Consider the following 55164-nt stretch of genomic DNA (forward strand, 5'->3'; position numbering starts at 1 on the left):
TTCCATCTTTGCCACAACAACGCTTTTTGTTCGGCGGATAGCCCACACCGCTTCTTCTTGCTCACCTACCTTACCTCCTGGGGCGACATTAGACCAGAAGGTGTTGCGATGACCGGTTGAATCCACCGTGCCTTCTTGTGCAAAAGCGGTCGACCGCCGATAGTCCCGGCATCGTTACATCGGCCGCCGATAACCGGCGACCGGACTCATTCAAGGGATCAGATCGATGAAGGCTGCTTATTACGAACGTCAGGGCAACGCTTCGGAAGTGTTGAGGCTCGGGGATTTTCCGGTTCCGCAACCGGGTCCGGGCGAAGTCCGGGTGCGCATCCACGCATCGGGCCTGAATCCCAGCGATATCAAGGCGCGTACCGGCTTCTCCGGCCCTTCCGCATTCCCGATGGTCATTCCGCATCAAGACGGTGCGGGCGTGATCGACGCGATCGGTGCCGGCGTCACGCCGACACGGACAGGCGAACGGGTGTGGCTGTTCGAAGCGCAATCTCGCCGCCCCTTCGGCACGGCTGCGGAATATGCGGTCGTTCCGGAAGCACAGGCCGTTCCTTTGCCCGGCAACGTTTCGTTCGAGGTCGGCGCCTGCCTGGGCATTCCGGCACTCACTGCCCATCGATGTCTCTTCTCGGACGGCGACATCAAGGGTCGCGCGATACTCGTCCAGGGCGGCGCGGGAGCGGTCGGAACCGCAGCAATCCTGCTTGCAAAATGGGCCGGCGCGTGGGTCGCGACCACCGTTTCAACGCCCGCGCAGGCAGACGCCGCACGGCGTGCGGGTGCAGACCTCGTGATCAATCGACGGCTGCAGGATGTGGTCGCGATCGTGAAATCGGCAACACGGCAGCGGGGAGTCGATCGTATCGTGGAAGTCAGTCTGCAAGACAACCTCGGCATCGATATGCGCTGCCTCGCCAACGGCGGCATCATCAGTTCGTATGCCGTAGGATCCGCGGCCGATCAGGTGCCGCTTCCCCTGCTCGACGCCATGATCGCAGGCTGTACATTCCGGTTCGTCTACATTTACACCGTCCCGGCGGCCGCCAAGTCCGCAGCCGTTTCGGCGATCTGCCGATGCCTCGAGGACGGCGCCTATGTGCCGACCATAGGCATGCAGGTCGCGCTCGACGCCATCGTTGAAGCCCACCAGGCTCAGGAATCTGGCCAGGTTATCGGCAAGATCATTGTCAGGCCATCGCTCGTCCGGTCGCATGAGCCGACGGACGTTCAGCCGAATGATTGATCACCGCAAGGACGTGTCGGCAAGCCAGCGTCCCCGCATTCGCAATGCCGGGCACTTCCGGCGAAGGACGGCCGGGATTCGTGAGGCCCCCCTGCCGCGAGATCGAACCGACGACGCTCATGTTCGAACGTGTCGTGGTCAGCGTCATGAAGCCCCCTCGAGAATGACGAAGGTCCCGGTTGCCGCGCCGGCGCGGAGTGCCTTGGCCGTCTGGTATTCGGGGCTCTCATAGAAGCGCCTGGCCTCGGCGAACGAATCGAACTCGAGAACCACATGCCGCTCATGGGCCTCGCCTTCGAGGTTTTCATACTGCCCCCAGGCCGCAATGACCTTGGGGCCGAAAGCCTTGATTGCATCACCCGCGGCTTCTGCATAAGCAGCATAGGCGGCCGGGTCCGAAACGCTGACGTGTGCGACTAGATAACCCTTCGGCATGTCGATCTCTCTTTGGTAACGGGAACACGCGATTCAACGCGAGGTGGCGATCTTCAACGACTTGCTTCGACTGGATTGAGCGGCGATAGCCGGTTCTATTCCGACGCGACGCGCCGGAAAGGTTGAGGGCGCCTGCCCGCCTCCTGACGCTCGATCATCCAGCCGGGATAGCTGGCCGGCAAAGCACTCACGGCATCGAGACGCGCAAGCTCGGTCTCGGTCAGGACGACGTCGACCGCGCCGAGATTGTCTTCGAGCTGTTCGATCCGTTTGGCGCCGACAATCACGCTCGTGACATGCGGCCTCGCAAGTAGCCACGCGAGCGCAATCCGGGCGACCGAGACATCGTGCGCATCGGCGATGGTGCGCATCTCTGCAACGCACGGCCAGGCTCGATCAAGATCGACCGGCGGAAAATCGAAATGATTGCGCCGCGAACCGCTGTCGGTCGACGTACCGGGGCCGAACTTCCCCGACAGCAACCCGCCGGCGAGAGGCGACCAGACGAGCAGCCCCATCTGCTCCTCGACGACGAGTGGCACCAGTTCGCGCTCGACGTCACGTCCGGCGATCGAATAGTAGGCCTGGAGCGTCTCGAAGCGCGTGGCGCGAAGCGCCGCACTCAGCCCGAGCGCCTTGCCGATCCTGCCCGCGCGCCAATTCGACACGCCGACATATCGGACCAGCCCCTGCCGCGTGAGATCGTCGAGGGCGCGCAGCGTCTCTTCGATCGGCGTGACGGGATCGTTGGCATGAATCTGGTACAGATCGATATGGTCGACCTGAAGCCGTTCCAGGCTTCTCTGCACGGAATCCATGATGTGGCCGCGCGACGCCCCCTGTTCGTTGGGCTTCCGGCCCATCACGCCGGCCGTCTTGGTCGCGAGCACGATCTCGCTGCGCGGCACGCCGATGTCCCGGAGGGCCTGCCCGACGATGCGTTCGGACTGGCCAAAGGAGTAAATGTCGGCGGTATCGATGAAATTGATTCCGTCGGCAAGCGCGCGGGCGATCAGCTGGTTCGCCTCGTCCTGTTCGACGGCGCCGATCGCCTTCCACATGCCGGCATCGGCGTTGCCGCCCAGCGTCATCGTGCCGAGGCACAACTCGGAAACGTACAGGCCGGTGCGGCCCAGTTGCTTGTATTTCATCACCCTTCCCTTCAAACGTGGCTGGATGGCATGCGGCGGCGTCCGTTGCGTTGCGTTGCGTCACGTCCCGTCGCGCATGCCGGGATTTCAGTTGCCTCGAGGTGTTCCGGACCGAAACTGTCCGGCGATCGTCGCGACGCGCATGCCATGGCGGCGTGCCGTCTCGAGGTCCCCCGATGACATTTCCTCGGGCGACGCATCGGCAGGCGTTTGCGCCATCGGCCCGATATAGGCGCCCATGCGATTCAGGTCGTCACGCATCGAGGCTTTCACGTTCGCCGGCTTGATGTCCATGCTGACCCAGATGCCGCCGTGCTGCCCGGCGAGCAGGAAGAAGTATTCGAGCGTGTTGAGCTTGTCGCCGTTGATGCTTGCGCTGTTGGTGAAGCCGCCAAAGATCTTGTTCCGCCATCCGCCTTCGAACCAGACCTTCGAGGATGCGTCGGCAAACTTCTTGAACTGCCAGCTCGGGCCGCCCATGTAGGTCGGCGAGCCGAACAGGATCGCGTCCGCGCCGGCGAGCGTTTCCCAGGCATCCGCTGGAATGTTTCCCTCGCTGTCGATCGCGACGAGCACGGCGCGGGCACCTTCGGCGACCGCGCTAGCCATGCGCTCGGTATGCCCGTAGCCGGAATGGAATACGACGACTGTGTTGACCGGAGAGGCGTGTGGTGTCATGGGTGCTTCCTTTCGTTCGCGTTGTCCGCCGTGGACGACATGGAAAGCCACTCTACCGAGCCACAACTGAGTTATAAACGATGACAAATTGAACGTTCTGTTACTCCCTGGGTGAACAATGCAAAACCTCGACGCGCTCTTGATCTTTGCCCGTGTCGCCGAAATGACGAGCTTCACGCGCGCGGCCGAAAGCCTCGGTATTCAGAAGGGACGTGTGTCGATGGTGATCCGTGAGCTGGAGCGGGATGTGGGCGTTGCACTCCTGCACCGGACCACGAGGCGCGTTCAGCTGACTGAAGACGGGCGCGCCTTTTATTCACGCGCGCGCGACCTGCTGGCCGAAGTCCAGGAATTGCAATCGATGTTCTCCGGCAACGGCACACCGTTGCGGGGAAGGCTGCGCGTCGACATGCCCACCGAGCTCGCACGCAGCGTCGTGATTCCCGCACTCCCGCAACTGATGGCGGCGCATCCGGAACTGGAACTGGAACTTTCGAGCACCGATCGGCGTGTCGATCTCGTCCAGGAAGGATTCGACTGCGTGATCCGGCTCGGGCCGATCGTCGACGAGACGCTGATTGCCCGGCCGCTGGGAAAACTGCGGATGACCAATGCGGCGAGCCCGAGCTATCTGGCGCGGTACGGCACACCGCACACGCTCGATGATCTGCGCACGCAGGGACACCGGATGATCCACTACACGCTGACACTCGGTGCCAGGCATGCCGGATGGGAATACCCGGACGGCGACGGCTATGCGTCGCTTCCGTTGCCGAGCGCGATGCAGGTCAACAGTGTGCAGACCTATCATGCAGCCGGGCTGGCAGGCCTTGGGTTGATCCAGGCGGGATATCCGACGCTTGCGCATTACATCGAAAGCGGCGCGCTGGTGGAGGTGCTGCCCGACTTGCGTCCCGAGCCGCTCGCCGCGTCGCTTGTCGTGGCTCATCGGCGCAATCTGTCGCCCCGCGTCCGGGCCTTCATGGACTGGATCGAGGGGGTGTTGGAGCCTTATCTTGATTGAGCGGCGGGTGTGGTGGTTTATGTCCGGCGCGGGTCGTTCGGTCGTTCGGTCGTTCGGCGACACCTTCGTCGATCAGGTCTTGGATCGCGCTGGCGCTTGTGTGTTCGTCGAAGGTCGCTTACTGGAACGCAAGTCGAATGGTCGTGACAGATCGCAATGGCTTACCGTCCGCATCCCGCGGGCGAGAATCAGGACGCACCTTCGTCGTCGCTATCGACGCTGACAATGGCCTTGCCGAGATTGCCGCCCGAGAGCATCGCGAGAAACGCGTCGACGATGTTGTCGAAGCCCGTCGTGACGGTTTCGGGCGCAACGAGGTCGCGGCGCTGGAGGTGCGGGATCGCGAATGCCTCTAGTTCCTGCTGCAGGCTGGCGTAGTTCTTCACGAGAAAGCCCTGCAGCGTCAGGCTCTTGCCCACCGCGTCGAACAGATTGCGCGGCGCGGCGGGAGGCTGCAGCGCGCTGTACTGCGCGACCGCGCCGATCAGCGCCGCGCGCCCGTGGTCTTTCAGGACGGCGATGGCTGCCTCGAGCTGTTCGCCGCCGACGTTGTCCAGGTAGACGTCGATGCCTTCGGGAACCCTTTCGCGCAATTGCGCGGCGACTTGCCCGGGCCGGTAGACGAATGCGTCGGAATAGCCGAGGCCGTGCATCAGTTGCCGTGCCTTGCTTTCGTTGCTGGTGCTCCCGACGATCCGGCCCGCGCCGAGCAATTTCGCGAACTGGCCGGCCGCAGTGCCAACGCCGCCGGCCGCGGCGGACACATAAACGGATTCGCCGGGCTGCAGGCGGACGATGCGGGTCAGGGCGACCCAGGCAGTCAACCCGGTGCCGCCGAGGATGCTCAGCCACGCGGTGATCGGCACACCCTCCGCGGGCCGGATCACCCGCAGCGCCTGCACCGGTACCTGGGCGTAGGTACGCCATCCCTGTCGATGGAATACCCAGTCGCCGGGCCGCAGCGCGGTGTCCGTGGAGCGCAGTACCCGGCCGATGGTCCGGCCTTCGAGCGGCGCATGCAGTGCCCAGTCGCCGTCCATGCATTCGCGCATGTAGGGGTCGACTGAAAAATGCATGTTTCTCACCAGAGCTTCGCCGGGCGCCAATGGCGCCAGCGGCTGCCGGACGAAACGGAAATGCTCCCGCCGCGGTTCGCCGTGCGGACGTTCGACCTGATGAACCAGCGTATTGCGGGATGGAAGATATTCAAAATCCAATTCGCTCATTAACTATCCACGATGATTGATAAAGGCCGGGGCGTTGCCGTATTGAAGCAGCGATATTTACGCAATGGCGATCGAATCAATAATCCCGGGAATGGAAATTGACGTTCGATTCAGCTATTTTTTTACAAATCCACACAAATCAACAAAACGACGCATACCCGCTTCTGGCAAGGCTAGTTTGAATCGACTTGCTTTATACGCGTGTACATTCTGCACAACGGCAAGCACAATAAAAACGGCAAATTTCGATTTTTTTGTTTCCTCTTTTATGCGACTGATCGACCGGTTTCATCGACTTGGCGAGTTTCTCGAAGAGCAGGGGAATCAGCCCGGCCTGCCGGCGCTGGCACGCGCCCTGAACTGCACCGAACGCAACGTGCGGGGCCTGCTGCGCAAGATGGAAGCGCAAGGCTGGCTGCGCTGGGAGTCGGCGCGCGGCCGTGGCCACTTTTCGCGCCTGACTATCCTGGTGCCGCCGCAGCACGCGGTGCTCGACCGCCTGTCGGCCTTGCTGGCGGAAGGGGAACTGGAGCAGGCGTTTGCCAGCCTGGCAGACGAGCAGCGCCGACAGTTGCTGAAACGGCTGCCGGATTTCCTGGGCATCGATACGGAGGGTTCGCACAGCCACCGTCTGCGCATTCCCCTTTATCGGGCGGTGGATGAACTCGATCCCTATCGGGTGATCAGCCGGCTGGAAGCGCATCTGGTGCGGCAGATCTTTTCGCGACTGACCGAGTTCGACCGGCACACGCAGCGCGTCGTGCCGGCACTGGCGCATCACTGGGAATCGGAAGAGGACGGACGGGTTTGGCACTTCTGGCTCCGGCCGAACATCGTCTTCCACGACGGCACGCCGCTGGAACCGGAAGACGTGCGGTACACGCTGCTGCGCATGCGTGACGAGCCGAGCTATTTCCAGCGGCTATACCGTCATCTGCTCGACGTGGAAATCGGCGACGGCCGGCGAATCGTGTGCCGTCTGAGCGACGTCGACCATCTGTGGCCGCAGCGCCTCGCGGCGGCCAATGCCTCGATCGTGCCGCGGCACCGGAAGCCCGACTTCGCACGCATGCCGATCGGAACGGGGCCGTTCAGGCTGACGCGTCACAGCGAATACCGCATTACCCTGTCGGCCTTCGGCCATCATTACCGCGAGCGGGCCCTGCTCGACGAACTGGATCTCTGGTTTCTTCCCTCGACCGGCCTGGCGGACGGCTTCGACCTCCGCTTCGGCCACTCCGTTTCCCGCACGCAAGCCAACAAGGGCATCGTGCGGGTGCAGGCGGGCTGCACCTACGTGGTCTGCAACGCCACGCGCGACGGTTTTCGCCAGCGCGAACAGCGGCTCGCGCTGGCGGACTGGCTTGCGCCCGGCCGCCTGTTCGGGGCCGACGATCCCGCGCGACGGCCCGCGGCCGGCCTGTTACCGGCCTGGCAGCATCGCGTCGCGGCATCGGGCCCCGTGCCCTCCTTGCCCGCTCAAACAGAACTCACCCTGGTGACGGGGGAAACCCATGACGAACTCGCGCTGGCGCGCATCATCGAAGCCCGGCTGCGCGAGGCGGATATCCGGCTGCAGGTGATGGCGCTGCCTTATGCCGAGTTGATCCGGCGCGACTGGCTGGATGCGGCCGACCTGGTGCTGGGCAGCGAGATACTGCATGACGACGAGGATTTCGGATGCTACGAATGGTTTGCCGCCGACAGCATTTTTCGGCAGTGGATGCCGGCCGATGCGGTGCTTGAGCTGGATCGCGTGCTGCACGGGCTGCAGGCGCAAGCCGATGCGCGCGTGCGCATGACGGGCTACGAGGAGATCGGCCGGCAACTGGTCGAAGCGGGCTGGCTGATCCCGATCTCGCACGAGCATCAGCATATCGAGCTGGAGTCGCATGTTGCCGGTGTAGAGGCCGCACCCCTGGGCTTCGTGCCGTTCGCAAATCTCTGGGTGCGGTGACGGCCTCCCCACGCGTCGGAAGACACGCGTGCGTCGCCCGTCTCGAGTGACCGCGCGAACAACGAGCACGCCAGCACATAAAAGGCTTGAACTCACCCAGAACCCCCTCCCCCTACTCCGCATGCTCACGATCGAACGCACGATTACTCGCCTCGATCGTCGCGAGCGCATTCTCCGCCCACGCCTTGAGATCGATGACGAGCGGAAGCAGCGTACCGGCCAGAGAACTCAGCGCGTACTCGACACGCAGCGGCAGTTCGTCGTAGACATTGCGCACCACCAGTCCGTCGCGCTCCATCGCGCGCAGCGTCTGGGTCAGCATCTTCTGCGAGACACCTTCCAGGCGGCGCTTGATGTCGCCAAAACGCATCGGCCCATCCTTCATCGCGACCATGGCCAGCACGGTCCACTTCTGCCCGATACGCGCGAGCACCGCGCGTGACGGACAGACTTTCAGGAACGCATCGGGCGGCAACTCGATCTTCTTCGTCATGGTTACCCTCGAGTACCTAATTGATTGCAGAAACCGGAATTGAAAGAATGATGCCACCCAATCAATCGTGAGGTACATGCCATGAAGATCGCATTCCTGGGCGGTGGAAACTTTGGCGGGAATCTGGCCGAATTGCTGGTCACGGCGGGACATGATGTGGTAGTCGGCTTGCGCAATCCCGCGAGGGCGCGCCCGGGCGCCCGGTACCGAATCGCGTCGCTGGAAGAGGCCGCGACGCATGGTGATGTTGTCGTCATCGCTGTCCTCTATCAGGCGTGCGCCGAGGTACTTCCCTCCCTTGCGCATCGGCTGGCCGGCAAGATCGTTGTTGACGCAACGAATGCGCTCAAGGACGACTGGTCGCCACTTCCGCTGGGGGCCGATGGATCGGCAGCCGAGGCGATCGGCCACCTGCTGCCGGGCGCGCGTCTGGTGAAGTGCTTCAACACGGTGTTCGCCGACATCATGACGCCGGACCGCATCGATCGCGGTGGCCATGCCGTTACGGCATTCATCGCGGGCAACGACGTTCAGGCCAACACGACAGTCGCCGAGATCGCAGAAAGTGCGGGGTTCGCGCCCGTCGTGACCGGCCCCTTGAACAACGCCCGTTATCTCGAGGCGATGGCACACCTCAATATTCAGATCGCCGTAGGTCGGGGCGGCGGAACGAATGCCGGCTTCGTGTACCACCGCGCGCTCGCTTAGAAAGCCGGGTGTTCAACCTCGACGCCGTCGCCAATGGAATCCCGGCCGCGCAGAAATGGCGCGGCGCCAGCGGGCGGCGATCGCTTCGGCTCACAAGTGTCACGCACCCGCAACGCGTCGCTTCCTGTCGACATTCGATTCGCCACGAATCCGCGATCGCTACCTGCGTTCGACTTCAACGCCCCGCACCATGCTCGATCAAATGCGCGACGAAACGAGTCAGCTTCGGCAATGGCCGCCGATCGTGCCGATACACGATATGAACCGGGCGCGGCGCCGGCAAGTACGCTTGCAACACCGGCACCAGCGCGCCACTCGCCAGATCGTGCGCCACCAGAACTTCAGGCTGCAGCAACAATCCCGCGCCCGCGATGGCGGCCATGCGCAGCCCGTTCCCGTCGTCGCACGTGAAGGCCGGATCCTGCGAAACCTGCGGCCCGTCCCACCCGCCGAGCTTCCACCCGTTACGGCCGTTCCACACCGAGTGAGACAGGCAGTGATGCATGCCCAAATCCTGCGGCGTCTCCGGACGTCCATGCCGCGCGAGGTAACCGGGCGATGCGCAAATCACCATGCGATACATGGTCAACGGCTTTGCGATCAGATCGACGTCACCCAGTTCACCAATTCGAACGGCGAGATCGAAACCCTCGTCCACCAGGTCGACGACGCGATTGCTCAACGCCAGCTCGATGCGCACGAGCGGATGCATCTGCTGGAACGTCGCGGCCAGCGGCGCGACGACGCATGCACCGAAGGTAATCGGCGCGCTGATCCGCAACGTGCCGGACGGCGACGCACGCAATCGCTCGACCGACGTCTCGGCGATCCGCACCTGTTCAAGCGCGCGCTTGGCATCTTCGTAGAACACGCGCCCCGCATCCGTCAGGCTCTGCCGTCGCGTGGTGCGCTCCAGCATGCGCGCGCCGAGGCGCTCTTCAAGTTCGCGCACGTACTTGCCGACCATGACCGCCGACATGCCAAGCCGCTGCGCCGCCTCGGTGAAGTTGCCCCCTTCCACGACGGCAACGAAGGTTTCCATTGAACGCAGCTTGTCCATATTGCGAACCGGCGATTAGTAGTGTCGGAAATTAGAGCACATTTATCTCAATATTGGTTCGAAGAACAATGGCTGCTCCAACCTGAAACCGAAAAGGAGTGGTTCCATGAAGATCGTTGTAATCGGCGCCGGCGGAGACGTCGGACGTGCCGTGGCAGATGAGCTCGTGCGAGGCGGAAGACACGAAGTCGTTCGCGTGGGTCGCACCTCCGGTGACCATCAGGTCGACATCACCCGTGACGAGAGCGTGAATGCGCTGTTCGAAAAGATCGGGCAAGTCGACGCAATCGTCGCCGCCGCGGGCAATGTGATCCTTGCCCCGATCGAGAAGATGACGGCGGCCGATTTCCACAAGGGATTGCAGGACAAGCTGCTGAGCCAGGTGCGTGTCGCACTGGTGGGCCAGCACTATCTGGTCGACGGCGGGTCGATCACGCTGACCTCGGGCATCGCGGTCGATGATCCGATTGCGCAAGGCGCCCATGCCGCCGCGTCGAATGCCGGAATTGAAGGATTCGTGCGCGCGGCCGCGTGCGATTTTCCGCGCGGCATCCGGATCAACGTCGTGAGCCCGACGGTGCTGACGGAATCCATGGATCGGTTTGGTCCGTTCTTTCCCGGCTGCGAGAGCGTGCCGGCGTCACGTGTGGCCATGGCCTATCGACGCAGCGTGGAAGGCGTGCATAGCGGTCGCGTCTATCGGGTCGGTCATTGACGTTGAGGGCTCGCCCCGCGAGCCCGAATTCCTCGCGCCCCTGCCTGCCCCAGATTCCGCCACGCCGTCACCGCACCGGCCACCAGCAACAGAACGGAAACGATCAACGCCCGCGCCATCCCGTGAACGAACGTCGCGCTGTCTGCCGCCCGAACGAAGAAACCAAACAACGCGACGCCCAACACGCCGCCCACCTGCCGGGCCGTATTCAACAGCCCGGACGCCACGCCTGACTGCGCGGCGCTCACCGCCGCGAGCGCCGCGTCCGTGATCGTCGGTATCGTCAGCGCGATGCCGCTGCCTGCCAGCAGCATCGGTATCGCGAGCAGCGCGTTGGAGTGCACGGCAATCGCCGGCCACATCGCGAGATACCCGACCGCGGATATCGACAGGCCGGCCGTCGCCAACGTGCGCGCACCGAGCCTGCCGGTGAGTCTGCCGGAAGCGATGCTCATGACCATCAGCACACCCATCGCCGGTGTTCATGGGCGACGACGATCCCGGGTTGCAGCGCCTGCCGTTCGACGGGGAACCGTATGCCCGGGATCTCTGGCTGGTCGTGCATGCCGACCTCAGACATGCGCCGACGATTCGCGCGGCAATCGACTTCATCGTGGACGTGACGGGCAGGACGTTCGCGCCGGACGCCCGCCCGTAGCGACTGCGACTACGGTCTCCCGATTGCGCTGGCCGAGCCGGCCGTCAGCACGCCGCTTCAACGTCGGAAGCAGCCGGTCTCGCTCATCGTCGACCGCCCGTCCCCGGCATCCGTGCGCCGATCAGGCCACCGCCCTCAACCACGCAAGCACATCCGCCTGTGCACGGCCCGCCACCACCGGCTCCGGCGTCAATAGACAGTAATGCGAACCATCCTCGACGAACCCCATCGGCGCGACCAGCACGCCGCTTTCGATATCGTCGCGAACGAGATGCCACGGGCCGATGGCGACACCCAGCCCCGCAACCGCCGCCTGCAGGCTGAAGTAGAAATGGTCGAACACCTGCCCGCGCCCGCTCACGGCCGGCTGATGCGCGGCAACCGCCCATTCCTTCCACGCGTCCGGCCGTGTCCGCGTATGCAACTGCGGAACGTCCGTCTTCAACGAACGCTCGCCGCGACGAGCGGAAAACCACGCATCGACCTTGTCCGGCCGGCAAACCGGCCCCACCCGCTCCGCGAACAGACGCTCCGCGTGGTAACCCGCCGGCCACGCAAAGTCGTTGCGTCGAATCGCCATGTCGATGCCGCTGTCGAATGAAAACGGGCCACCCGCGGCCGCCAGGTGAACGTCGACGCCCGCATGTCGCGCCCGAAAATCCGGCCAGCGCGGAATCAGCCAGCGCATCAAAAGCGTCGGCTCGCACGACAGGACCCAGCGCCGCGCCCGGGCGGCCTCGGTGCGCAATTCCTGCGCGGCGCGACGCATCAGCCCCAGCCCGTCGTGGACCGCCTGCGCCAGCTTGCGGCCCGCGTCGGTCAGGAACACGCGCCGGCTGCGCCGCTGGAACAGCGCCACGCCCAGGTCGTCCTCGAGCAGCCGCACCGCGCGGCTGACCGCGCCGTGGGTCAGGCACAGCTCGTCGGCGGCGCGACTGAAATTCTCGTGACGCGCCGCCGCCTCGAAGCAACGCAGGGCCATCAGCGAAGGCAGGTTCGCGCGCATCGATTGTGAATCCAGCTCACCATTCTGGTCAGAAATCATCGCTTTTCCGGCTGAAACATGACCCATAAGATTGCGCCATCAAGCCATCAATCGCAAGGACAGGACGATGACCGAATTGATAGTCGTAGTCACCATCACGTTGCTGGCCGTGATCAGCCCGGGCCCGGACTTCGCGATGGTCACGCGCAACAGCCTGATGCTGTCGCGTCGCTCGGGCGTGCTCACCGCGCTGGGTATCGGGCTGGGTGTGACGGTTCACGTGAGCTACACGCTGCTGGGCGTCGGCCTGCTGATCCGGCAATCGTTGTGGCTCTTCAATGCCGTCAAGCTGATCGGCGCGATCTACCTGGTCTACCTCGGCGTGAAGATGCTCATGACGAAGGCCGGCAGCGGGCAGGCCGACGCGCCGGCCGCACCGCTGTCGGACCTGGCCGCGCTGCGCACCGGCTTCCTGACCAATGCGCTGAACCCCAAGACCACGGTGTTCATCGTCAGCCTGTTCATGCAGGCCGTGCGGCCCGACACACCGTTGATCGTGCAGATCGGCTACGGTGCATTCATCGCGCTGGCGCACGCCGGCTGGTTCAGTCTGGTGGCCGTGTGCTTCTCCGCGACGGCCGTCCGCGATCGCCTGCTGTCGCTGCGGCACTGGATCGACCGCACTTTCGGATGCCTGCTCGTCGGCTTCGGCGTCGCGCTCGCCATCGCGCGCGGCGGGCGCTGATCCGGGCATCCGCGCCGCACGCCGACACAAGCGCCGGGAGCACACCGTCGACGCGCCGGCGCACCGGATACGCTGCGCGGCAGCGTCAGAACCCGCGCGCGATCGATCGGGCTTCGTCGATCGCGCTGCTGCGATCGACCTTTCCGTCGGCACCGAACAACGTACGCTCGACGACGATGCCGGTGACGTCCGTCACGCCCACGAACCTGAGCCAGGTTTCCATGTACGGGCGCTGAAGATCGAACTCTGCGGCCGGCGTAAACGAACCCGGCGACTGATAACCGAGCCCGCGCGCGTAGACCACGGCCGCCTTTTTCCCGGCCAGCTTGCCGGTGAAGCCCGTGTCGTCGAACGTGAACAGCACGTCCTTCTGCGAGATCGCATCGATCAGGTGCTTGAGCTTGTACGGAATGCTGAAATTCCACAGCGGCACGCCGAACAGAAACTTGTCCGCTGCGTGGAACGGCGCTGCGAGCTGCTCGATCCGCTGCCATGCCGCCGCCTGCGACGGTGTCAACGCGGTGCCGCTCAGCCCCGCATATTTCGCGGCCAGCGCGTCTTCGTCGAATTCGGGCATCGCCAGATCCCACACGTCGAGCTTCCGTATTTCATGATCGGGATGCGCGTGCCGGTACGCGTCGAGAAACGCATTGCACACTTCGATGGATGCGGAATATGCCTTGTTGGGTGAGCCTTCGATATAGAGCACGCACGTCATGGAGCCGGTCCTTGCCAGGAGTGACGGCGACGCGCCGGATGCGCGGTCGCCCACTACGGTTCGCAGCGTATCGAGCCCGCTTATAATTTGGAAACGATATTAATTGATTGAATTAACCCGGATTTGTGATCAATGGAGAATCCTCTCGACACGGCGCTGCTTCAGACGTTCGTCGCGGTCGCCGACGTGCGGAGTTTCACCGGCGCCGGTCGCAGGCTGAATCTCAGCCAGTCCGCGGTCAGCGCCCAGATCGTTCGTCTCGAAGAACAGGTCGGCCAGGCGCTGCTCGTGCGCAATACGCGCAGCGTCACGCTCACCGCGCATGGCCAGACGCTGCTCGGTTACGCGCGCGCGATGCTCAATCTGAGCGGGGAAGCGAGGGCGCGGCTGGGAGCCGGCGACGCAGCCGATACCCGGCTGCGCATCGGCGCATCGGAGGATTTCGCGGAAGGCTGGCTGCCGGACGCGATGCGTCGCCACTCGGTCACGCGGCGCGGATTGCGGCTGGATCTGACGGTCGACATCGGCGACAGCCTGTTTCGGCGGCATGCCGACGGCGAATTCGATCTCGTGATCGGCAGCCGGTGCGCGCACACGGATCAAGGCGCGACGTTGTGGCAAGAGCCGCTCGTCTGGGCATTTGCGCGCCACGAGCGGTTGCCGGAAGGCGAAGTGCCGCTCGCGTGCTTCCCCGATCCTTGCCCGTACCGGGGCGCCGCCCTCAAGGCGCTCGCGCTGGCCGACCTGCGCTACCGGATCGCATGCGAAAGCCCGAGCGTCGCCGGCATCCGGACATGCGTGCGCGCCGGCATCGCCATCGCGCCGGTACCGCGCAGCGCGATCGACGGCACGCTCCGGGAACTCGGCGTGGCCGACGGCTTGCCGGAACTGCCGGAAGTCGAATTCGTGCTGATGCACGACGCGCGGATGCCGGCCGCGGTCGAATTCGCCGCGACGATCTTCGACGAAGCCGCCGTTCGCACGGGAGCGGGCAAGCGCACGATGCGCTAGCAGGCATCGTGCGGCCGCGTTCAGCGCTTGGCGCTCAATCCCGCGCGCACGCCCACCTGCTCCCGGCTCCGCCCGAGCAGCGCCGCCAGCGAGAGATCCGCGAGCTTGCCGAACGGCGCGCGCAGCAGGCTCGGCAGGTTCCAGCGCCCCTGCACGAACACGCCCTTCGCGTGACTCATCGCGCGGAATCCCTCGATGCCGTGATACGCGCCCATCCCGCTCGGACCGACGCCGCCGAACGGCAGGTCCTCCTGCGCGACATGCAGGAGCGTGTTGTTGATGCCGACATTGCCCGACGTGGTGCGCTTGAGCAGCGACTCGCAGTCGCCGTCCTGCGCACCGAAGTAATACAGCACGAGCGGACGCGGACGCGCATTCACGTAGTCGACGACTTCGTCGATCGTGCGATACGTGCGCACCGCCAGGATCGGCCCGAAGATTTCTTCCTGCATGACGGCCGTATCGTCGCCGGCGCCGACGATCAGCGTGGGGGCGAGCGTCCGCTTGCGGGTCGCCGCCTGCTGCGGGCTCACGCCCGCCTCGATCACGCGCGCGCCCTTGCTGCGCGCTTCGTCGACGAGCCCTTTCAGGCGATCGTAATGCCGGTCGCTGACGATCGACGTGTAATCCGGGCTCGTCGGTCCGTCCGGATAGAAGCGCGCGACGGCCGCATCGTATTGCGTGACGAACGCGTCCAGGTCGTCTTCATGCACCAGCGCATAGTCGGGCGCCACGCAGGTCTGTCCGCCGTTCGACAGCTTGCCGAACACGATGCTCGACATCGTCCGGCCATCGACATGCCCCCGCGCGACGATCGCCGGGCTCTTGCCGCCGAGTTCGAGCGTCACCGGCACCAGGTTCTCGCTGGCCGCCTTCATGACCTTGCGGCCCACCTGCGTGCTGCCGGTGAACAGCAGATGGTCGAACGGCAGGCCGCTGAAGGCCGCACCGACTTCCGGGCCGCCGAGCACGACCGCGACTTCTTCGCTCGGGAAGGTCTCCGCGAGCATCCGGCGCATCACCTCGCTGGTGCGCGGCGTCAGTTCCGACGGCTTGAGCATCGCGCGATTGCCCGCGGCCAGCGCGGTCGCCAGCGGAATGAAGGTGAGCGAGAACGGGTAATTCCACGGCGCCATCACGCCGATCACACCCAACGGCTGGTACTCCACGTGAGCCTGCCCGGCCCGATAGAAAATCCCGACGTGCCGGCGCTGCGGCTTCGTGAAGCGGCGCAGGTTGCGCGTCAGGTAGTCGATCGCCTGGATCACGCCGACCAGTTCCATGATCGCGGTCTCGTGCCGCGAGCGATTCCCGAAATCGGCGCTGATCGCCTCCTCCACTTCGCGGCGATACGCCAGCACCACGGCGCGCAGCCGCGCGAGCCTGGCCTTGCGCTGCGGCAAGGTCGGCGGCCCCTCGCTGACGAACGCGTTGCGCTGGCGGGCCAGCAGCACCGCCGGGTCGATGCTCGAGATGGATTCTGCGGAAACGGCCATGGTGCGCCTCACGAGGTTGCGTCGATGTAGACACTGTCAACTTGCATGCGGCGGATCATAGGACCACAATGTGTCCCCTGTCAACATAGGAGCAACACGATGTCGTCGGATGAGGATGCGGACGCCGGGCAAAAGGCTTATCACCACGGGGATCTGCGTCGCGCGATCATCGAAACGGCGCTCGACACGCTGCAGGAGCAGCAGGGCTGGCAGTTCACACTGCGCGAAATTGCGCGGCGCGCGAACGTCAGCCACTCCGCGCCGTACCGGCATTTCCCGGACAAGGCCGCGTTGCTGCACGAGCTCGCACTGATCGGCTTCGACCGCCTGCGCGACGAGCTCGCCGCGTCCATCGATCCCTCGGCGAGCGCACCGGACGTGCTGCTGGCGCTCGCGTATGCCCATCTCGCATTCGGGCAGCGCAACCCGGATCTCTATCGACTAATGTTTGCCGCGGATGCCGGGGAGCCCTCGGACATCCATCTCGATCCGCGCGTGCAGGCGCCTTTCCTGCTGGTCGTCGACATCCTGGAACACGGCCAGCGCGCCGGCACGATCCGCCCGCGCCCGGCGCTCGGCCAGGCGACCGCCTGCTGGGCGCATCTGCACGGCCTGACGATGCTGGCGATCGACCGGCGGCTGGTGCGCGAGAAGGTCGGCGATCACGCGATCGAAGATGCGCTGACAACCTTGCTGGACGGGCTCATACTGCCCGCCAGCCTTGGGCAGGCAGCGAAGACGAAAACAAAGGCGAAAACGAAAGGGTCTTGACCTTCAACTTTGCTTGAAGGTTATGGTTCGCCTCGGCAGCGTATCGAGGCCATGGGTATGTGTACTGCCATCCGACAATCCGGCGGCGGCCTCGCCGCCCTCCGCCGCATTCCCCGGCGGGACCCGCGACAGCAATCGTTTCGCATGGGTTGCACAATCGACCGACGCCGGTTTCGCCGCGATTTCGGCGATCAGCGACATGACCTGCGCCTTGTTGCGCGCCAGCCGCGCCTCCAGTGCCTCGATGTCCCGCACCTTGCGGTGCAGCGCCTCCAGCAACGAATCGCACGGCCACTGCGCGAGGCCGGCCGGAATCAGCGTGCGAATCTCGTCGAGGCTGAAATCCGCCTTCTGCGCGGCCGTGATCAGATCGAGCGCCGTCACCGCTTCCTGCGGATAGGAGCGATAGCCGTTCGCTTCGCGCGCGACGAGTGTCAACAGACCGATGCGCTCGTAGAAGCGGATGCGCGAAGGAGTAAGGCCGGTGCGTTCCGCCAGTTCCCCGATCTTCATGTTCCGATACTCCTTCGCCGGATCGCATCCGGCCATCCGTCCCGTCGTGACTGCAGGTTGTCTCCTTAGACTGATTCGTTATCCGAGATTTATCGGCTTCCTGTCGCAGGGCCGACGGCGCGCGCACTCACATCACGTCGAAACGCAGCCCCGCGTGGCGAACCAGGCGCTCGATGTAGCGCTCGTCGAACATCGTCGCGGGCGTCCAGAAGCCGCCGCCGCGGCCGGTCTTGACACCGTCTCCGCCGTAATCCAGCGCGAGACCGATCGCGGCCTGGCCGAGCATCTTGCCGGTGGAGCCATAGCCCGGATCGCGGTCGCCGGTGACTTTCACGCGCAAGGTCCGCCCGTCGTCGGCACGACCGAGGAAACGCAAATCGTAACGGCCGGCCAGCTGGGCGGCCGCGCTCGGCCCCTCGCCGGGCTTCGGCAGCAGGAAACGCTCCATCAGGCTGCGCACCGGCTTGATGAGGACACCGACCATGAACGCGCCGAGGCCGGCCACCATCGTCAGCGCCGTCAGGCGGCCCTTCAGGCCCGTGCCCGTCATCACCGCTTCGTCATACGTGAAGCGGCTGCCGTACGCGTTGCCGGCCAGCGCATTGGAACGATGCACGACACGCTCGTTGATCGCCGCCATCACGAATGGCGCGATCCATGCGTCGAAGTCGCGATCGAACGCCGCCGACCGCACCGCATGCTGGCGTACCGTGAAGCCATGCCCCTTCGGGCACAGCGAATAAGGATCGAGCAGTTCCCTGCGCAACGCGGGATCGGCGGCCGCTTCGCGGACGACGTTGATCACGCTCGCCACCGTGCCGCCCGACGCGCCGCCCTTCAGTGTCCTGACGCGCATCTTCACCTGCGCGGCCGGCACGCCCCACCGCTGCCGCGCCTGCTGCTGCAGGAAGAACACGCCCATGTCCGACGGCACCGAATCGAAGCCGCAGCAATGGACGATGCGCGCGCCGGATTGCCGCGCCGCCGGTTCGTACCTGTCGATCATCCGTTTGATCCACTGCGTCTCGCCGGTGAGGTCGCAGTAGTCGGTACCGGTTTCCGCGCAGACCCTGACCAGCGGCTCCCCGTAAAGCGCATAGGGGCCGACGGTGGACACGACCACGCGCGTCTGCGCGCAGAGCGCTCGAAGCTGCGCTTCGTCGGCCGCATCGGCAACGATGATCGGCACCGACTGCCCGGCCGCACCCAGCGTATCCCTGACCTGCCCGAGCTTCGCTTCGGAGCGGCCGGCGATGGCCCAGCGCAGCGTCTCGCCGGAGCCCGACAGGTACTCGGACAGGTAACGGGCCAGGATCTGCCCGACGAAACTGGTGGCGCCAAATACAACGAGATCGTAGGTCGGCCGGGTCATGGGCGGTTCCTCATGGGGGATTCCTTCGGCGCGGGCGTGCCGCGAACGGACATGGCGTCAGCGTTGCTTTCCGGGTTCATCGAAGGCCTTCAACGGGGTCGGCAGGTTCAGGACCAGTTGCGCGTCCTTCACCACGTCGAGACGCAGGATGGTGGACGCGCCCAGCCCGTCGAGCAGTTGGCTCAACGGGCCGCCGTGCCGTACGAGCTCGACGTTGCGCGGCAACAGGCGCTGGGCGAACGATAGCGCATTCGTCTGCACCGATGTCTGGTGCCATTCGCCGTCGATGCGATTGATCATCGTCATCGAGCCCATGTGCGACTGCGATGCGACGTGGGTCAGTTCCGGCAGCGGCACGCTCAGGCTCAGGTCCGGCCGGCCGCCCGGGCCGGCGATGCGTGCGCGGGCAGTGGCGCCGAGGTCCACGTCGATGTCGGCGAGCCACTTGGGCAACTGATAACCGTGCACGCCGCGCACTCGCGCGATTTCCGTGGTGACCGGCAGCGCCAGCACGTGCGCGAAGAAGCTCCGGCGCCGCATCGAATCGAACAGCTCGCGCGCGTGCGACCCTGTCGCGCCGGGCCGGCGGATGACCACCGCGACGGACACTTCGTCATACGGATCGTTGTCGCACACCGAATACGAGAAGAAGGTCAGCGCGACCAGCCCGTACCCGGGCAGCGCACGCAGCGGTTCGAGCGGCACCGGCAGCGTGGTCCGCAGGCGTTCGAGCGGCGCAAGGAACAGCAGCTGGATGCTGCTGGAACGATAGTAGAAATTCGGTGCCCAGGTCGGGCCGACCCGCGAATCGACCTGACGCTTCGGAATCCGACGGAAAAAATCGATGTTCCCCGCGGCGGGATCGCGCGCCACCTCGTCGAGGTCGGGATTCATCCGGAACCGGTCGTAGTACCCGCCTTCGGGCACGTCGACCGTGTGCGGCCCGAATTCGACCTGTGTAAACCGCCTGTCCATGTTCGTCGCCTCTCGTCGATGATCGACCGTGGCAGGCAACACCCGAAGCCTGCTGACTCACCGCCGTCAGCAAGCACTCTAGGCTTGAAGTCAACTTCAAGGTCAAGGACCGGAATAGAGGGGTACGTCGGATCGCGTCGGGACGGCCGCCCCGTTCTACGGCTACAACCGCGACGGCGCCAGACCGTCGCAAGGCGTCATCCGGAACGGGTGGCGGCAGGGCATGATGGGCAGCGCGAAGGCCCACTACGACGACATCGTCGCGTTCTCGCAGACCGACTTCACCGAAGACCTGAAAAGCACCACGATTCCTGTTCTCGTGATGCATGGCGACGACGACCAGATCGTCCCGTATGCCGATTCCGGTCTCCTGTCGGCGAAGCTGGCGAGGAACGGCACGCTGAAGACGTACAAGGGCTTCCCGCACGGCATGCCCACGTCCAACGCCGACACGATCAACGCCGACCTGCTCGCGTTCATCCGCGGCTGAACACGGAAAGCGCCGACGCGGCCTTTAGCGGCAATCGTCGCCGAAGGCCGTCGTCCCCCGTCCGTCCGCTCCCGACAGCAGCGAATCGAGCCCGCGAAGAAAATCGGGAACCGCTTCTCCGATCGAGGCGAGATACGCGGCCATCGCACCGGCGACCTTGCGCACGGCGGGACGCGCGGTCATCCGCTCGCGCCACGCGAGCAGGCGCGGCGTTTCATCCGTCATCGGTGCGCCCTTGCGCGCACCGAACAACTGCGCCATGTAGAACGCGATGTCGGCGTACGAATACGCGCCGGCCAGAAACTCGCGATCCGCCAGCACGCGCTCCATGCGCCGATAGTACCGGGCCGCTTCGTCACGCGCGGCCGGATCATATCTCGTCTGCAAATTCGTCGAGAAAACGCTGCAACCGGTCGCGACGAACGATCGCCATCCGGGTACCGGTGACGGTCTGGAAACCGGTTGAAAGCCTCAGCAGTTTTGTGCGGAAGTGATCGATCGCGAAACGCGTGTCGTCGAGTTCCCGTTCCGATGCGTGCGGATCGGCCGGGTCGTACAGCGCGCTACCCATCCGGCCCGCGACATAAAAGCACCGCGCGACGCCCACCATGCCGATCGCATCGAGCCGGTCGGCGTCCTGCAACACCTTTGCTTCGAGCGTCGTCGGCACGACACAGGCCGAGAAGCTGTGCGCCTCGACCGCGTGAGCAACGGCGTCGATCTTCGCGTCAGGCCAATCCAGCGACTTCAGCACCTGCCGGGCCTTTTGCGCCGACAGCCGCGATGCCTGCGCGCGAAGCGGGGAATCTTTCTCCACCGCCACGCAGTCGTGCAGCAATGTCGCGGCGAACAGCACCTCGGCATCGCCGCCCTCCTTCGCCTGGATCGCGGCCGCGTTCTTCCACACGCGTTGCAGATGCGAAGTGTCGTGGGAACCGTCGCCGTCGGCGCCGCTCCAGTGAGCCAGCAGGGCCTTGGCCAGATCCTGAAAGGGTGCGAATGCAGGGAGGGACATGAGGGGCGGCAGTCGAGGTCGGGATGCCGATTATCGCCGCAAGTGCCGCGCGGCACACGATCGGCAGCCCGATCCGCCGTTGATCCCGGCGCCTGCGCGTCGAACGCAGTGCCGGGTTCGCCACACGACCGTGTGGATGCATCAGACCGCGGCGGCTCGCTCAGTCATCGCCGGGCGAAACAGCCACGATCGCAACGGATTCAATTCCACGCATGGCGCGCCGGGCGCACGCCGTTCAGGTAGTAGTTGCCGACGAGGTGATATTTCCAGCGCACCGGATCGTGCAGCGTATGCGTGCGTGCATTGCGCCAGTGCCGGTCGAGGTTGTGCTCGGAAAGCGTCGCCTGCGTGCCGGCCAGCTCGAACAGCTTCTCGCCCGCGAGCAGCGCGATCTCCGTCGTCAGCACCTTCGCCTCGCCCACCGCCACCGACGCGCGCGCGACGTCGTCCTCGGTCACGTCGCCGCGCGCCGCGATCTCGTCGAGCGTGCGCGCCGCGCGCTCGAGCAACGCCTCCGCCGCATGCAGCTGAATGTGCAGATGGCCGATCTCGCGGATCGTCAACGGATCGTCCGCCGCGCGCTCGACGCCGCTGTCGACCCACGGCCGCGTGCGTGTGCGCACGAACGCCAGCGTATCGTCGAGCGCGGCCCTGGCGATGCCCGCGTCGATCGCGGCCTGGATGATCTGCGACAGCGGGCCGTTCAGCGTCGGCAGGTCCGACACGCGCTGCGCCGGCAGCACGTGCGACGCAGGCACGCGCACGTTGTCGAGCACGACCGTGCCGCTCGCGGTGGTCCGCTGCCCGAATCCCGACCAGTCGTCGATCACGGTCAGCCCCGGCGCCGGCTGGCGGATGTAGGCGAGCCACGCGCGGCGCTCGTCGTCGAGGCCGAGCACCGGCACGTAATGCGCGAACAGCGCCCCGGTCGAATAGAACTTGGTGCCGTCGACGACGTAGTCGTCGCCGTCCCGGCGCACGCGCGTCTTCAGGTCGAGCACGTGCTTCGTGCCCTTCTCCGAAAAGCCGTTGCCGAACCGCTTGCCGCTCAGCACTTCCGAGAAGAAGAGGCGCTTCTGCGCGTCGGTGCCGGTCAGCGCGATCACGTCGACCAGCCCGAAATGATTCTGCGGCAACTGCCCGAGCGACGGATCGGCCGCCGCGACGATCTTCACCACCTCCGTCAGCGTCACATGCGAGACGCCCGCACCGCCATAAGCCTTCGGCACCGTGATGGCCCACAGCCCCGACTGCGAGAACCATTCGATCTCGTCGCGCGGTAACCGGCGCTCGCGGTCGCGCTCGGCCGCACCTTGCGCGAGCCGTTGCGCAAGCGCGTGCGCGGCCGCGATGGCCTGTGCGTCGTCGGCGATCACGCTGGCCGCCTGCGGTTGCGTATCGGCCGGTCGTTCCTGGATCGTGGCGCTCGTCTCTGACATCGGGCTCTCCTGCTGGTTGACGGAAACGTTCAATCTAGCAGCGCACCGAGCGCCGGCAAACCGAGCGATTCGCACAACGATATTCCTTCGAACGGCAAACGATGCGGCACGCCGCGCGCAAAAAACCGCGCGTCGGCAGCGATATCGACACCCCGGCATCGATGCCACGGCGCGTCGCCCGCGTAATGCCCGGCAGCGATAAGGATGTACGAATCCGTTATTGGATCGTCCGCATCGTGCTTCCTATACTGGCCTGCCGGCATCGACGGCCCCCGCCTTTCAAGGACCACCGCATGACTTCATCTCCCGCCGCAACCGAACTTTCCACCGGCACCGACTATGACGCGCTTGCCAGCCGCTTCAGGCCGATCTTCGAACGCATCGCGGCCGGCACCGCGGAACGCGAACGCCGCCGCGAACTGCCGCACGAGGCGATCGGCTGGCTGAAGGCCGCCGGCTTCGGCGCCGTCCGGCTGCCCGTGCGCGACGGCGGCGCCGGCGCATCGCTGCCGCAGCTGTTCCGGCTGCTGACCGAGCTCGCCGCCGCCGATTCCAATCTGCCGCAGGCATTGCGCGGGCACTTCGCATTCGTCGAGGACTGGCTGAACGCGCCGCCCGGCGCCGACCGCCAGACGTGGTTCGACCGCTTCGCGAGCGGCCAGCTCGTCGGCAATGCATGGACCGAGACCGGCGACGTGTCGCTCGGCCAGACCATCACGAAGGTGTCGGAAAAGAACGGCCGGCTCGTGCTGAACGGCCGGAAGTTCTACAGCACCGGCAGCCTGTTTGCCGACTGGATCGACGTGTTCGCGCAACGCGCGAGCGACGGCAGCGACGTGATCGTCGCCGTCGCGACCGCGCAGCCCGGCGTGATCCGCGAAGACGACTGGGACGGCTTCGGCCAGACGACGACCGGCAGCGGCACCACGCGCTTCGAGGACGCGACGGTCGACGCACGGGACGTGATCGACTTCGCGCGACGCTTCAAGTACCAGACCGCGTTCTACCAGCTCTTCCACGTCGCGACGCTGGCCGGCATCGGCCACGCGATCGTGCGCGACGCCGGCGAGCTGGTGCGCCACCGCACCCGCGTGTACAGCCACGGCAACGCGCCGCGTGCGGGCGACGACGCGCAGCTGCAGCAGGTGGTCGGCGAGATCGCGTCGTGGGCCTACGCGGCCGACGCGCTCGCGCAGCGCGCCGCTCAGCCGCTGCAACGGGCCTACGAAGCGCACTTCGGCGGCGACGCGGCGGCCGAGCACGATGCGAACGTCGCGGCCGAGATCGAATCCGCGCAGAGCCAGCTCGTCGTGTCGGAACTCGTATTGCGTGCGGCGACGCACCTGTTCGACGCGCTCGGGGCGTCCGCCACCCGCAGCACGACGGCGCTCGACCGCCACTGGCGCAACGCGCGCACCGTGTCGTCGCACAATCCGCTCGTCTACAAGGCGCGGATCGTCGGCGACTGGGTCATCAACGGGCGCACGCCGCCGTTCGTCTGGCAGGTCGGCAACGGCAACGGCACGGGCACGGGCACGGGCACGCAAGCAGAAACCGGAGCCGCGCAATGAGCAAGACCGGCAAGACCATCCGCTTCAACGCGTTCGAGATGAACTGCGTCGGCCACCAGTCGCCCGGGCTGTGGGCCCATCCGCGCGACCGGTCGTGGCAGTACAAGGATCTCGACTACTGGACCGACCTCGCCCGCGTGCTCGAGCGCGGCATCTTCGACGCGATCTTCATCGCGGACGTGATCGGCTACTACGACGTCTACAAGGGCAGCAACTACCATGCGCTGCATCAGGCCGCGCAGATCCCGGTCAACGATCCGCTGCAGCTCGCCGCGCCGATCGCGATGGCGACCGAGCATCTCGGCATCGGCATCACCGCGTCGACGACGTTCGAACACCCGTACACGTTCGCGCGCCGGCTGTCGACCGCCGATCATCACACGAAGGGCCGGCTCGCGTGGAACATCGTCACGTCCTACCTCGAAAGCGGCGCGAAGAACATCGGCGATCACGGCCTGCGCACGCACGACGATCGTTATGCGGTCGCGGCCGAATACGTCGAGGTGCTGTACAAGCTGTTCGAAGGGAGCTGGGAAGACGGCGCGGTAGTGCGCGACCGCGACGGCCGCGTGTTCACGCATCCGGAGAAGGTGCACGAGATCGGCCACAAGGGCCGCTTCTTCGACGTGCCCGGCTACCACCTGTGCGAACCGTCGCCGCAACGCACGCCGGTGCTGTTCCAGGCCGGCGCGTCCGGCCCCGGCAAGGCGTTCGCCGCGCAGCACGCCGAATGCGTGTTCGTCGCCGCGCCGACCCGCGCGCAGCTCGCGCGCTACGTGGCCGACGTGCGCGCGCAGGCCACCGCCGCGGGGCGCGATGCGAGCAAGGTATTGATCTACAACCTCGTCACCGTGATCGTCGACGAAACCGACGAGAAGGCGCAGGCCAAGTTCGACGAATATCGCAAGTACGTGTCATACGACGGCTCGCTGGTATTCATGTCGGGCTGGACCGGCATCGACTTCGGCCAGTACGCGCCGAACGATCCCGTCCGGCGCGTCGAGACGAATGCGATCGTGTCGGCGGTCGAGCATCTGTCGGGCGGCGACACCGCCTGGACGATCGAGGAACTGGCGGCCTGGGGCGGCATCGGCGGCCTGGGCCCGGTGTTCGTCGGCTCGGCGGCGACCGTCGCGGACATCCTGCAGGAATGGGTCGCCGCGACGGACGTGGACGGCTTCAACCTCGCGTATGCGGTCGCGCACGAAACCTTCGAGGACGTCGTGCGTCATCTCGTCCCCGAACTGCAGCGGCGCGGCGTGTATCCGACCGGCTATGCGCCGGGCACGCTGCGCGAGAAACTGTTCGGCGGGTCGGCGCGGCTGCCGGACGAACATCCGGCCGCGCAGTTCCGCGACATCGAGCAGGTCAAGCGCGATGCCGAGCGGGTAGCGGCCTGAGCGGACGGCATCGCGGCGGCCGGTCGGCCCGTGTGCGGGCCGGCCGGCTTCGCGACAGGCAGCAACCGGTGCGTCGGGCCGCTCGCCCGATCGCTGCTCTCCTCCTCACTCGAAGAAGCGCGCTGCGGCTCCGCCGCGCGTTCCGGCTGCGCACTCGCGCATCGACAGCAATGCAGATATCGCGGTAACGACGACGCATGCGCTAAAGAAAGCGCGCGCGTTTTCCAGCCGACGAACGGTCCCGATCGCCTTCACTCTGCGCCGTCGTCGTCGATGTCCCGCGCCGTCGGCTCGTAACGTACGATCAGCAGGAACACGATCGGCGTCGCGGCGCTGATCGCGACGACCCAGAACATGTCCGTGCCGAGACGCGCCTGCAGGATCGGCAGCACGAACAGCGCCAGCGCCTGGCCGATGCCGCACAGCGCCTGGCCGATGCCGCACAGCGACCGCCCGAAGCCGACACCGGTGCCGCGGATCGACGCCGGATACGACAGCGTCGGGTAGATCATCATCTGCGCGCCGGGCCCGAAACCTTCGGCGAACAGCCAGGTGCCGAGCATCAGCAGCACGAAGCCGATCGCGAGTGCGCCATGCGGATGCCCGGCCAGCGCGAGCGCCACGAGCGCGACGAACTGGAGCGCGAAACCGGCGATCGCTACATGGCGCGACGCATGGCGATGGGCCAGGCGCATGCCCAGCAAACCGCCGGTGAACGCGAACAGCACGTTCAGCGCCAGCGACGCCGCGATCGTTTCGAACACGCCCGCGCCGAGAAACTGCGACAGGATCGACGGCAGGAAGAATGCGATCGCCGTGTATTCGAACGGGATGCACAGGTTCATCACGCTGGCGACGATCGTGCGCCCCAGGTACGGGCGCTGGAACAGCACGCGAATGCGCACGGGCGGCTGGCTCGGCGCGCGCCGTGCGTCCTCCGCCTCGTGTGCGTGAATCCCGTACGACTCGCGCAGGATCCTCGCGGCGTTGGCCAGGTCGCCCTGGTTCGCGGCCCACAGCGGCGACTCGTTCATGAACCGGTTCCTGAACAGGATGATGACGAGGGCCGGCACCGCGCCGAAGATCAGCGATGCGCGCCAAAGCCATCCCGCGTGCTCGGCAGGCAGCAGGAAATACAGCCCGAAGATCAGCAGGAAGCAGGCCGACGACGCCACGTACCACATCGGGCACCACGCGGCGAGCCGCGACGCCTTGTTGCCGCGACCGTTGAACTTCGAGAATTCCGCGAGAAACGCCATCGCGACGGGCAGGTCGATGCCGACACCGAGCCCCATCACGAAGCGCGCGGCGATCAGCACCCATACATTGGGCGCAAGACCGGCCGCGATCGCCGCGACCACGAAAAACAGCATGTCGGCCATGAACACCTGATAACGGCCGATCCTGTCGGTCAGCCATCCGCCGATCAGGCTGCCGAAGATCGTCCCGATCATGATCGCCGACCCGACCAGCCCGGTCAGCGCGGGCGTCAGGCCGAATTCGCGCGCCACGTCGTCGATCCCGTAGGACAGCGTCGTCAGGTCGTATGCATCGAGAAAGACGCCGCCGAGCGCCAGCAGCACGATCATCCGGGCATGGCTGACGGAGCTGTCCACCGTGTTGATCAGGCGCGCGACGTCGCTTGCCGAGCGAATGGGGGAGGAAGCCGGGGTGACGGCATTCAGGTCGATCGAACTCATCGCACTCCTTTGTTTTTCGCCGACGGGCCGGCGATGTCCGCATGAAGCCGGAAGTCGTGCGTGTTCAATCGCGGCCGGTAACGACCCTTCGCAACTGCACGCCTCTCGACACGCAACGCCGTCGAGCTCCGGCAGCAGGCATTCTGTTCTTCCGATCCGGTTCTCCCAAGCGATATAAACCGATAAATTAATCGGCCCGCGTCATAAAGTTGCCCGCCGCCCGCGCTTAGCAGCAACGCGCATGTTCAATCGCGGATTTCTTCGTTACCGAAACCCCGCGGCTTCGCTACATTAGCCGGTCACCCTGCCTGTCCCCGGCTCGTTGCCGTTCTTCCGGAGAATCCCCGATGAAGCTGTCCTGGTCCCGCGCATGGCAATCCGCGGCCCTCGTCGTTGCCGCGTTCGCCGGCCTCGTGTCGGTGCACGCACGCGCGGCGACGCCCGCGGAAATCCGCGTCGACTACGCGTACTACTCGCCGGAGAGCCTGGTGATCCGCCACTTCGGCTGGCTCGAGGACGAATTCAAGGCCGACCGCACGTCGATTCGCTGGGTGCTGAGCCTGGGCAGCAATCGCGCACTCGAATACCTGAACAGCGGTGCGGTCGACTTCGGTTCCGCCGCGGGTCTCGCGTCGGTGCTCGCACGCGCGAACGGCAACCCGATTCATACCGTCTACGTGTTCTCGCGCCCCGAGTGGACCGCGCTCGTGGTCCGCAAGGATTCGCCGATCCGCTCGCTCGCAGACCTGAAGGGCAAGAAAATCGCCGCGACGCGCGGCACCGATCCGTTCCTGTTCACGCTGCGCGCGCTGCACACGGTGGGCCTGACCCGCGACGACGTCGAGATCGTCAACCTGCAGCATCCCGACGGGCGCACCGCGCTCGCGAACGGCCAGGTCGATGCGTGGGCCGGCCTCGATCCGCACATGGCCGCGGCGCAGCTCGACGACGGCGCCCGCCTGCTCTACCGCAATGTCGCGTTCAACACCTACGGTTTCCTGAACGTCCGCGACGCGTTCGCCAGCCAGTACCCGCAAGCGGTCACGCGCGTACTGAAGGTCTACGATCGCGCGCGGCAGTGGATCGTCGCGCATCCGGCCGACACCGCGCAGATCGTCGCCGACGAATCGAAGGTGTCGCTGCCGGTGGCGAAACTGCAGCTTCAGCGCAACGACTTCAGCGATCCCGTACCCGGCGAAACGCAGCGCGCGGCACTGAAGGCGGCCGCGCCGGTGCTGACGGCCGAGCAGTTGACCAAACCCGGTGTCGATCCCGCGAAGATCGTCGATACGCTGATCGATCCGGCGTTCGTGCGCCCGCTCGTCGCCGCTTCGCACTGAGCCTGCCGCCCATGACGAACAGCGCTGCCCGCGACGACACGCTCGCGCCTCGCCGCCCCGCGTCGCCGCGCGCCGGCCGGCGCGATCCGCTTCGCCGGTGGCGGCTCGCGGGCCTCGCGCTGCCGTTCGCGGTGCTCGCGTTGCTGGAGGTCGTCGTGCGCCAGGGCTGGCTGCCGGCCCATCTCGTTCCGGCGCCGAGCGAGATTCTCGCCACGCTCGCCGGCATGGGCATCACGCGCGTGGCGCGCCACGTCGGCGCGAGTACGCTGCGGGTCGCGGCGGGTTTCGCGGCCGGCGCCGTACTCGCGCTCGCCGTCGGCGCGGCGATGGGCCTGAGCCGACGGATCGACGCGCTGCTCGAACCGACGTTCCAGGCGCTGCGCGCGATTCCGTCGCTCGCGTGGGTGCCGGTGCTGTTGCTGTGGCTCGGCATCGATGAAGCGCCGAAAATCACGCTGATCGCCATCGGCGCATTCTTCCCCGTCCATCTCGCGGTGGTCGCCGGCATTCGCGACGTCGACCGCAAGCTCGTCGAGCTTGGCGCCGTGTACCGGCTCGGCCCGCTCGCACTGTTCCGGCGAATCCTGCTGCCGGCCGCGCTGCCGCAGATCGTCACCGGCCTGCGTACCGGCCTCAGCCTCGCGTGGATGTTCATGGTCGCCGCGGAGCTGATCGCGGCCACGCGCGGCCTCGGCTTCCTGCTGAGCGACGGCCGCGAGACCGGGCGGCCCGATCTCGTGTTCGGCGCGATCCTGCTGCTGGCGTTGCTCGGCAAGCTGACCGACGGCGCGATGGCGCGCATCGAGTCGCACTGGCTCGGCTGGCGCGACGCATTCGATCACGCGAAACGCAAGGTGTCGACATGAGCACGCGCGCTTCCGCACACACGGCAGCGGACGCGGCAACACCGCTGCTCGACCTGCGCATCACCCGCAAGTATTACGGCGACCGCACGATCCTCGCCGACGTCCCGCTGCAGGTCACGCGCGGCGAGATCGTCTGCGTGGTCGGCCCGAGCGGATGCGGGAAGAGCACGCTGCTGCGGATCATTGCCGGCCTCGACACGGATTTCCGCGGCAGCGTGAAGCTGGGAGGCGTCGCGCTCGACGGCCCCTCCCCGCGCGTCGGCGTGATCTTCCAGGAGCCGCGACTGCTGCCGTGGTTATCGATCGCGGACAACGTCGGCTTTGCGGCCGGCCCGCGAGGCGGGCGCGCGCCGGCCGTCGCCCGGCTGCTCGACGAAGTCGGCCTTGCCGGCGTCGCCCGGCAACTGCCCGCCACGTTGTCGGGCGGGATGGCCCAGCGCGCCGCGATCGCGCGCGGGCTGTTCGGCGAACCGGACCTGCTGCTGCTCGACGAACCGTTCAGCGCAGTCGACGCGATGACCCGGATGCGGTTGCAGACGCTGCTGCTCGATGTCGTCGCGCGGCACCGGATGGCCGCGATCGTCGTCACGCACGATCTCGACGAAGCGCTGTACCTGGGTGATCGCGTGCTGATGCTCGCGCCCGACCCGGGCCGCATCGACGACGAGATCCACGTCGAGGCCGCACGACCGCGCGACCGCCGCGACCCGTCGCTGGCCGTGCTGCGCGCGCGGCTGCTGGACGCGTTCCAGCATCTTCAGGATCGTGCCGGCGGAGCGAAGCGTTTGACGCACGACAACCCGCGTGAGGAATCCGGAATTCGCGCGGGCTGATTCCGGGCTGATTCATCACCGATTCGTCGCCGGCATCTCCCGCCCCCGATCCGGCACACGTTCAACGCCAGGGCAACGCATCCGCAGTATCACGCGCGTGCGGCGAGCATCGCCGTCGTATCGGCGCCCCAACAGGGTGCGCGGGAGATCGAGCGTGCCCGCTCACGTCGCAGCCCCATGCAAGGCTGCGACGCGCCGGTGCACCGACGCACATCAACCGTGCTCAACCGTGCGTATGCCGCAATTCGCCGTCGATCGTCTGCGGCAGCGTCAACAGGTTGAAGATCGGGCACACGGCCTCGACCGCCTGATGCAGTGCACGAATCGTCTCCGGCGGCTCGGGCGACACGATATCGAGCGTGTAGCGGAGGTTGTGCGGGAACACCGGCACATGCTCGAAGCCCGGCTGCTGCGCGAGCGGATGCTGGTCGCCGGTCACCTCGACTTCGATCGAGTCGATCTTCAGGCCGCGCTCCGCGGCCTGGATCAGCGTGATGTGCGTCAGGCAACTGCCCAGCACGCCGAGCTGCAGCTCCGGCGACGCCGGCCCGAGGTTGTAGCCGGCAAAATCGGGCGGACTGTCGCTGATCACCTGGAAATCGCGAATGCGGATCTCGCGCACGCCGCTGCGGCCCAGTGCACGCACGGTCGCTTTCAGCGGCGTCGCCTTGAATTCCGGATCGTTGCGCGCGGCATCCTTTTTCGCGAGCCAGGCGTCGCGCTTCTGTTCGAGATAGTCGTTCAGTGTCGTCATGGTCGGGCCGGTACGGTCGCAGTCATCGGCCTCGCATGCGACGGCCGGTTGAGGGGAGTCGTCATGCTATTCCGATCCGCCTCGGCCACTAAACGATCTTTCCAGCAAAGCAATTCGCGCCGCGCGATGTCACATTGCAACCTCCGCGTTCAGGAACGCGTCGGCAGTTATGCACCGTCCTCCGACTTATCCACAATTTCCGTGCATAACCCTGTGGAGAACCTGGCGGCAATCGCGCTGCCGCCCTTGCCGACAGGCGTCGCCGCGCCGCCGTCGTCGCATCGCGGGCACTGAACGCGAACGGCGTCGCCTCGGTTTCGACGCTCGCCCGGATCCGGTTCCTCATCGTGCCGGCGCATCGGTTGCATCAATATCGGCGGTCAGGATGTCCGCACCAGAAGTGTGCTGCTTCGACGACGTCCACACCGTGTCGTGCCGCGAGCGCGGCCCGGCGATCCGATGCCCGCCCCGATGCATCACGCGAGCGCGTCGTCACGCAGACGGAACTGCGCGACCGCCGCGCTCAGCCGCGCGCCTTGTTCGTCGAGCGACAGCGCGGCGGCCGCGGCCTCCTCGACCAGCGCGGCATTGCGCTGCATCGCCTGCTCCATCTGGATGACCGCGGCGTTCACCTGCTCGATGCCCGACGATTGCTCTTCGAACGCGTGGCTGGTGTCGCTCATGATCGTGTTGACGCGCTCGACCGCGGCGACGAGCTCGGCCATCGCCGAGCCGGCCAGGGCGACGAGACCGCTGCCGTCCTCGACGCGCTGCGCGGAATGGCCGATCAGCTCGCGGATTTCCTTCGCCGCCGACGCGCAACGTTGCGCGAGCCCGCGCACCTCGGTCGCGACGACCGCGAAGCCGCGCCCTTGCTCGCCCGCGCGCGCGGCTTCGACGGCAGCGTTCAATGCGAGGATGTTGGTCTGGAATGCGATGCTCTCGATCACGCCGACGATCCCGGAGATCTTCGCGGAACTGTGCGAAATCGCCGACATCGTCTCGACGACGCGCTGCATCGCGTCGCCGCCGCGCGACGCGATGCCCGCCGCGCCCTCGACGTAGGTGCGAGCATCGCGCGCATTGTCCGCGTTCTGGCGCACGGCCGCCGTCAGCTGCTCGACGCTCGCCGCCGCCTGCTGCAGCGAAACGGCCTGCTGCTCGGTACGCGCCGACAAGTCGACGTTGCCGCTCGCGATCGTTCGGACGTCGCCGACGATCGTCTCCGTACTCGTGCGCACCTGGTTCACGGTGTCGACGAGGCCGTCCTGCATCCGCTTCAGCGCATGCAGCAGATACGCCATCTCGTTCTCGCCGGGCACGACGACCGTGCCGGTCAGGTCGCCCTTCGAGATCTTTTCGAACTGGCCGACCGCGAGCCTGATCGGCTCGATGATCGCCTTCGCGAGCACGCGCTGCGCCACGAAGCCGACGACGAGCGCGAGCACCGCGACCGCGACCATCCCCCACACGATTCGGTGGAAAAGGACACCGGCCGCCTCGTAGCGCGCCTTTTCACGCGCGACCTGGAAAGATTCGAGCGCATCGATCGCCTCCTGGTACGCGGTGAACAGGGCCGGCGGCGCGGTGCGTTGCGTGTCGAGGAAGCCGAACGCGTCGTCGCCGTCGAGTTGCGCGAGCGCCTTCAGGAACACGCCGTCGAGCAGGGCACGACGGCGATTCTGCAGCGTGTCGAACAGCGCCTGTTCGTCGGCGTTGCGCGCGTGCAGGCGCGCGTAGGCATCCAGTTCGTCGTTGCTCTGCTTGAGGAGCGCGTGGACTTTCGCGACCTCCTCCTTCGCCGACCGGCCGGCGCTGATGACCTGCGCGACGTCGCTCATCCGTTCGCGCAGCACGAGCATGCGCTCGGAGCTGGTCTTCAGGTGCAGCAGCGACGCGGTGTCGTCGCGGTACATCGCCTCGAGCGAACCGTTGCCCATATAGAGGGCCGCGATGCATGCGCCGACCACCAGCACGAGCAGCACGGTATAGCCCGCGATGGTCGCGACGAGACCACCACGGATAGTGAGTTGTTTTCGCATGACGTTCCCTTGCGCCGGCCGGGCGCGGCCAGCGGCGGATGTGGATTCCGGATCACGAAAGACGCGCGCCGTGTCACAACACGCGGCGCATGGGCTGCGAACGGGTTAACGGCGGGTGGAACCGGGAGGTTTTATCCGCACGCGACGCGAATCTTGACGATTGCGACAGGTGTCGGTCTCGCCACGCCGGCTTCAGTCACGCGACCCGCGGCGGACGGCAGCCAGCGCGTCCGCGCCCTGGCCACGGAAACGACGCCGACGTTCTGGGTTGCCGGCCGCACGATCGCGTGTCCGGATAGCGGACAACAATGGAGAAAAGCGCGCTATTCCGCACTCTGGAATGACCGGCGTATTTCAATCCGCTTACTCGCGGCAAATCTGAATAACCACGCCGAAAGTGCACGCTGGCGAATCTGACTGTGTCCTCTACGGGAATGGAAGTTGAGCCACGCGAATGTATATCGGGGCGCGTTCCGGCGGCTGACCGAAGCCCTCAAAAGATTGTTGCCAGGTGCTACGATGAGAAACCTGTCGGCGTCCCCGATACATTCGGCCCTGATCAATTTCAAAGGCTCGCCATGAAGCTTCGGACGGTATATTTGAAAGTCATCGACATGGAGACATCCGTCTCGTTTTGGCGACGATTACTCGGACACGAGCCGCACAAGCAGTCCGGAAAGTGGACGGAATTCATGATCGGTGAAAACCGGCTAGGTCTTCTGCTAAACGACTTTGGCGACGAATTCAACGGTAGCGGTTCGGTTCCGGTCTTCGAATTCGAGGAAGAGGCTCTTCACGAGTTCGTGCAGCGGGCATTGGAAAACGGTGCTTCCGTGGTCATGGACGGATTGAAGATTGAATCGATGAAAAGCATCGTCCTGAGCAGCCCCGACGGACACGAGTTCGAGCTATGCATGTGTCACGCCTAGGCACCGCCGGGATTGCCTGCCGGATAGGCATCCGAAGCGTGGCGCCTTACGTCACCGCATGAGCGAAAAGGGGTTCGAGAAGCGCCGTGCGCTCTCTCGCCCCCGTCGATGCACGTGCCACGCGAACCGCACCGGGTTCCACGGTCGACCGTTGACGCCGCTACGTAACGGTAACCGTCCGCCCTGGCTGCGAGTGGGTCCCCTCCGGTTTCCCCCAGTCCTGCGCATTTCGCAATCTGATGCCGCTGGCATGCAGCGTCGTTTGCCAGACGCCTTTCAATGGCGTGAGCCTGTCCACGACCCGTAACGCGATACCTCTCGACGCCAGTTCGCCCACCAGATCATCCAGTGCGTCAACCCGGGTGGGAACGACTGGCGTACGCGACACATGCATCCCGACATCGCCGATATCCTCGAACGGTTCGACAGGCAGATGGTAGCGATAGATGCGGGCTGTCTTGAAACGGTCGAGCCACGCATGCTCGATATGCGCGATCGCGCGAAACGACGTTCCACCGAACCATGCAGCCCGATCCTCGATGCTCGTGGACGGTGTCGGCCAGACGACAATGCGCGGACACTCCCTGGGAAACAGGTACAGAAGTTCGTGCGCCTCATCCGTCGACCATACCAATGGCCCATTCAACCATTCCTGTCCGGCCGGGCGCTCAACCGCAACACGCACGGGCCGCGGATGAAAATTCACGATCGTCGAATCGTCGCTGAAATGAAAAAGACGGATTGTCATGTCGCATGCCCCCGAGCTGCTCGAACGTCACGATCTTGCTGACCATCAGGGCCAGCGAGTTGGCCGCCGCTGCCCCCATCAGGAACCCGACGACTACCAGGCGCTGCGTCCCCGGAAGATGCCTGCCGGTCATTGACGTTTCATGCAGCACTGAAACGACGTGGTCCCGATCACAGTGAAAATGGCGTGTCGAAATTCCTCTCCGAATATCATGGAAACCCGCAGCATCGGCCTTCCTGTTTTGTACTTCGGCACACCTGTTGCGCTCGTTTCCAGCCTGAGTCCGGACGGAACCACGAATCTTAGCCCTATCTCATCCTATTGGGCACTGTCCGATACGTTACTGATCGGCCTGAGCGAAACGGGTCAATGCAGTCGCAATCTGCAACGATGCAAGGAGTTGGTACTCAATTTGCCGGATGCGTCGTTGTGGACGAACGTCGAGGCCATCGCAGCAACGTCCGGGGCGGAAGCCATGCCCGATGCGAAGAGGACGATGGGCTACAGGTTCGAACGTGACAAGTTCAAGTGCGCTGGCCTTACGGCGAAAGCGAGTGAATGCGTTGCTCCAATGCGAGCCGCTGAATGCCCGATCCAGATCGAAGCAGGCGTGGTTCGCACCCATCAGATCGGCAAGGAAGCAGATGCCTTGATCGCCGTCGAGGTGAAGGCGCTGCGCATCCATGTCCATTCCGAACTGCTTACCGTCTCGGATCGAATCCAACTCGATCGATGGCATCCGCTGTACTACGTCTTCCGTCAATACTTCTCGCTTGGGCAGCATCTGGGGAAAAATTTCAGAGCGTAGCTCAGCGTTGTCTCACCGATAGGCGCGCTGACTCCAAAGGACGTCATGGATGAATCGCATACGTTCAATGCCATGCAGACGAGTTTGAACGCGGCTTCCCCCTTCGCCAAACCACGCATGCTGAATTGCCCGAAGCCCAGGACGGCCTTGATCCGACCGTCGGGCGGTTCGACGATCGATTTACGTTTGCGGATATGCGTGCCGGCTCTCCTCGCTGTTCAGCGCGTCATGCGGGGCTGCCGTGCGCGGATATTGTCCGGCATCGACTCGCGCCGCCTGCTTGCCCTCCCGTCCCAGCGTCACGATCAGTTCGGCGCCACAGGCATTCAGTTGTTCGAATACGATTTCGTCATCGCATACCCGTCGCCCGCTTGCTGTCGCAAAACGTTCTGCCGCGCGGACGCCTAACCACCGCCGGCCAGCCGTGAACGAATCTCGTCAACCGAGAGATCGCGCAGATGCGTGGCGATCTGCCATGTATTTCCCCAGCGGTCTTTCACCATAGCCCGCCTGTCGCCATACGGCATGTCGGCCGGCGCTTCGAGCGGAATCGCGTGTGCCGCGAGCGCCCGCCGATAGGTCAGGTCGGCATCCTCGACATAGACATACAGAAACGCGGGCATCGGATCGCGCAGGCCGTCCTCGCCGCTGATCATCACGACGGAATCGCCGATCCGGATTTCCGCGGGCAACCCGGGTCGGAACGCGCCCTGGGCGTGAAACACCGATCGCATGAATTCGATCAGGTGTTCCGGATCCGGCACCACGATGCGGGGCGTGACGGTATGCCATCCGTCGGGCTGGAATCGGGCCATGTCGGGCAGCCTCCGAAGAGATTTCCGCAGGTATTCTCCTCCGGCTCCGGCGCGCTGCAAAGCGCAGGCCGCCGCCGGCCAGAACGCCCTTGGTTCAATCGACGATGAGCAGTTTCGCGCCGGTCCGGGTGGACGATCGACGGGCCTCCTTTACGAACCCGGCCTGACGATGCCGGCTTCGTCATAAGCGACGATGTTCAACCCTTCCGTCGCCGTCGGCGCGACGAAGTACCGCGTCATCCTGTCGAACTCGGCGTCCGATGCCTGGAACGGATGGTCGCCTCGCGCGTTGCGCGCGCGCAGCCGCACCTTGCAAACGGCATCGCTGACGTCGAGGTAATGCAGCCGATGACCGCAGCCGGCGGCCTGCGAAACGGCGAGCCCCCATGCGCGCGCGGCGACGGTATTGAACGGCACATCCAGCACCACCGACACGCCGGCCTGCAGCACCGCGCGGGCCTGATCTGCAATCACGTTGCCGACGCGCCGTGCACACCGGACGTAGTCGTCGATCGACAGGATCTCGCCCGGATAAAGATGCGCGAGCCACGCGTCTTCGCTGATCGCAACGACCGGCCCGGCGCTCGCGAGCCGCGCGACGAGCGTCGATTTTCCGGAAGCGATCTTGCCGCATACCATGTGGAGCAACACGGCATCGTCCGATGCCGTCGCGTGAAGTGACTTCGTCTGCATTTCCAGGTTCTCCGTCGAATGCCCGGAAAGCAAAAACCCGCCTTCCAGGCGGGTTGTGACGATATCCATTCAGTCGATCGCTACCCCGCCGGCAATATCGCGGCGCGAATAATCGAACGGATTGGCGAATGGGTCATGCGCGTCAGAATAACCAGCAGCCCGATTGCGGGCAAGCGAATCGGAAGCGGCATACTTCAACCCGCAGGCTTGAAACTGATACCCTTGCCGGAAAACAGATACGGAGTTCCGTGGCGGCCCGCGCCACGTCCATTCAGATAACAGAAAACAGAAAACCAAAGAGAGGGCATTCCGAAATGAAACGTGGTTTTGTATTTGCCGGCCTGCTGGCAATGTCGTTGTTCGCCGCGCAGGCGGCACGGGCGCAGGAAAAGGCCGCGCCGCCTGTTTATACGTGGCTGTCCGAGCGTTTCCCGGATTACACCCGCTACGATTCCCCGGTATTGACCATCAGCGATTCGGGTTTATCGGCCGACCAGGGCATCGTCGACGCGCAACTGACGCTGGTCCAGTCTCCGCAAGGCGTCGATTCCGTACTGGGGCTGGCCGTCGCCTTCCATACGAAGCAGAAGTGGAATTTCAATACCGTGCGCGACTACGGGAAATTCGGCACCCGCTACCGGCAGCCGGACCTCCCCGTCGTGATTCCGACGCTGAACGGCGGTGGCTACAACGACACCGGATACTGGAACACGGCAGCCGATGGCGGCAAGACCTGGCCCGTCAACGGCGGCATCTTCATCCTGCTGGACCGCCTCAACCTGAAGACCTACGAGATCAGCGGGACCGACCTCGTGCTCAGCCTCTCGGACTACGACGCAACCGACAAGGTCTTCAGGATCCGGATTCCGGCCGCGTACCTGTCGCGCTTTCTTGCCAGCATTCCGAACGACCGCCGTCTGGTGCCGGAAGAGTTGAGGGGCCGCCCGATGGGCTTCGGCGTGCATTTCGTCGACCTCGACGAGCGGGAGCTGGCGGGCATGAAGCTCCCCGGCGGCGCGCTGCAGATCCTCGGTGTGCTGCCCGGCACCGTCGCCGATCGCGCCGGCCTGAAGAACTACGATGTGCTGATCCGGTTCGGCGATCGCCCGCTCAAGACGATGGCCGATCTGGCCGACGCCGTGCATGCGACCGCCAAGGGCACCGTGGTGCCGCTGACCGTCTGGCGCGATGCCAGGGCGGTCACGCTGCAGGCGCAGTTCTGATCGCGCCGCCGGGCCGGTGCGCGAACGCGGCCTGACGCCGCGGCGCATGCGTCACGCGTCACGCGGCCCCGTCGCGCCCCTTCGGAAACGCGCCATGGCTCATCGCGTCGAGTTGCCGCTCGATCTCCGCGCGCAATTCGGCGGAGATCTCGACGCTGTCGAGCAACTGCGAAATCCATAGCCCGTCGGCGGCGAGCCGGCAGATCATCAGCGTCGCGGCCTGCTCGAGCGGCACCGGGTCGGGGCGCGTCCATTCCCGCATCGGCACCGACCATCGTTCGCGCGTGTCCTGGTCGGTAATCATCGACGCGACGAGCACGCGCAGCACGTCGGTACTCGCGACCGGCTGCGACTCGTCGAGCACCGCGTGCATGTAGGCCCGCGCCGCCGCACCGGCGCCGCCGGCATCCGCCGCCACCCGCTCGGCCATCTGCGCGGCGAACCGCCCGGTCGCCTGACCGAACAGCGCATCCAGCAGCCCCTGCTTGTTCGCGAAGTGATACTGCAACGCGCCCTTCGTCACGCCGGCGCGCTCGGCCACCGCATCGAGCGTCAATGCGGCCACGCCGTGATGTGTCGCGATTTCCGATGCGGCCGCCAGCAGCTGCGCGCGCACCTGGTCCGGTGCTTTTTTCCGACGCACGCCGGCGGTGGCGACGGCCGGCGCCGACGATGCTTCAGGCGCCCGCGCACCGGCCACGGCAGCCGGTTCGACAGGCTCGGCCACATCGTGCGGCGCGGGTTCGAGGTGCTTTTTCATGATGCGGATGTTAGCACCGGGCGTCTCGATATAAACATTCCGGCTGGATGGTATGATCCGCCGCATGACTCGATCCACCCCCTCCCCCTGGTCCGCGCTCGACACCGCCATCGCCCGTGGACGCGACGCCCTCGTGCGTCTCCAGCAGCCCGACGGCAGCTGGTGTTTCGAACTCGAATCCGACGCGACGATCACCGCGGAATACATCCTGATGATGCATTTCATGGACAAGATCGACGACCTCCGCCAGGAGCGGATGGCGCGCTACCTGCGCGCGAACCAGCGGCTCGACACGCACGGCGGCTGGGCACTGTACGTCGACGGCGATCCGGACGTGTCGTGCAGCGTGAAGGCGTACTTCGCGCTGAAGGCGGCCGGCGACAGCGAGCACGCGCCGCACATGGTCCGCGCGCGCGACGCGATCCTGAAGCTCGGCGGCGCGGCACGCTCGAACGTGTTCACGCGCATCCTGCTCGCGACGTTCGGCCAGGTGCCGTGGCGCGCGGCGCCGTTCATGCCGATCGAATTCGTGCTGTTCCCGAAGTGGGTGCCGATCTCGATGTACAAGGTCGCGTACTGGGCGCGCACGACGATGGTGCCGCTGCTCGTGCTGTGCTCGCTGAAGGCGCGCGCCCGCAATCCGCGCAACGTCTCGATCCGCGAGCTGTTCGTCACGCCGCCGGATGAAGAACGCCGGTACTTCCCGCCCGCGCGCGGCATGCGCAAGCTGTTCCTCGCGCTCGACCGCACGGTGCGTCATGTCGAGCCGCTGATGCCGAAGGGCCTGCGGCAGCGCGCGATCCGCCACGCCGAAGCGTGGTGCGCGGAGCGCATGAACGGCGAGGACGGGCTCGGCGGGATCTTCCCGCCGATCGTGTACAGCTACCAGATGATGCAGGTGCTCGGCTACCCGGACGATCATCCGCTGCGGCGTGATTGCGAGAACGCGCTGGAAAAGCTGCTGGTCACGCGGCCGGACGGCAGCATGTATTGCCAGCCGTGCCTGTCGCCGGTGTGGGATACCGCGTGGAGCACGATGGCGCTCGAGCAGGCACGCGGCGTGGCGGTGCCGGAAGACGGCGAGCCGGACGACGCGCGGCGCGCACTCGACGCACGCATCGCGCGCGCGTACGACTGGCTGGCCGAACGCCAGGTGAACGACCTGCGCGGCGACTGGATCGAGAACGCGCCGGCCGATGTCCAGCCGGGCGGATGGGCGTTCCAGTACGCGAACCCGTACTACCCCGACATCGATGACACCGCGGTCGTCACCGCGATGCTCGATCGCCGCGGCCGCACGCATCGCAACGCGGACGGCACGAACCCGTATGCGCCGCGCGTCGCGCGCGCGCTCGACTGGATGCGCGGGCTGCAATCGCGCAACGGCGGTTTCGCGGCGTTCGACGCCGACTGCGACCGCATGTACCTGAACGCGATCCCGTTCGCCGATCACGGCGCCCTGCTCGACCCGCCGACCGAGGACGTGTCGGGGCGCGTGCTGCTGTGCTTCGGCGTGACGAAACGCGCGGACGAACGCGCGTCGCTCGCGCGCTGCATCGAATACGTGAAGCGCACGCAGCAGCCCGACGGCAGCTGGTGGGGCCGCTGGGGCACGAACTACATCTACGGTACGTGGAGCGTGCTGGCCGGCCTCGCGCTCGCCGGCGAGGACAAGTCGCAGCCGTATATCGCACGCGCGATCGAATGGCTGCGTTCAAGGCAGCATGCGGATGGCGGCTGGGGCGAGACGAACGACAGCTATATCGACCCGAAGCTGGGCGGCACCAATGGCGGCGAGAGCACGTCGAACTTCACCGCGTGGGCGCTGCTCGCGCAGATGGCGTTCGGCGACTGCGAATCCGATTCGGTGAAGCGCGGCATCGCGTATCTGCAGTCGGTGCAGCAGGAAGACGGTTTCTGGTGGCATCGCTCCCACAATGCGCCCGGCTTCCCGCGCATCTTCTACCTGAAGTATCACGGCTATACCGCGTACTTCCCGCTGTGGGCGCTCGCGCGTTACCGGCGGCTGGCGGGCGCGGCGGCGGCCGCGCCCGCGGCAGTCGATGCGGCCGACACGGCCGTCGCCTGAACGATCGCGCGCCGCCCGGCGCTCAGCGATCGATCGGCAGCGGCGCATCGGCCGCGACGAGCTGCTGCTCGCGCATCTCGCGCCAGAAATCGGCGGGGATATCGAACGTCAGTGCCGCTGAATCTTCCGCGATCCGCTCGGGCCGGCTCGCGCCCGGAATCACCGCGGCCGTCGCCGGATGCGCGAGCACGAACTGCAGCGCGGCCGCCTTGACCGGCACGTCGTAGCGCACCGCGATCGCGCGGATGCGCTCGACCTTCGCGACGATGTCGGGCGGCGCCTTCCGGTATTCGAAGTGCGCGCCGCCGACGAGCACCCCCGAGCTGTACGGGCCGCCGACGACGATCCCGACGTTGCGGGCCGCAGCCGCCGGCATCACGCGCTGCAGCGCGCGTTCGTGATCGAGCAGCGTATAGCGGCCGGCCAGCAGCATGCCGTCCGGTTGCGGTTCGGCCAGATCCAGCACCAGTTCGATCGGCTCGACGCGGTTCACGCCGAGGCCCCATGCACCGATCACACCTTCTTCGCGCAGCTTGCTCAGCACGCGGAACGCGCCCTCGCGCGCGGCCTCGAACTGCGCGAGCCATTCGTCGCCATGGATGTCCTGCGCGATGTCGTGCACCCAGACGATGTCGAGGCGGTCGGTGCGCAGGCGCTTCAGGCTGTCCTCGATCGAGCGCAGCGTCGCGTCGGCCGAGTAGTCGCTCACCAGCCGGTTCGCGCGGCCATGCGCGAAGATCCCGCTCTTTTCGCCGTAGTCGCGCGTCTTCGCGTCTTCCATTTCGTCGAGCACGACGCGGCCGACCTTCGTGCTGATGACGTAGTCGCCACGGCGATGGCCGGCAAGCGCGTCGCCAAGGCGCGCTTCGGCCAGGCCGGCGCCGTACGACGGCGCGGTATCGAAGTGGCGGATACCGCGCGCCCACGCGGCTTCAACGGTGGCGATCGCTTCTTCGTCGGGAATGTCGCGGAACATGTTGCCGAGCGGCGCCGCGCCGAAACCGAGCCGGTTGTCGGCCGGCAGCGTGTCTTTGAGACTCATCAGTTGCTCCGGGTCTGACAGGAAAGTGAACCCAGTCTAGGTTGCACACATAAGTCTGTCCAAGACATAATTCGTCAAACTTGAGTCCCAGAAGGTCTTATATGCTCGACATCCGCCAGCTTCAGTATTTCATCGCGGTCGCGGAAGAGGAACACGTCGGCCGCGCGGCCGAACGCCTGCACATTTCGCAATCGCCGCTCAGCCGCCAGATCGCGCAGCTCGAGGAAAAGCTCGGGCTGACGCTGTTCGAACGCAGCCAGCAGCGCATTCGTCTGACGCGTGACGGCCGCACGTTCCTCAGCGAAACGCACGCGTTCCTGCGTCACGCGAACCGCCTCGAATCGCTCGCGCGCCGGCTCGGCCGCGGCGACGAAGGCGGCCTGTGCATCGGCTACCTCGAAACGGCCACGCACTCGGGCGTGCTGCCGCGTGCGCTGAAGACGCTGCGTGCCGATCGCCCGTCCGTTCACATCGCTCTGTATAACTATCAATCCGCCGCGCAGCTCGAAGGCTTGCGCGAACGCAGCCTCGACATCGCGCTCGTCACCGAGCCGCCTGCACCTGACGACCCCGAACTCGATTCGATGCGGGTGCTGAACGATCCGATGCTGCTCGCGATGCCCGACGGGCACCCGCTCGCGAAGAAGAAGACGCTCGTCGCCGACGATCTCGCCGCGCAGGCGTGGATCGGCGTGACGCAGCACGAAAGCGCGCCGCGTCACGGCGCGTTCGTCGCGGCGTGCGCGAAAGCCGGGTTTTCGCCGGACATTTCGGTGGAAGCGACCGAGCCGCTCGCGGCGCTCGGCCTCGTCGCCGCCGGGCTCGGCGTGACGATGATCCAGCAGAGCCTGCGTCACCAGGTGCCGGAAGGCGTCGTGCTGCGCGAGCTGCCCTGGTTCAGTTACCGCACGCCGCTGTGGGCCGCGTGGCACAAGGTCAACCTGCGGCCGCTGGTCGGCATCTTCCGCGAAATCCTGACCGGCGAAGAGGTCGTCGCGGTGGCCGGAAAGTAACGCTGCGGATGGCCGGGGAGCCGGCACATCGGTGCGGTCGCGCATGCGAAGCAAACATGCCAACGCCTTCGGCACGAGCCTGAACCCGCGACGAAGGCGCTGACGGAGCCTGATATCGCCGGGCTCCTGCTCACGCGATGCGATGCGATGCGTCGAGTCGCGCTGCCGTCAGGCCGCCGCGAACCGCTTCGCCAGTTCCGCGAGGCCCTCTTCGTAGATCCCGCGGAACAGCTTGACGGTGTCGTCGTCGGTCGCACCGTGCGGCGTGAACGTGCCCGACCATTCGACGGTCGACGCGTTCGGGCCGTTTTCGCGCACGCGCAGCGTCGAGCGATAGTTCACGACCGGGAACGGCGCTTCGAGGATCGCGTACGTGTAGCTGCGTTGCGCTTCGTCGAACGCGACCAGCCGCTCGACGATCGCCTCGCCGGCCGGGTTCGCGAGACGCCGCACGCGCCCGCCTTCGCTCAGCTCGCTGGCCGGAATGTACGACAGCCAGTCAGGCAACGACCCGAAGCCGCCGATCAGCTGCCAGACCGTCCCGGCCGAAGCCGGGAGTTCGATGCTTGTATTGGCCTGTGCCATGTCATCACCTTTCAGGATCGACGTCAGGATCAACGACCGGCCGGCAGCGGCGCGTTGGCCGCGATCAGACCTTGCTCACGCATTTCGCGCCAGAAGTCGGCCGGGATCACCACGTTCAGCGCTGCCTGGTCTTCCGCGATCCGCTCCGGGCGGCTCGCGCCCGGAATCACCGCGACGGTGGCCGGATGCGACATCGAGAACTGCAGCGCGGCGGCCTTGATCGGCACGTCGTAGCGCGTGGCGATCGCCTTGATCCGCTCGACCTTCGCGAGGATGTCCGGCGAAGCCTTCTGGTATTCGAAGTGCGTGCCGCCCGCGAGCACGCCCGAGCTGTACGGGCCGCCGACGACGATCCCGACGTTCTGCGCGGCAGCCGCCGGCATCACGCGTTGCAGCGCGCGCTCGTGGTCGAGCAGCGTGTAGCGGCCGGCCAGCAGCATGCCGTCCGGTTGCGGTTCGGCGAGGTCCAGCACCAGTTCGATCGGCTCGACGCGGTTCACGCCGAGACCCCATGCCTTGATCACGCCTTCTTCGCGCAGCTTGCTCAGCACGCGGAACGCGCCCTTGCGCGCGACCTCGAACTGCGCGAGCCATTCGTCGCCGTAGAAGTCCTGCGCGATGTCGTGCACCCAGACGATGTCGAGGCGGTCGGTGCGCAGGCGCTTCAGGCTGTCCTCGATCGAACGCAGCGTCGCGTCGGCCGTGTAGTCGTTGACGATGCGGTTCGGCCGGCCGTGTTCGAACAGGCCGCCCTTTTCGCCGAGATCGCGCGCCGACACGTCTTCGATTTCGTCGAGGATCACGCGGCCGACCTTGGTGCTCAGGACATATTCGTCGCGCGGGTGGTTCGCCAGCGCATCGCCGAGGCGGATTTCCGCCAGGCCCGCGCCATAGAACGGAGCCGAATCGAAATAACGGATGCCGTGTTGCCATGCCGCTTCGACGGTGGCCGCGGCTTCCGCGTCGGGGATGTTGCGGAACATGTTGCCGAGCGGGGCCGTACCGAAACCAAGGATCTTGTTACCGGGCAGCTTGTCTTTGAGACTCATGATTTTCTCCAGGGAATGAGGGAAAGCGGGTTCAGTCTAGGTACGTCGGTTAAGTCTGTCCAAGACGGAATTCGACACACTTGAGTCCCCAGAGGTCTGAATGGCCGTTTCAAGGCCTGCCTCGATGCCCCGCCCCGACACCCCGTTCCGGCAGGACGCCCGACCGGCAAGGGTTTCGACCGAATCCATGCCAGATTCGTGATTCCAGATCAAAAATCATTTGGGCCGGCAGCCGTTTTTCCCGGGCGCCGCGATACCTATATTGGCTGCACTCGCAACGACATCGACGTGGTTGCGGTTCACTCGACCCGACAGGTACCCATGATGAAAACGCTGATTTCTTCCACGCTTGCCGCACTGATCCTTTCCACACCGGCGCTGTCGTTCGCGCAGCAGGCCGACCATCAACTGACCCGCGCCGAAGTGAAGGCCGAAATGGCGCGCCTCGCGGCCGTCGGCTACACCCCGGCGCTGGACCACAACCAGTACCCGGTCGCGATCCTCGCCGCCGAAAAGCGCGTGCGTGAAAACGCCGTCGCACACAATGCGCCGGGCACCGCACCGGCCGCCGCGACGTCCGGTTACGGCAGCGAAGCGCGCACCGCCGGCGAATCCGGCCGCGTGACGACGATCAACGGCCGCGACTCGATCTATCGCGGCCATTGAGCCGCGCCGACGCGCAAGCGCGCCCGCCTCCCGATACGCGCCACCGCTCGTCCCGCCCTTCCGCATGGCCGGCCCGAATCGCCTGAACAGGCATTCGGGCCGCGTGTCGTCGCCGCATTTTTTCTCCCCCGCCCTGCCCCGCGAAACCCGCTCGCACATCGTCACCGCGTACGCCGATTCGTGACTGCGCAGTACAAGTTCTTATGCCGCTTCATCCGTTTATCCGCCGCGCGCCGCGCCGGATACTGCGCACCATCCGGCGCCAGGCGCCCCACTCGATATTTCACACACGTATGAATCGATATCCAGGATTGAAGCGCATCGCGCGACCGGCCGTGCTGGCCGCCATTCCACTGGCCGCGCTCGTCGCGTTGTCCGGCTGCCGGTCGGACGACAAGGCGCCGGCCGCGACGCCGAGCGTGATCGTCAGCGCGCCCGTCGCGCGCGACGTCAACGACGTCGACGTCTATACGGGCCGCTTCGAAGCGGTCGACACCGTCGACGTGCGCCCGCGCGTGAGCGGTTATCTCGACAAGGTCGCGTTCCAGGACGGCGCGACCGTGCGCAAGGGCGACCTGCTGTTCGTCATCGACCCGCGCCCGTATCAAGCGGCCGTCACGGCCGCGCAAGGCACGCTCGAACGCGCGCAGTCGCAACTGAAGCTGAGCCGGCAGGATTTCGAACGCGCCAGCATCCTGATCAGGACGGACACGATCGCGCAGAGCCTCTACGACCAGCGCAGGCAGGCCGTGCAAAGTGCGCAGGCCGAGGTGACGAGCGCGCAAGGTGCGCTCGAACGCGCGCGGCTCGACCTGTCGTTCACGCGCATCGTCGCGCCGATGTCCGGCCGCATCAGCCGCAAGCGCGTCAGCGAGGGCAACCTCGTGAAAGGCGGCGACAGCGAGGCGACCGTGCTGACGACGATCGTGTCGCAGGACCCGATCGACATCTACTTCGATGTCGACGAGACAAGCTACCTGCGCTATACGCGCGAGGCGCAAAAAAGCGGCGGCAGCGCGTCGTCGCGGCAGGTCGCGATCGCGCTGCCGGGCGATGCGCAGCCGTCGCTGACGGGCACGATGGATTTCGTCGACAACCGCCTCGACGACTCGACCGGCACGCTGCGGCAACGCGCGCGCGTCGCCAATCCGGACCTGCGCCTGAGCCCCGGCCAGTTCGGCCGCGTCTATCTGTCGAGCCGCGTCGCGCATCACGCGCTGCTCGTGCCGGATGCGGCCGTCGCGACCGATGCGACGCGCCGCGTGCTGTATTTCGTCGACGCGAACGGCACCGTCGCGATTCGCCCCGTGACGCCCGGCCGCCTGTACGGCAACCTGCGCGAAATCGATGCGGGGCTGAACGCGGGCGACCGCGTGATCGTCGACGGCTTCCAGCGCGTGCAGGCCGGCGACAAGGTCAAGGCCGTGCCGCGCGCGATCGAAGCCGCCACGTTGGCCCGCGCGGCGAGCGGCACGACCGGGAGCGCGCAATGAACCTCGGCCGTCTGTCCGTCCAGCAACCGGTGCTCGCGATCGTCCTGTCCATCGTGCTGACCATCGCCGGTGCGCTGGCCTATTTCTCGCTCGCGGTGTCCGAGTATCCGGACATCGCGCCGCCGACCGTCGTGATCCAGGCGACCTATCCGGGCGCGTCCGCGGAAACGGTGTCGCAAACCGTGTCGACGCCGATCGAACTCGAAGTGAACGGCGTGGAAGACATGCTGTACATGTACAGCCAGGCGACGTCCGACGGCAGCCTGAACATCACCGTGACGTTCAAGCCCGGCACCGACGTCGACAAGGCACAGGTGCTCGTGCAGAACCGCGTCGCGCTCGCGACGCCGCGCCTGCCCGAGCCCGTGCAGCGCAGCGGCGTATCGGTGCGCAAGTCGTCGCCGACGCAGCTCGGCACGATCTTCCTGTACTCGCCGGACCAGCGCTACGATCCGCTGTACGTGTCGAACTACGCGATCCGCAACGTCGCGGACGTGCTGAAGCGGATCGAGGGCGTCGGCGACATCAACCCGCTCGGCGCGCGCGAATACTCGATGCGCATCTGGCTCGATCCCGAGCGCGTCGCGTCGTTCGGCCTGAGCCCCGGCGACCTGATCGCCGCGGTGCGTGCGCAGAACACGCAGCTCGCGGGCGGCGTGGTCGCGCAGGCGCCGATCACGAACCAGGCGTTCCAGCCGAACCTGATCTTCGAAGGGCGGCTCAAGCGTCCCGAGGATTTCAGCGACATCGTCGTCAAGCAGGGCAAGGACGGGCGGCTCGTGCGGCTGAAGGATGTCGCGCGCGTCGAGGTCGGCGCACTCGCGTATGCGACCGACAGCTACATGCTGCGCCACCCGACGATCGCGTTGCAGGTGCTGCAGCAGCCCGGCGCGAACGCGGTCGCGACGATGGATGCGGTCGAGAAGAAGATGGCCGAACTGGCGAGGGACTTCCCGAAGGGCATCGTCTACAACATCGGCTACAACCCGACCGCCTTCATCGGCGACAGCATCCACGAACTCGTCAAGACCATCTACGAAGCCGTCGTGCTCGTCGTGTTCGTCGTGCTGCTGTTCCTGCAGGGCTGGCGGCCGTCGATCATCCCGATCCTGTCGATTCCGGTGTCGCTCGTCGGCACGTTCGCGGCAATGGCCGCGCTCGGCTACTCGATCAACAACCTGACGCTGTTCGGCCTCGTGCTCGCGGTGGGGATCGTCGTCGACAACGCGATCGTCGTGGTCGAGAACGTCGAGCGGCACCTGTCGGCCGGCGCCGGGCCGCGCGACGCGACACTGCTGACGATGAAAGAAGTCGGCGGCGCGCTGTTCGCGATCACGCTCGTGCTGTGCGCGGTGTTCGTGCCGACCTCGTTCATTCCGGGCATCTCGGGCCAGTTCTTCCGCCAGTTCGGCGTGACGATCGCCGTGTCGACCGCGATCTCGTTCTTCACGTCGGTGACGCTCGCGCCCGCACTCTCCGCGATGATGCTGAAAGCGCACGCCCGCGATCACGACGTGCCCGCTCCGGCGTCGCGCATGGCCGCGCCGTTCGCGCCGGCGATGCGCGTCGTGCGGCGCTTCTCGAACGCGTTCAACCGCGTGTTCCAGCGCCTGTCCGATGCGTATGGCCGGCTCGTCAGGAAGGTCGTGCGGATCATCCCGGCGATGGGCGTGCTGTATGTGGTGCTGATCGCCGCGACCGGCTATCTGCTCGTGTCGAGCCCGAAGGGCTTCATTCCCGCGCAGGACCGCGGCTACCTCGTCGTGCTCGTGCGGATGCCCGACGGCGCGACGCTCGAACGCACAAGCGCCGTCGCGCGCAAGATCGAGGACATCGCGTTGTCGGTGCCCGGTGTCGCGCGCGTGCCGGTGTTCTCCGGCGTGAACGCGGCGACCGGCACGAACTCGGCGAACAGCGCCGGCCTGTTCCCGGTATTCCAGCCCTGGCCCGAACGCAAGGCGCGCGGCCTGACGATCGACACGATCGCCGCCGAGATGCGCAAGCGGCTCGCGGCCGTCACCGAAGCGTCGATCGTCGTCGCGATGCCGCCGCCGGTGCAGGGCCTCGGCAGCACGGGCGGTTTCGCGATGCGGCTCGAAGACCGCAACGGCCTCGGCACCGCCGCGCTCGCGAAGGCGACGCAGGATCTGGTGGCAGCCGCGAACCGCACGCCCGGCATGGTCGGCGTCTATACGCCCTACTCCGCGACGAGCCCGCAGGTGCACGTCGAGCTCGACCGCGAGAAGGCCGAGATGCTCGGCGTGCCGAGCCAGGCCATCAACGACGCGGTCGAGACGTATTTCGGCTCGACCTACATCAACGACTTCAACATCGTCGGGCGCACCTATCGCGTGACCGCGCAGGCCGACCTGCCGTTCCGCGTCGGCGCTTCCGATCTCGCGCGGCTGAAGGTGCGCAACCGCGACGGCGAGATGGTGCCGATCGGCAGCGTCACGCGCATCGACGACACGCTCGGCGTCGATCGCGCGCCGCGCTACAACCTGTATCCGGCCACCGAGATCAACGGCGATACGGCACCGGGCCTCGGTTCCGGCTTCGCGATCAAGACGATGGAATCGCTCGCGAAACAGGTGCTGCCGCCCGGCATTTCGTTCGAATGGACCGATCTGTCGTATCAGCAGACCACGGCCGGCAACACGGGGCTGCTCGTGTTCCCGCTGTGCGTGCTGCTCGTCTACTTGGTGCTCGCCGCGCAGTACGGCAGCTGGAGCCTGCCCGTGTCGATCCTGCTGATCGTGCCGATGTGCCTGCTCGCCGCATCGCTCGGCGTGCGCGCGCTCGGCCAGGACGTGAACATCCTCACGCAGATCGGCTTCATCGTGCTGGTCGGGCTCGCCGCGAAGAACGCGATCCTGATCGTCGAGGTCGCGCGGCAGCTGGAGGCCGACGGCACCGAACTCGTCGAGGCCGTCGTCGAAGCCTGCGTGCAGCGGCTGCGCCCGATCGTGATGACGTCGCTTGCGTTCATCCTCGGCGTGCTGCCGCTCGTGATCTCCGACGGAGCCGGCGCGGAAATGCGCCAGGCGGTCGGCGCGGCCGTGTTCTTCGGGATGATCGGCGTGACGTTCTTCGGGCTGCTGTTTACGCCCGTGTTCTATGTGATGGTTCGCCGGCTCGCGTTGCGCAAGGCCGCTGTCGCGACCATCGCGACGGAGGTGGTGCAATGAAGTTCGTTCGACTCGTGGCCGCGCTGTCCGCGGCGGCCGTCCTGACCGCGTGCACGAGCGCGCCGGTCGCCACCGTCACGCCGCCGCCGCTGGCCACGACTTATGCAAACGCGGATCTCGCGGCCGGCGGCCCGGCCGCCGACACCGGCGCGTGGTGGCACGCTTTCCACGACCCGATCCTCGACGGGCTGGTCGACACGGCGCTCGCGAACAACCTCGACCTGCAGGCCGCAGTCGCACGCATCGACGCGGCGCGCGCGGTACGGATCGGCACGGCGTCGCAGTGGTTCCCTTCGGTCGACCTGAACGCGGGCGCCGGCCGCCAGCGGCTCTCCGCCTCGCAGGCATTCCCGACCGATACGCCGACGACCGGCAATGCGTTCGACCTGAATGCGAGCCTCGCGTGGGAAATCGACATCTTCGGGCGCATCCGCCAGGGCGTGTCGGCCGCCGACGCGGATATCGCGTCCGCGCAGAACGATGCGGCGGCCGTGCGGATCGCGACGATCGACGAAACCGTGCGCACCTACGTGACGGTGCGCGGGCTCGAGCAGCGGCTCGCGCTGGTCGAGGCCAACGCGTTGAGCCAGCGCAGCACCGAGGAATCGACGCGGCGCCTGTTCGACGCGGGCGTCGTGCCGGTGGCCGACGTGGACCGCGCCGCCGCGCAGACGGAAACGACGCTGGCCGAGCTGCCCGCGCTGCAACTTCAGCGGCAGGCCGCGATCCACCGGCTGTCGATCATCACCGCGTCCACGCCGCAGGCCATCTACGCGCGCGTCGATCCGCCCGCGCCGGAACCGGTGTGGACGGCCGCCGCGCCGGGCGTCGGCACGCCGGCCGACTTGCTGCGCCGCCGGCCCGACGTGCGCGCGGCCGAGGCGCGCGTCGTCGCCGCCTATGCACGGATCGGCGTGGCGGAGGCCGACCTGAAACCGCACCTGCAACTGATCGGCGTGATCGGTGCGGCGATCGACGGCTTCTCGGGCGCGACGCTCGCGCGTTCGCTCGCCTGGATGGCCGGCGCCGGCGCGAGCGCGCCGCTGTTCGACGGCGGGCGCCGGCGCAGCGTCGTCGCGTTGCGCCGCGCGCAGGCCGCACAGGCGGTCGCCGCGTATCGCTCGACGGTGCTGACGGCCGTCGGCGACGTCGAGACGTCGATTGCCGCCACCGCCCGCGATCACAGCCGGACCGAGCGCCTCGAACGTGCGGTGTCGAACGCGCGCGGCGCCTATACGCAGATCAACCGGTCGTGGCGCAGCGGCGAATCGGCGTTCATCGATACGCTGGAGGTGCAGCGTTCGCTGCTCGCGGCCGAGGATTCGCTCGCGCAGGCGCGCACCGAGGAAATGCTCGGCCGGGTCAGGCTGATGACTGCGCTGGGGCAGTAAGCGCGCGGTTCAGGTTCGACCGCTGCCGCGCATCGGTCGATACGCAAAGGGCGGCGGGTTCGATGTGATTCGAACCCGCCGCCCTTTTGCATGTGCTTGGCCGGCTGCGTGCGGTACCGGCTCAGTCGATGTCGCCGCCTTCCTTCAACTGCGCGCTCAAGTAGTCGAGAAAACTGACGATGCGCGACGACAACGTCGCGTTCCGATAGAACACCGCGTGAATCGGCTGGCGAAACTCGACGGTATCGTCGACGAGCAGCTCGACGAGGCTGCCGTCGCGGCGATGCGTGCCCGTCATGTAGTCGGCCAGGCACACGATGCCGGCGCCACTGAGCGCGAGCGTCAGCAGCGTCTCGCCGCTCGACGCCTGCAGCGCCGGATGAATCCGGTACACGCCGCCGTCGGCGGTGTGCAACGGCCAGTGGTTCAGCGTTTCCGGCTGCACGAAGCCGAGCAGCGCATGGTTCGCAAGATCGGCGACGCTCGTCGGCACGCCGGCTTTCTCCAGATAGGCCGGGCTCGCCAGGATGCGCAGCCGGCTGCTGCCGAGCCGGCGCGCATGCAGCGTCGAATCGCGCAGCTCGCCGATCCGGATCGCCACGTCGGTGCGCTGTTCGAGCAGGTCGATGATCTCGTCGCTCGTATGGAGTTCGGCCGTGATCGCCGGATAGGCTTCGCGGAAGCCGGGCATCATCGGCGCAATCACGTGCTGCATGAACGGCATCGCCGCGTTGATCCGCAAGCGCCCGGACGGCGTCTCGCGCTGGCTGACGATCTGTTCCTCGGCAAATTCGACCGACGCGATGATGTCGCGCGCGTAGTCGAGAAAAAGCTTGCCCTCGTCGGTCAATTCGAGGCGGCGCGTCGTGCGGCGGATCAGCGTCGTGTCGAGCTTCTCCTCGAGGCGCCGCAGGATCCGGCTCATCACCGAGGTCGGCTGATGCAGCTTGTCGGCCGCACCCGTCAGCGAACCGGTATCGGCGATGGTCACGAACGCGAGCATCTCGTCGAGGGTCGTCTTCATGGTCGGCAGTCTTCCGCAGTTTCAGAAACCGCCACGATAGTGCCGCCGCGCCGCTTTGATAAGCCGGCGCGCGCGCGAATCACAGTTGATTTCGATTCAATGATTCGCGGCGAATATGGTCCGAACAATCCGGCATGAAGCAGGAGGCCGCATACGCAAACGCGCCCGGGCGGGCGCGCTTTTCGTCAGACAAGGCAACGCCGTGTCAGGCGGCGACGGGCATCTCGTCGCGAATCCAGTCGAGCATCGCACCGTGCGTCGGCGCCCACCCGAGTTCCTGCCGCGCGCGCAGCGCCTTCACGCGGCTGTTCGACGCGAGCGAGTAATGCGCGCGCGAATGGCCGAGCGCCTGCGCCGCATCCGCGATGTCCCATTCGACGATGGACGGCAGGCCGAGCCGCTCGCCGAGCGCATGGCCGATTTCCGCGAACGACGCTTCGCCGTTTTCCGCGAAGTAGAACGCACCGGGCGGCGCGGCATCGATCGCGCGCAAATACAGATCAGCGACATCGGCGACGTGCACGTTCGACCAGCAGTTCAGCCCCTTGCCGATCACGCGCACCGCGCCGGCATCGCGCGCGATCGCCGCGAGCAGCGGCAGTTGCGCGCTGTCGCGGCGGATGCCGAGGCCGTCGCCGTAGATCATGCTGTTGCAGATCACGGCCGAACGGATACCAAGATTGGCCGACGACATCACGAGCCGGTCGATCGCGTGGCGCTCGGCCTTCGCGGGTTTGACGACGGGCGTCGTTTCGTCGAATACGGGGGCATCGCCATGCGCGCCCTGTGCGTCGTCCGCGATCACGCTGGTGCCGCTCGTATGCACGAACGTCTTGCCCGAGCCGCTCAGCGCGCCGATGATCGCCTCGACCGCCTCGCGGTGATCGCTGCTCGCCGCGTTGACGACGCAGTCCGCGTCGCGCGCGAACGCTTGCAGCAGCGCCGAGTCGTCGAGCGTGCCGACGACCGGCATGATGCCGGCCGCCGCGAGTTTCGCGGCGTTGTCGCCGTCGCGCGTCAAGCCGGTGACGACGTGCCCTGCCGAGACGAGCCGCGCGGCCACCGAGCCGCCGATGTAGCCGCTCGCGCCCGTCACGAATATCCTGATGCCTTTCATCTGCTGCTCCGAGAGCGAGACAGCCGGTACGGCAGACGTCTCGCAAAATGTCGTGCGCCGCAGTATCGGCGGCCGGCGTTGCACGCGGAAGGGCGGCGTCGCGAAAACAGTTTTGAGCGCAACGGGATGATCGGCCGCGTCAGACGAACCCCTCGTCGACCAGCGTGCAGCCGTCCGCGGTGATCTCGTGCCGCTGGCCCGAGCCGCCGGCCACGCGGCTCCAGCTTTCGGACACGAGCATCGCCGCATCGCCGTCCGTGTGCAGCGCATAGCCGAATCCGCCATACATGCCCGGCACCGCGAACCACATGCGTTCGGCCTGCGCGTCGAGTTCGAGTAGCGGCTCGAGTTCGGGCAGGCGCAGCGCGTCGACGCGCAAATGTGCGATGCGGCCGAGCATCATCGCGTGGAAATGGCGCTGGATGGCGAACAGCGTGGCGTCGGGTACGAAGCGTCGCGGCTGCGGCGCCAGCAGGTCGACCAGATGCCGATGCCCGCGCCGCCCGGCGATATCGACCGGGCGCTCGCCGTGGGCATCGCGCAGCATGCGCCACGCACCGAGCCGCAACAGTTCGGCGGCGACCGCCTTCGGTGCGCCGCCGCGGGCGGCCTGATGCAGCGGCGCACGAAGCGACGTGCCGCCGAGCCGGGTCGCGTTGACGAGCACACGCTCCTTCGCGACGAGTGCGAGCATCGTCGCCCAGTCGCCGTTCCAGGCCGCGTCGGCCAGCGCGTGCCGGGTCGCGACCTGCGCGTCGCCGAGCACGTCGGCGCTCGTGATGCCGTCCCATGTGATGCTCAACCGGATCTCCTCGTGTGTCGCGTTCGTGTGACCGCGTCGATCGCCCATCATAAGCGTTCGTCGCGGCTGCGCGATCGCGCGGCGCTGCTTCGGGCCGGGATTCCCCCGCGCCCGATCCGGCCGCTGCCCGCACAGGCGCGTCGATCTGCGATGATGTCGGACGCGAGGCCACGCATCGCGATCGCCTCGCACGGGCGCGCCGCGCGCGCACCCGATCCATCCACCCCGACGAAGCATGCTCATCATGATCGACGTTTCCTCCATCACCGACGCGTTCGCCCCGAGCGGCGAGCCGACGCAGTACCGCGTATCGCCCGAGAAACTGATTTCCGG

General features: G+C 66.3%; 54 protein-coding genes and 2 pseudogenes (1 of these 56 only partly in view). 26 read left to right on the plus strand and 30 right to left on the minus strand.

Annotated elements, in window-relative coordinates; all coding sequences use genetic code 11:
* Positions 1-226 precede the first annotated feature (226 nt).
* On the plus strand, positions 227-1255 hold the full coding sequence (locus E9536_RS28275; protein WP_136471482.1) for an NADPH:quinone reductase: 1029 nt from the start codon (positions 227-229) through the stop codon (positions 1253-1255).
* 144 nt (positions 1256-1399) lie between these two features.
* Here E9536_RS28275 and E9536_RS28280 read toward each other — a convergent pair whose 3' ends face one another.
* The 3 genes from E9536_RS28280 to E9536_RS28290 form a co-directional block, all read right to left on the minus strand.
* On the minus strand, positions 1400-1690 hold the full coding sequence (locus tag E9536_RS28280) for a DUF1330 domain-containing protein (RefSeq protein ID WP_027792058.1): 291 nt from the start codon (positions 1688-1690) through the stop codon (positions 1400-1402).
* Between the two features lie 95 nt (positions 1691-1785).
* Complete coding sequence (locus tag E9536_RS28285; protein WP_027792059.1) at positions 1786-2841, minus strand: aldo/keto reductase; 1056 nt, start codon at positions 2839-2841, stop codon at positions 1786-1788.
* A gap of 87 nt (positions 2842-2928) precedes the next feature.
* Positions 2929-3519, minus strand: coding sequence for a flavodoxin family protein (locus tag E9536_RS28290; RefSeq protein WP_060349597.1), 591 nt, complete (start codon positions 3517-3519; stop codon positions 2929-2931).
* Positions 3520-3637: 118 nt separating this feature from the next.
* Here E9536_RS28290 and E9536_RS28295 point away from each other — a divergent pair, with 118 nt between their 5' ends.
* A complete protein-coding gene (locus E9536_RS28295) occupies positions 3638-4543 on the plus strand; it encodes a LysR family transcriptional regulator (RefSeq protein ID WP_021160247.1) in 906 nt (301 codons plus the stop codon).
* Between the two features lie 188 nt (positions 4544-4731).
* Here the strand turns inward: E9536_RS28295 and E9536_RS28300 are convergent, their stop codons facing one another.
* Entirely contained in the window at positions 4732-5769 is a 1038-nt protein-coding gene (locus tag E9536_RS28300; RefSeq protein ID WP_059693539.1) for an NADP-dependent oxidoreductase, read from the minus strand.
* A gap of 268 nt (positions 5770-6037) precedes the next feature.
* Between E9536_RS28300 and E9536_RS28305 the strand changes: the two genes are divergently transcribed.
* A complete protein-coding gene (locus E9536_RS28305) occupies positions 6038-7726 on the plus strand; it encodes an SgrR family transcriptional regulator (RefSeq protein WP_168799583.1) in 1689 nt (562 codons plus the stop codon).
* 112 nt (positions 7727-7838) lie between these two features.
* Here the strand turns inward: E9536_RS28305 and E9536_RS28310 are convergent, their stop codons facing one another.
* Positions 7839-8219 (minus strand): helix-turn-helix domain-containing protein, encoded by a 381-nt coding sequence (locus tag E9536_RS28310; RefSeq protein ID WP_034196196.1) that lies wholly within the window; start codon positions 8217-8219, stop codon positions 7839-7841.
* An 81-nt stretch (positions 8220-8300) separates the two neighbouring features.
* On the opposite strand from E9536_RS28310, the gene E9536_RS28315 reads away from it, so the two are divergent.
* Positions 8301-8927, plus strand: coding sequence for an NAD(P)-binding domain-containing protein (locus E9536_RS28315; RefSeq protein WP_136471486.1), 627 nt, complete (start codon positions 8301-8303; stop codon positions 8925-8927).
* Between the two features lie 175 nt (positions 8928-9102).
* Here E9536_RS28315 and E9536_RS28320 read toward each other — a convergent pair whose 3' ends face one another.
* A complete protein-coding gene (locus tag E9536_RS28320) occupies positions 9103-9987 on the minus strand; it encodes a LysR family transcriptional regulator (RefSeq protein ID WP_136471488.1) in 885 nt (294 codons plus the stop codon).
* Between the two features lie 106 nt (positions 9988-10093).
* Here E9536_RS28320 and E9536_RS28325 point away from each other — a divergent pair, with 106 nt between their 5' ends.
* A complete protein-coding gene (locus E9536_RS28325; protein ID WP_136471490.1) occupies positions 10094-10702 on the plus strand; it encodes a short chain dehydrogenase in 609 nt (202 codons plus the stop codon).
* Here the strand turns inward: E9536_RS28325 and E9536_RS28330 are convergent.
* Positions 10696-11175: an MFS transporter gene (locus E9536_RS28330; RefSeq protein ID WP_247873521.1), complete on the minus strand. Its 480-nt coding sequence runs from the start codon at positions 11173-11175 to the stop codon at positions 10696-10698. The genes E9536_RS28325 and E9536_RS28330 overlap by 7 nt on opposite strands.
* Positions 11176-11186: 11 nt before the next feature.
* On the opposite strand from E9536_RS28330, the gene E9536_RS28335 reads away from it, so the two are divergent.
* Positions 11187-11360, plus strand: coding sequence for a hypothetical protein (locus E9536_RS28335; RefSeq protein WP_174414595.1), 174 nt, complete (start codon positions 11187-11189; stop codon positions 11358-11360).
* 121 nt (positions 11361-11481) lie between these two features.
* Here E9536_RS28335 and E9536_RS28340 read toward each other — a convergent pair whose 3' ends face one another.
* Positions 11482-12405, minus strand: coding sequence for a LysR family transcriptional regulator (locus E9536_RS28340; protein WP_136471492.1), 924 nt, complete (start codon positions 12403-12405; stop codon positions 11482-11484).
* Between the two features lie 67 nt (positions 12406-12472).
* Here E9536_RS28340 and E9536_RS28345 point away from each other — a divergent pair, with 67 nt between their 5' ends.
* Positions 12473-13090 (plus strand): LysE family transporter, encoded by a 618-nt coding sequence (locus E9536_RS28345; protein ID WP_060085921.1) that lies wholly within the window; start codon positions 12473-12475, stop codon positions 13088-13090.
* 85 nt (positions 13091-13175) lie between these two features.
* Here the strand turns inward: E9536_RS28345 and E9536_RS28350 are convergent, their stop codons facing one another.
* Positions 13176-13808, minus strand: a complete 633-nt coding sequence (locus E9536_RS28350; RefSeq protein ID WP_136471494.1) for an NAD(P)H-dependent oxidoreductase — start codon at positions 13806-13808, stop codon at positions 13176-13178.
* A gap of 132 nt (positions 13809-13940) precedes the next feature.
* On the opposite strand from E9536_RS28350, the gene E9536_RS28355 reads away from it, so the two are divergent.
* On the plus strand, positions 13941-14819 hold the full coding sequence (locus E9536_RS28355) for a LysR substrate-binding domain-containing protein (RefSeq protein WP_136471496.1): 879 nt from the start codon (positions 13941-13943) through the stop codon (positions 14817-14819).
* Between the two features lie 20 nt (positions 14820-14839).
* On the opposite strand, the gene E9536_RS28360 is transcribed toward E9536_RS28355, so the two are convergent.
* Positions 14840-16315 carry a coniferyl aldehyde dehydrogenase gene (locus tag E9536_RS28360; RefSeq protein WP_134319500.1) on the minus strand — a complete coding sequence of 492 codons (1476 nt, stop codon included), beginning with the start codon at positions 16313-16315 and terminating at the stop codon, positions 14840-14842.
* 45 nt (positions 16316-16360) lie between these two features.
* Between E9536_RS28360 and E9536_RS28365 the strand changes: the two genes are divergently transcribed.
* The gene (locus E9536_RS28365; RefSeq protein WP_247873522.1) at positions 16361-17086 is read left to right on the plus strand and encodes a TetR/AcrR family transcriptional regulator; all 726 of its coding nucleotides are present in this window, start codon (positions 16361-16363) and stop codon (positions 17084-17086) included.
* 3 nt (positions 17087-17089) lie between these two features.
* Here E9536_RS28365 and E9536_RS28370 read toward each other — a convergent pair whose 3' ends face one another.
* The 3 genes from E9536_RS28370 to E9536_RS28380 all read right to left on the minus strand — a co-directional run bounded on the left by E9536_RS28370 (position 17090) and on the right by E9536_RS28380 (position 19946).
* A complete protein-coding gene (locus E9536_RS28370) occupies positions 17090-17599 on the minus strand; it encodes a MerR family transcriptional regulator (RefSeq protein ID WP_136471498.1) in 510 nt (169 codons plus the stop codon).
* A gap of 127 nt (positions 17600-17726) precedes the next feature.
* Positions 17727-18971: a saccharopine dehydrogenase NADP-binding domain-containing protein gene (locus E9536_RS28375; protein WP_136471500.1), complete on the minus strand. Its 1245-nt coding sequence runs from the start codon at positions 18969-18971 to the stop codon at positions 17727-17729.
* Between the two features lie 57 nt (positions 18972-19028).
* On the minus strand, positions 19029-19946 hold the full coding sequence (locus E9536_RS28380; RefSeq protein WP_136471502.1) for an acetoacetate decarboxylase family protein: 918 nt from the start codon (positions 19944-19946) through the stop codon (positions 19029-19031).
* A 151-nt stretch (positions 19947-20097) separates the two neighbouring features.
* On the opposite strand from E9536_RS28380, the pseudogene E9536_RS28385 reads away from it, so the two are divergent.
* Positions 20098-20436, plus strand: a pseudogene (locus tag E9536_RS28385) (alpha/beta hydrolase); the annotation flags it as partial.
* An 84-nt stretch (positions 20437-20520) separates the two neighbouring features.
* Here the strand turns inward: E9536_RS28385 and E9536_RS28390 are convergent.
* The 4 genes and pseudogenes from E9536_RS28390 to E9536_RS41605 form a co-directional block, all read right to left on the minus strand.
* Positions 20521-20802, minus strand: a pseudogene (locus E9536_RS28390) (glutathione binding-like protein); the annotation flags it as partial.
* A gap of 4 nt (positions 20803-20806) precedes the next feature.
* Positions 20807-21418, minus strand: coding sequence for an HD domain-containing protein (locus E9536_RS28395; protein ID WP_348772188.1), 612 nt, complete (start codon positions 21416-21418; stop codon positions 20807-20809).
* Positions 21419-21651: 233 nt separating this feature from the next.
* Positions 21652-22890 (minus strand): SfnB family sulfur acquisition oxidoreductase, encoded by a 1239-nt coding sequence (locus E9536_RS28400; protein WP_034196241.1) that lies wholly within the window; start codon positions 22888-22890, stop codon positions 21652-21654.
* 29 nt (positions 22891-22919) lie between these two features.
* Entirely contained in the window at positions 22920-23153 is a 234-nt protein-coding gene (locus tag E9536_RS41605; RefSeq protein ID WP_168799584.1) for a hypothetical protein, read from the minus strand.
* 30 nt (positions 23154-23183) lie between these two features.
* Between E9536_RS41605 and E9536_RS28405 the strand changes: the two genes are divergently transcribed.
* Positions 23184-24461 carry an acyl-CoA dehydrogenase family protein gene (locus tag E9536_RS28405; protein ID WP_136471506.1) on the plus strand — a complete coding sequence of 426 codons (1278 nt, stop codon included), beginning with the start codon at positions 23184-23186 and terminating at the stop codon, positions 24459-24461.
* Positions 24458-25861, plus strand: a complete 1404-nt coding sequence (locus tag E9536_RS28410; RefSeq protein ID WP_059693568.1) for an LLM class flavin-dependent oxidoreductase — start codon at positions 24458-24460, stop codon at positions 25859-25861. The genes E9536_RS28405 and E9536_RS28410 overlap by 4 nt, the downstream gene beginning before the upstream one ends.
* A 251-nt stretch (positions 25862-26112) precedes the next feature.
* Here the strand turns inward: E9536_RS28410 and E9536_RS28415 are convergent, their stop codons facing one another.
* On the minus strand, positions 26113-27561 hold the full coding sequence (locus E9536_RS28415; RefSeq protein ID WP_136471508.1) for an MFS transporter: 1449 nt from the start codon (positions 27559-27561) through the stop codon (positions 26113-26115).
* 347 nt (positions 27562-27908) lie between these two features.
* Between E9536_RS28415 and E9536_RS28420 the strand changes: the two genes are divergently transcribed.
* The 3 genes from E9536_RS28420 to E9536_RS28430 are packed head-to-tail and all read left to right on the plus strand — an operon-like array spanning position 27909 to position 30600.
* On the plus strand, positions 27909-28901 hold the full coding sequence (locus E9536_RS28420; RefSeq protein ID WP_060198709.1) for an aliphatic sulfonate ABC transporter substrate-binding protein: 993 nt from the start codon (positions 27909-27911) through the stop codon (positions 28899-28901).
* A gap of 11 nt (positions 28902-28912) precedes the next feature.
* Entirely contained in the window at positions 28913-29767 is an 855-nt protein-coding gene (locus E9536_RS28425; RefSeq protein ID WP_060357823.1) for an ABC transporter permease, read from the plus strand.
* The gene (locus E9536_RS28430; RefSeq protein WP_247873523.1) at positions 29764-30600 is read left to right on the plus strand and encodes an ABC transporter ATP-binding protein; all 837 of its coding nucleotides are present in this window, start codon (positions 29764-29766) and stop codon (positions 30598-30600) included. The genes E9536_RS28425 and E9536_RS28430 overlap by 4 nt, the downstream gene beginning before the upstream one ends.
* A gap of 223 nt (positions 30601-30823) precedes the next feature.
* On the opposite strand, the gene E9536_RS28435 is transcribed toward E9536_RS28430, so the two are convergent.
* On the minus strand, positions 30824-31354 hold the full coding sequence (locus E9536_RS28435) for an OsmC family protein (RefSeq protein ID WP_021160217.1): 531 nt from the start codon (positions 31352-31354) through the stop codon (positions 30824-30826).
* Positions 31355-31830: 476 nt separating this feature from the next.
* Complete coding sequence (locus tag E9536_RS28440) at positions 31831-33396, minus strand: methyl-accepting chemotaxis protein (protein ID WP_124814972.1); 1566 nt, start codon at positions 33394-33396, stop codon at positions 31831-31833.
* A gap of 599 nt (positions 33397-33995) precedes the next feature.
* Between E9536_RS28440 and E9536_RS28450 the strand changes: the two genes are divergently transcribed.
* Positions 33996-34325 carry a VOC family protein gene (locus E9536_RS28450; protein WP_230947254.1) on the plus strand — a complete coding sequence of 110 codons (330 nt, stop codon included), beginning with the start codon at positions 33996-33998 and terminating at the stop codon, positions 34323-34325.
* Between the two features lie 160 nt (positions 34326-34485).
* Here the strand turns inward: E9536_RS28450 and E9536_RS28455 are convergent, their stop codons facing one another.
* Positions 34486-35073, minus strand: coding sequence for a DUF6886 family protein (locus E9536_RS28455; protein ID WP_211097503.1), 588 nt, complete (start codon positions 35071-35073; stop codon positions 34486-34488).
* A 211-nt stretch (positions 35074-35284) separates the two neighbouring features.
* Between E9536_RS28455 and E9536_RS28460 the strand changes: the two genes are divergently transcribed.
* Complete coding sequence (locus tag E9536_RS28460) at positions 35285-35881, plus strand: flavin reductase family protein (protein ID WP_124535881.1); 597 nt, start codon at positions 35285-35287, stop codon at positions 35879-35881.
* 45 nt (positions 35882-35926) lie between these two features.
* On the plus strand, positions 35927-36289 hold the full coding sequence (locus E9536_RS42210) for a hypothetical protein (RefSeq protein ID WP_247873524.1): 363 nt from the start codon (positions 35927-35929) through the stop codon (positions 36287-36289).
* Here E9536_RS42210 and E9536_RS28470 read toward each other — a convergent pair.
* Together E9536_RS28470 and E9536_RS28475 are read right to left on the minus strand one after the other, a co-directional pair.
* Positions 36286-36696, minus strand: coding sequence for a VOC family protein (locus E9536_RS28470; RefSeq protein WP_060170174.1), 411 nt, complete (start codon positions 36694-36696; stop codon positions 36286-36288). The two genes, E9536_RS42210 and E9536_RS28470, sit on opposite strands and share 4 nt — an antisense overlap.
* 150 nt (positions 36697-36846) lie before the next feature.
* Positions 36847-37389 (minus strand): ATP-binding protein, encoded by a 543-nt coding sequence (locus E9536_RS28475; RefSeq protein ID WP_136471512.1) that lies wholly within the window; start codon positions 37387-37389, stop codon positions 36847-36849.
* 128 nt (positions 37390-37517) lie between these two features.
* Between E9536_RS28475 and E9536_RS28480 the strand changes: the two genes are divergently transcribed.
* Complete coding sequence (locus tag E9536_RS28480; protein ID WP_136471514.1) at positions 37518-38612, plus strand: PDZ domain-containing protein; 1095 nt, start codon at positions 37518-37520, stop codon at positions 38610-38612.
* Between the two features lie 58 nt (positions 38613-38670).
* Here E9536_RS28480 and E9536_RS28485 read toward each other — a convergent pair whose 3' ends face one another.
* Positions 38671-39372 carry a TetR/AcrR family transcriptional regulator gene (locus E9536_RS28485; protein WP_027792093.1) on the minus strand — a complete coding sequence of 234 codons (702 nt, stop codon included), beginning with the start codon at positions 39370-39372 and terminating at the stop codon, positions 38671-38673.
* 52 nt (positions 39373-39424) lie between these two features.
* Here E9536_RS28485 and shc point away from each other — a divergent pair, with 52 nt between their 5' ends.
* Positions 39425-41461 carry a squalene--hopene cyclase gene (gene shc / locus E9536_RS28490; RefSeq protein ID WP_027792094.1) on the plus strand — a complete coding sequence of 679 codons (2037 nt, stop codon included), beginning with the start codon at positions 39425-39427 and terminating at the stop codon, positions 41459-41461.
* Between the two features lie 22 nt (positions 41462-41483).
* On the opposite strand, the gene E9536_RS28495 is transcribed toward shc, so the two are convergent.
* Positions 41484-42503 carry an aldo/keto reductase gene (locus E9536_RS28495; protein WP_136471516.1) on the minus strand — a complete coding sequence of 340 codons (1020 nt, stop codon included), beginning with the start codon at positions 42501-42503 and terminating at the stop codon, positions 41484-41486.
* A 101-nt stretch (positions 42504-42604) separates the two neighbouring features.
* Here E9536_RS28495 and E9536_RS28500 point away from each other — a divergent pair, with 101 nt between their 5' ends.
* A complete protein-coding gene (locus tag E9536_RS28500; protein WP_021160208.1) occupies positions 42605-43516 on the plus strand; it encodes a LysR substrate-binding domain-containing protein in 912 nt (303 codons plus the stop codon).
* Between the two features lie 168 nt (positions 43517-43684).
* On the opposite strand, the gene E9536_RS28505 is transcribed toward E9536_RS28500, so the two are convergent.
* Positions 43685-44101 carry an SRPBCC family protein gene (locus tag E9536_RS28505; RefSeq protein WP_136471518.1) on the minus strand — a complete coding sequence of 139 codons (417 nt, stop codon included), beginning with the start codon at positions 44099-44101 and terminating at the stop codon, positions 43685-43687.
* Positions 44102-44130: 29 nt separating this feature from the next.
* A complete protein-coding gene (locus E9536_RS28510; protein ID WP_060170165.1) occupies positions 44131-45150 on the minus strand; it encodes an aldo/keto reductase in 1020 nt (339 codons plus the stop codon).
* Positions 45151-45471: 321 nt separating this feature from the next.
* Between E9536_RS28510 and E9536_RS28515 the strand changes: the two genes are divergently transcribed.
* From E9536_RS28515 to E9536_RS28530, 4 genes are all read left to right on the plus strand, one after another.
* Positions 45472-45816 (plus strand): DUF4148 domain-containing protein, encoded by a 345-nt coding sequence (locus E9536_RS28515; protein WP_211097504.1) that lies wholly within the window; start codon positions 45472-45474, stop codon positions 45814-45816.
* A gap of 293 nt (positions 45817-46109) precedes the next feature.
* Complete coding sequence (locus tag E9536_RS28520) at positions 46110-47309, plus strand: efflux RND transporter periplasmic adaptor subunit (protein ID WP_136471520.1); 1200 nt, start codon at positions 46110-46112, stop codon at positions 47307-47309.
* The gene (locus E9536_RS28525; RefSeq protein WP_136471522.1) at positions 47306-50497 is read left to right on the plus strand and encodes a multidrug efflux RND transporter permease subunit; all 3192 of its coding nucleotides are present in this window, start codon (positions 47306-47308) and stop codon (positions 50495-50497) included. The genes E9536_RS28520 and E9536_RS28525 overlap by 4 nt, the downstream gene beginning before the upstream one ends.
* Positions 50494-51888 carry an efflux transporter outer membrane subunit gene (locus tag E9536_RS28530; protein WP_136471524.1) on the plus strand — a complete coding sequence of 465 codons (1395 nt, stop codon included), beginning with the start codon at positions 50494-50496 and terminating at the stop codon, positions 51886-51888. Before E9536_RS28525 ends, E9536_RS28530 begins: the two co-directional genes overlap by 4 nt.
* 121 nt (positions 51889-52009) lie before the next feature.
* Here the strand turns inward: E9536_RS28530 and E9536_RS28535 are convergent, their stop codons facing one another.
* The 3 genes from E9536_RS28535 to E9536_RS28545 form a co-directional block, all read right to left on the minus strand.
* The gene (locus E9536_RS28535; RefSeq protein ID WP_027792102.1) at positions 52010-52912 is read right to left on the minus strand and encodes a LysR substrate-binding domain-containing protein; all 903 of its coding nucleotides are present in this window, start codon (positions 52910-52912) and stop codon (positions 52010-52012) included.
* A 205-nt stretch (positions 52913-53117) separates the two neighbouring features.
* Positions 53118-54029, minus strand: a complete 912-nt coding sequence (locus E9536_RS28540; protein WP_136471526.1) for an NAD-dependent epimerase/dehydratase family protein — start codon at positions 54027-54029, stop codon at positions 53118-53120.
* Between the two features lie 139 nt (positions 54030-54168).
* On the minus strand, positions 54169-54831 hold the full coding sequence (locus E9536_RS28545; RefSeq protein WP_136471528.1) for an ankyrin repeat domain-containing protein: 663 nt from the start codon (positions 54829-54831) through the stop codon (positions 54169-54171).
* 244 nt (positions 54832-55075) lie between these two features.
* Between E9536_RS28545 and E9536_RS28550 the strand changes: the two genes are divergently transcribed.
* Positions 55076-55164, plus strand: partial view of a cupin domain-containing protein gene (locus E9536_RS28550; RefSeq protein ID WP_049096504.1) — the 5' portion only. The gene runs 283 nt beyond the window's last position; 89 of the gene's 372 nt are visible here — the first part of the coding sequence; its start codon is at positions 55076-55078; its stop codon lies beyond the right edge, outside the window.

It is taken from the genome of Burkholderia sp. LS-044, assembly GCF_004803625.1.
GTDB lineage: Bacteria > Pseudomonadota > Gammaproteobacteria > Burkholderiales > Burkholderiaceae > Burkholderia > Burkholderia cepacia.

Coding starts and splice junctions, on each gene's coding strand:
- E9536_RS28515 (WP_211097504.1), top strand. CDS start 45,472: ATGATGAAAACGCTGATTTCTTCCACGCTTGCCGCACTGATCCTTTCC.
- E9536_RS41605 (WP_168799584.1), bottom strand. CDS start 23,153: ATGCCGGCAGGCCAGTATAGGAAGCACGATGCGGACGATCCAATAACG.
- E9536_RS28410 (WP_059693568.1), top strand. CDS start 24,458: ATGAGCAAGACCGGCAAGACCATCCGCTTCAACGCGTTCGAGATGAAC.
- E9536_RS28460 (WP_124535881.1), top strand. CDS start 35,285: ATGGAAACCCGCAGCATCGGCCTTCCTGTTTTGTACTTCGGCACACCT.
- E9536_RS28480 (WP_136471514.1), top strand. CDS start 37,518: ATGGGTCATGCGCGTCAGAATAACCAGCAGCCCGATTGCGGGCAAGCG.
- E9536_RS28340 (WP_136471492.1), bottom strand. CDS start 12,405: ATGATTTCTGACCAGAATGGTGAGCTGGATTCACAATCGATGCGCGCG.
- E9536_RS42210 (WP_247873524.1), top strand. CDS start 35,927: ATGGATGAATCGCATACGTTCAATGCCATGCAGACGAGTTTGAACGCG.
- E9536_RS28475 (WP_136471512.1), bottom strand. CDS start 37,389: ATGCAGACGAAGTCACTTCACGCGACGGCATCGGACGATGCCGTGTTG.
- E9536_RS28315 (WP_136471486.1), top strand. CDS start 8,301: ATGAAGATCGCATTCCTGGGCGGTGGAAACTTTGGCGGGAATCTGGCC.
- E9536_RS28495 (WP_136471516.1), bottom strand. CDS start 42,503: ATGAGTCTCAAAGACACGCTGCCGGCCGACAACCGGCTCGGTTTCGGC.
- E9536_RS28540 (WP_136471526.1), bottom strand. CDS start 54,029: ATGAAAGGCATCAGGATATTCGTGACGGGCGCGAGCGGCTACATCGGC.
- E9536_RS28370 (WP_136471498.1), bottom strand. CDS start 17,599: ATGAAGATCGGGGAACTGGCGGAACGCACCGGCCTTACTCCTTCGCGC.
- shc (WP_027792094.1), top strand. CDS start 39,425: ATGATCCGCCGCATGACTCGATCCACCCCCTCCCCCTGGTCCGCGCTC.
- E9536_RS28325 (WP_136471490.1), top strand. CDS start 10,094: ATGAAGATCGTTGTAATCGGCGCCGGCGGAGACGTCGGACGTGCCGTG.
- E9536_RS28430 (WP_247873523.1), top strand. CDS start 29,764: ATGAGCACGCGCGCTTCCGCACACACGGCAGCGGACGCGGCAACACCG.
- E9536_RS28500 (WP_021160208.1), top strand. CDS start 42,605: ATGCTCGACATCCGCCAGCTTCAGTATTTCATCGCGGTCGCGGAAGAG.
- E9536_RS28440 (WP_124814972.1), bottom strand. CDS start 33,396: ATGCGAAAACAACTCACTATCCGTGGTGGTCTCGTCGCGACCATCGCG.
- E9536_RS28335 (WP_174414595.1), top strand. CDS start 11,187: ATGGGCGACGACGATCCCGGGTTGCAGCGCCTGCCGTTCGACGGGGAA.
- E9536_RS28380 (WP_136471502.1), bottom strand. CDS start 19,946: ATGGACAGGCGGTTTACACAGGTCGAATTCGGGCCGCACACGGTCGAC.
- E9536_RS28310 (WP_034196196.1), bottom strand. CDS start 8,219: ATGACGAAGAAGATCGAGTTGCCGCCCGATGCGTTCCTGAAAGTCTGT.
- E9536_RS28330 (WP_247873521.1), bottom strand. CDS start 11,175: ATGGGTGTGCTGATGGTCATGAGCATCGCTTCCGGCAGACTCACCGGC.
- E9536_RS28520 (WP_136471520.1), top strand. CDS start 46,110: ATGAATCGATATCCAGGATTGAAGCGCATCGCGCGACCGGCCGTGCTG.
- E9536_RS28320 (WP_136471488.1), bottom strand. CDS start 9,987: ATGGACAAGCTGCGTTCAATGGAAACCTTCGTTGCCGTCGTGGAAGGG.
- E9536_RS28360 (WP_134319500.1), bottom strand. CDS start 16,315: ATGGCCGTTTCCGCAGAATCCATCTCGAGCATCGACCCGGCGGTGCTG.
- E9536_RS28470 (WP_060170174.1), bottom strand. CDS start 36,696: ATGGCCCGATTCCAGCCCGACGGATGGCATACCGTCACGCCCCGCATC.
- E9536_RS28290 (WP_060349597.1), bottom strand. CDS start 3,519: ATGACACCACACGCCTCTCCGGTCAACACAGTCGTCGTATTCCATTCC.
- E9536_RS28455 (WP_211097503.1), bottom strand. CDS start 35,073: ATGACAATCCGTCTTTTTCATTTCAGCGACGATTCGACGATCGTGAAT.
- E9536_RS28400 (WP_034196241.1), bottom strand. CDS start 22,890: ATGTCAGAGACGAGCGCCACGATCCAGGAACGACCGGCCGATACGCAA.
- E9536_RS28415 (WP_136471508.1), bottom strand. CDS start 27,561: ATGAGTTCGATCGACCTGAATGCCGTCACCCCGGCTTCCTCCCCCATT.
- E9536_RS28355 (WP_136471496.1), top strand. CDS start 13,941: ATGGAGAATCCTCTCGACACGGCGCTGCTTCAGACGTTCGTCGCGGTC.
- E9536_RS28510 (WP_060170165.1), bottom strand. CDS start 45,150: ATGAGTCTCAAAGACAAGCTGCCCGGTAACAAGATCCTTGGTTTCGGT.
- E9536_RS28405 (WP_136471506.1), top strand. CDS start 23,184: ATGACTTCATCTCCCGCCGCAACCGAACTTTCCACCGGCACCGACTAT.
- E9536_RS28305 (WP_168799583.1), top strand. CDS start 6,038: ATGCGACTGATCGACCGGTTTCATCGACTTGGCGAGTTTCTCGAAGAG.
- E9536_RS28530 (WP_136471524.1), top strand. CDS start 50,494: ATGAAGTTCGTTCGACTCGTGGCCGCGCTGTCCGCGGCGGCCGTCCTG.
- E9536_RS28280 (WP_027792058.1), bottom strand. CDS start 1,690: ATGCCGAAGGGTTATCTAGTCGCACACGTCAGCGTTTCGGACCCGGCC.
- E9536_RS28295 (WP_021160247.1), top strand. CDS start 3,638: ATGCAAAACCTCGACGCGCTCTTGATCTTTGCCCGTGTCGCCGAAATG.
- E9536_RS28425 (WP_060357823.1), top strand. CDS start 28,913: ATGACGAACAGCGCTGCCCGCGACGACACGCTCGCGCCTCGCCGCCCC.
- E9536_RS28345 (WP_060085921.1), top strand. CDS start 12,473: ATGACCGAATTGATAGTCGTAGTCACCATCACGTTGCTGGCCGTGATC.
- E9536_RS28285 (WP_027792059.1), bottom strand. CDS start 2,841: ATGAAATACAAGCAACTGGGCCGCACCGGCCTGTACGTTTCCGAGTTG.
- E9536_RS28375 (WP_136471500.1), bottom strand. CDS start 18,971: ATGACCCGGCCGACCTACGATCTCGTTGTATTTGGCGCCACCAGTTTC.
- E9536_RS28300 (WP_059693539.1), bottom strand. CDS start 5,769: ATGAGCGAATTGGATTTTGAATATCTTCCATCCCGCAATACGCTGGTT.
- E9536_RS28350 (WP_136471494.1), bottom strand. CDS start 13,808: ATGACGTGCGTGCTCTATATCGAAGGCTCACCCAACAAGGCATATTCC.
- E9536_RS28535 (WP_027792102.1), bottom strand. CDS start 52,912: ATGAAGACGACCCTCGACGAGATGCTCGCGTTCGTGACCATCGCCGAT.
- E9536_RS28485 (WP_027792093.1), bottom strand. CDS start 39,372: ATGAAAAAGCACCTCGAACCCGCGCCGCACGATGTGGCCGAGCCTGTC.
- E9536_RS28275 (WP_136471482.1), top strand. CDS start 227: ATGAAGGCTGCTTATTACGAACGTCAGGGCAACGCTTCGGAAGTGTTG.
- E9536_RS28505 (WP_136471518.1), bottom strand. CDS start 44,101: ATGGCACAGGCCAATACAAGCATCGAACTCCCGGCTTCGGCCGGGACG.
- E9536_RS28525 (WP_136471522.1), top strand. CDS start 47,306: ATGAACCTCGGCCGTCTGTCCGTCCAGCAACCGGTGCTCGCGATCGTC.
- E9536_RS28420 (WP_060198709.1), top strand. CDS start 27,909: ATGAAGCTGTCCTGGTCCCGCGCATGGCAATCCGCGGCCCTCGTCGTT.
- E9536_RS28435 (WP_021160217.1), bottom strand. CDS start 31,354: ATGACGACACTGAACGACTATCTCGAACAGAAGCGCGACGCCTGGCTC.
- E9536_RS28365 (WP_247873522.1), top strand. CDS start 16,361: ATGCGGCGGATCATAGGACCACAATGTGTCCCCTGTCAACATAGGAGC.